Annotated in this window: 55 protein-coding genes, 2 tRNA genes, 1 rRNA gene and 1 pseudogene; 3 read left to right on the top strand and 56 right to left on the bottom strand. The window is 38.5% G+C overall.

All coding sequences use genetic code 11. The features are described 5' to 3' along the window. From E1I69_RS15035 to spoIIE, 18 genes and pseudogenes are all read right to left on the bottom strand, one after another. Positions 1–171, bottom strand: a 16S ribosomal RNA gene (locus tag E1I69_RS15035); the annotation flags it as partial. A 378-nt stretch (positions 172–549) separates the two neighbouring features. Continuing rightward, entirely contained in the window at positions 550–2,034 is a 1,485-nt protein-coding gene (lysS, locus tag E1I69_RS15030; RefSeq protein WP_431731887.1) for a lysine--tRNA ligase, read from the bottom strand. 233 nt (positions 2,035–2,267) lie between these two features. Next, positions 2,268–2,387, bottom strand: a pseudogene (locus E1I69_RS15025) (tRNA-dihydrouridine synthase); the annotation flags it as partial. Positions 2,388–2,445: 58 nt separating this feature from the next. Continuing rightward, positions 2,446–2,652 (bottom strand): helix-turn-helix domain-containing protein, encoded by a 207-nt coding sequence (locus E1I69_RS15020; protein ID WP_136380385.1) that lies wholly within the window; start codon positions 2,650–2,652, stop codon positions 2,446–2,448. Further along, a complete protein-coding gene (gene folK, locus E1I69_RS15015) occupies positions 2,604–3,128 on the bottom strand; it encodes a 2-amino-4-hydroxy-6-hydroxymethyldihydropteridine diphosphokinase (protein WP_136380384.1) in 525 nt (174 codons plus the stop codon). Before folK ends, E1I69_RS15020 begins: the two co-directional genes overlap by 49 nt. A gap of 1 nt (position 3,129) precedes the next feature. Then, on the bottom strand, positions 3,130–3,489 hold the full coding sequence (gene folB / locus E1I69_RS15010; protein WP_136380383.1) for a dihydroneopterin aldolase: 360 nt from the start codon (positions 3,487–3,489) through the stop codon (positions 3,130–3,132). A gap of 2 nt (positions 3,490–3,491) precedes the next feature. After that, positions 3,492–4,337: a dihydropteroate synthase gene (folP, locus tag E1I69_RS15005; protein WP_136380382.1), complete on the bottom strand. Its 846-nt coding sequence runs from the start codon at positions 4,335–4,337 to the stop codon at positions 3,492–3,494. Between the two features lie 45 nt (positions 4,338–4,382). Further along, on the bottom strand, positions 4,383–4,982 hold the full coding sequence (gene pabA / locus E1I69_RS15000; protein ID WP_136380381.1) for an aminodeoxychorismate/anthranilate synthase component II: 600 nt from the start codon (positions 4,980–4,982) through the stop codon (positions 4,383–4,385). A 186-nt stretch (positions 4,983–5,168) separates the two neighbouring features. Beyond that, positions 5,169–6,098 carry a cysteine synthase A gene (gene cysK, locus E1I69_RS14995; protein ID WP_136380380.1) on the bottom strand — a complete coding sequence of 310 codons (930 nt, stop codon included), beginning with the start codon at positions 6,096–6,098 and terminating at the stop codon, positions 5,169–5,171. A 112-nt stretch (positions 6,099–6,210) separates the two neighbouring features. Then, positions 6,211–7,134, bottom strand: coding sequence for a peptidyl-prolyl cis-trans isomerase (locus E1I69_RS14990; RefSeq protein ID WP_136380379.1), 924 nt, complete (start codon positions 7,132–7,134; stop codon positions 6,211–6,213). A gap of 20 nt (positions 7,135–7,154) precedes the next feature. Further along, a complete protein-coding gene (gene hslO / locus E1I69_RS14985; RefSeq protein ID WP_136380378.1) occupies positions 7,155–8,033 on the bottom strand; it encodes an Hsp33 family molecular chaperone HslO in 879 nt (292 codons plus the stop codon). Between the two features lie 40 nt (positions 8,034–8,073). Then, positions 8,074–8,847 (bottom strand): type III pantothenate kinase, encoded by a 774-nt coding sequence (locus E1I69_RS14980; protein ID WP_136380377.1) that lies wholly within the window; start codon positions 8,845–8,847, stop codon positions 8,074–8,076. A 155-nt stretch (positions 8,848–9,002) separates the two neighbouring features. Beyond that, positions 9,003–10,943 carry an ATP-dependent zinc metalloprotease FtsH gene (gene ftsH / locus E1I69_RS14975; protein WP_136380376.1) on the bottom strand — a complete coding sequence of 647 codons (1,941 nt, stop codon included), beginning with the start codon at positions 10,941–10,943 and terminating at the stop codon, positions 9,003–9,005. Positions 10,944–11,072: 129 nt separating this feature from the next. After that, on the bottom strand, positions 11,073–11,612 hold the full coding sequence (gene hpt / locus E1I69_RS14970; RefSeq protein WP_136380375.1) for a hypoxanthine phosphoribosyltransferase: 540 nt from the start codon (positions 11,610–11,612) through the stop codon (positions 11,073–11,075). Between the two features lie 14 nt (positions 11,613–11,626). After that, positions 11,627–13,018: a tRNA lysidine(34) synthetase TilS gene (gene tilS, locus E1I69_RS14965; RefSeq protein WP_136380374.1), complete on the bottom strand. Its 1,392-nt coding sequence runs from the start codon at positions 13,016–13,018 to the stop codon at positions 11,627–11,629. A 57-nt stretch (positions 13,019–13,075) separates the two neighbouring features. Then, positions 13,076–14,104, bottom strand: a complete 1,029-nt coding sequence (locus E1I69_RS14960) for a protein kinase domain-containing protein (RefSeq protein WP_136380373.1) — start codon at positions 14,102–14,104, stop codon at positions 13,076–13,078. Then, complete coding sequence (locus E1I69_RS14955; RefSeq protein WP_116354402.1) at positions 14,070–14,810, bottom strand: vWA domain-containing protein; 741 nt, start codon at positions 14,808–14,810, stop codon at positions 14,070–14,072. Before E1I69_RS14955 ends, E1I69_RS14960 begins: the two co-directional genes overlap by 35 nt. Before the next feature lie 75 nt (positions 14,811–14,885). Then, on the bottom strand, positions 14,886–17,372 hold the full coding sequence (spoIIE, locus tag E1I69_RS14950) for a stage II sporulation protein E (RefSeq protein ID WP_136380372.1): 2,487 nt from the start codon (positions 17,370–17,372) through the stop codon (positions 14,886–14,888). Between the two features lie 640 nt (positions 17,373–18,012). On the opposite strand from spoIIE, the gene E1I69_RS14945 reads away from it, so the two are divergent. Then, a tRNA-Met gene (locus E1I69_RS14945) sits at positions 18,013–18,089 on the top strand. A gap of 9 nt (positions 18,090–18,098) precedes the next feature. After that, positions 18,099–18,170 (top strand) — tRNA-Glu (locus E1I69_RS14940). 210 nt (positions 18,171–18,380) lie between these two features. Here the strand turns inward: E1I69_RS14940 and E1I69_RS14935 are convergent. The 26 genes from E1I69_RS14935 to metG form a co-directional block, all read right to left on the bottom strand. Beyond that, the gene (locus E1I69_RS14935; protein ID WP_136380371.1) at positions 18,381–18,803 is read right to left on the bottom strand and encodes a S1 domain-containing RNA-binding protein; all 423 of its coding nucleotides are present in this window, start codon (positions 18,801–18,803) and stop codon (positions 18,381–18,383) included. Between the two features lie 81 nt (positions 18,804–18,884). After that, a complete protein-coding gene (locus E1I69_RS14930) occupies positions 18,885–19,259 on the bottom strand; it encodes an FtsB family cell division protein (RefSeq protein ID WP_136380370.1) in 375 nt (124 codons plus the stop codon). A gap of 15 nt (positions 19,260–19,274) precedes the next feature. After that, positions 19,275–19,910 carry a spore cortex biosynthesis protein YabQ gene (gene yabQ / locus E1I69_RS14925; RefSeq protein ID WP_136380369.1) on the bottom strand — a complete coding sequence of 212 codons (636 nt, stop codon included), beginning with the start codon at positions 19,908–19,910 and terminating at the stop codon, positions 19,275–19,277. Beyond that, positions 19,907–20,212, bottom strand: coding sequence for a sporulation protein YabP (gene yabP / locus E1I69_RS14920; protein ID WP_116354407.1), 306 nt, complete (start codon positions 20,210–20,212; stop codon positions 19,907–19,909). Before yabP ends, yabQ begins: the two co-directional genes overlap by 4 nt. A 109-nt stretch (positions 20,213–20,321) precedes the next feature. After that, positions 20,322–20,582: an RNA-binding S4 domain-containing protein gene (locus E1I69_RS14915; RefSeq protein ID WP_136380368.1), complete on the bottom strand. Its 261-nt coding sequence runs from the start codon at positions 20,580–20,582 to the stop codon at positions 20,322–20,324. Positions 20,583–20,597: 15 nt separating this feature from the next. Beyond that, positions 20,598–22,046 carry a nucleoside triphosphate pyrophosphohydrolase gene (mazG, locus tag E1I69_RS14910; protein ID WP_136380367.1) on the bottom strand — a complete coding sequence of 483 codons (1,449 nt, stop codon included), beginning with the start codon at positions 22,044–22,046 and terminating at the stop codon, positions 20,598–20,600. Then, entirely contained in the window at positions 22,043–23,668 is a 1,626-nt protein-coding gene (locus E1I69_RS14905) for a putative polysaccharide biosynthesis protein (RefSeq protein ID WP_136380366.1), read from the bottom strand. Before E1I69_RS14905 ends, mazG begins: the two co-directional genes overlap by 4 nt. Positions 23,669–24,035: 367 nt before the next feature. After that, on the bottom strand, positions 24,036–24,572 hold the full coding sequence (gene spoVT, locus E1I69_RS14900; RefSeq protein WP_136380365.1) for a stage V sporulation protein T: 537 nt from the start codon (positions 24,570–24,572) through the stop codon (positions 24,036–24,038). A gap of 231 nt (positions 24,573–24,803) precedes the next feature. Beyond that, the gene (gene mfd, locus E1I69_RS14895) at positions 24,804–28,340 is read right to left on the bottom strand and encodes a transcription-repair coupling factor (RefSeq protein WP_136380364.1); all 3,537 of its coding nucleotides are present in this window, start codon (positions 28,338–28,340) and stop codon (positions 24,804–24,806) included. A gap of 127 nt (positions 28,341–28,467) precedes the next feature. Continuing rightward, positions 28,468–28,698, bottom strand: a complete 231-nt coding sequence (locus E1I69_RS14890; RefSeq protein ID WP_136380363.1) for an anti-sigma-F factor Fin family protein — start codon at positions 28,696–28,698, stop codon at positions 28,468–28,470. A 99-nt stretch (positions 28,699–28,797) separates the two neighbouring features. After that, positions 28,798–29,361 carry an aminoacyl-tRNA hydrolase gene (pth, locus tag E1I69_RS14885; protein WP_136380362.1) on the bottom strand — a complete coding sequence of 188 codons (564 nt, stop codon included), beginning with the start codon at positions 29,359–29,361 and terminating at the stop codon, positions 28,798–28,800. Between the two features lie 102 nt (positions 29,362–29,463). Beyond that, positions 29,464–30,093, bottom strand: a complete 630-nt coding sequence (locus E1I69_RS14880) for a 50S ribosomal protein L25/general stress protein Ctc (protein WP_136380361.1) — start codon at positions 30,091–30,093, stop codon at positions 29,464–29,466. Between the two features lie 112 nt (positions 30,094–30,205). After that, positions 30,206–31,159, bottom strand: coding sequence for a ribose-phosphate diphosphokinase (locus E1I69_RS14875; RefSeq protein WP_136380360.1), 954 nt, complete (start codon positions 31,157–31,159; stop codon positions 30,206–30,208). Between the two features lie 18 nt (positions 31,160–31,177). Next, complete coding sequence (glmU, locus tag E1I69_RS14870; RefSeq protein ID WP_136380359.1) at positions 31,178–32,557, bottom strand: bifunctional UDP-N-acetylglucosamine diphosphorylase/glucosamine-1-phosphate N-acetyltransferase GlmU; 1,380 nt, start codon at positions 32,555–32,557, stop codon at positions 31,178–31,180. Positions 32,558–32,937: 380 nt separating this feature from the next. Beyond that, entirely contained in the window at positions 32,938–33,228 is a 291-nt protein-coding gene (gene spoVG, locus E1I69_RS14865; RefSeq protein WP_010285377.1) for a septation regulator SpoVG, read from the bottom strand. 141 nt (positions 33,229–33,369) lie between these two features. Next, positions 33,370–33,744, bottom strand: a complete 375-nt coding sequence (locus tag E1I69_RS14860; protein ID WP_136380358.1) for a RidA family protein — start codon at positions 33,742–33,744, stop codon at positions 33,370–33,372. Then, positions 33,741–34,601 (bottom strand): pur operon repressor, encoded by an 861-nt coding sequence (gene purR / locus E1I69_RS14855; protein ID WP_136380357.1) that lies wholly within the window; start codon positions 34,599–34,601, stop codon positions 33,741–33,743. Before purR ends, E1I69_RS14860 begins: the two co-directional genes overlap by 4 nt. Positions 34,602–34,745: 144 nt before the next feature. Next, complete coding sequence (gene ispE, locus E1I69_RS14850) at positions 34,746–35,612, bottom strand: 4-(cytidine 5'-diphospho)-2-C-methyl-D-erythritol kinase (protein WP_136380356.1); 867 nt, start codon at positions 35,610–35,612, stop codon at positions 34,746–34,748. A 177-nt stretch (positions 35,613–35,789) separates the two neighbouring features. Continuing rightward, positions 35,790–35,978 (bottom strand): small, acid-soluble spore protein, alpha/beta type, encoded by a 189-nt coding sequence (locus E1I69_RS14845; RefSeq protein WP_136380355.1) that lies wholly within the window; start codon positions 35,976–35,978, stop codon positions 35,790–35,792. Between the two features lie 321 nt (positions 35,979–36,299). After that, entirely contained in the window at positions 36,300–36,569 is a 270-nt protein-coding gene (veg, locus tag E1I69_RS14840; RefSeq protein WP_116354422.1) for a biofilm formation stimulator Veg, read from the bottom strand. A gap of 247 nt (positions 36,570–36,816) precedes the next feature. Further along, positions 36,817–37,704, bottom strand: a complete 888-nt coding sequence (gene yabG, locus E1I69_RS14835; RefSeq protein ID WP_136380354.1) for a sporulation peptidase YabG — start codon at positions 37,702–37,704, stop codon at positions 36,817–36,819. Positions 37,705–37,813: 109 nt separating this feature from the next. Beyond that, a complete protein-coding gene (rsmA, locus tag E1I69_RS14830) occupies positions 37,814–38,707 on the bottom strand; it encodes a 16S rRNA (adenine(1518)-N(6)/adenine(1519)-N(6))-dimethyltransferase RsmA (protein WP_136380389.1) in 894 nt (297 codons plus the stop codon). Continuing rightward, positions 38,707–39,267, bottom strand: a complete 561-nt coding sequence (gene rnmV, locus E1I69_RS14825) for a ribonuclease M5 (protein ID WP_136380353.1) — start codon at positions 39,265–39,267, stop codon at positions 38,707–38,709. Before rnmV ends, rsmA begins: the two co-directional genes overlap by 1 nt. A 144-nt stretch (positions 39,268–39,411) precedes the next feature. Further along, complete coding sequence (locus E1I69_RS14820; protein WP_136380352.1) at positions 39,412–40,608, bottom strand: G5 and 3D domain-containing protein; 1,197 nt, start codon at positions 40,606–40,608, stop codon at positions 39,412–39,414. 225 nt (positions 40,609–40,833) lie between these two features. Next, on the bottom strand, positions 40,834–41,601 hold the full coding sequence (locus tag E1I69_RS14815; protein WP_136380351.1) for a TatD family hydrolase: 768 nt from the start codon (positions 41,599–41,601) through the stop codon (positions 40,834–40,836). Positions 41,602–41,662: 61 nt separating this feature from the next. Continuing rightward, positions 41,663–43,612 carry a methionine--tRNA ligase gene (gene metG, locus E1I69_RS14810; RefSeq protein ID WP_136380350.1) on the bottom strand — a complete coding sequence of 650 codons (1,950 nt, stop codon included), beginning with the start codon at positions 43,610–43,612 and terminating at the stop codon, positions 41,663–41,665. 472 nt (positions 43,613–44,084) lie between these two features. On the opposite strand from metG, the gene E1I69_RS14805 reads away from it, so the two are divergent. Then, positions 44,085–44,369 (top strand): AbrB/MazE/SpoVT family DNA-binding domain-containing protein, encoded by a 285-nt coding sequence (locus E1I69_RS14805; protein ID WP_116354429.1) that lies wholly within the window; start codon positions 44,085–44,087, stop codon positions 44,367–44,369. 47 nt (positions 44,370–44,416) lie between these two features. Here E1I69_RS14805 and rsmI read toward each other — a convergent pair whose 3' ends face one another. The 12 genes from rsmI to E1I69_RS14740 form a co-directional block, all read right to left on the bottom strand. Next, positions 44,417–45,292, bottom strand: a complete 876-nt coding sequence (rsmI, locus tag E1I69_RS14800; RefSeq protein WP_136380349.1) for a 16S rRNA (cytidine(1402)-2'-O)-methyltransferase — start codon at positions 45,290–45,292, stop codon at positions 44,417–44,419. Beyond that, positions 45,258–45,557, bottom strand: a complete 300-nt coding sequence (locus E1I69_RS14795) for a GIY-YIG nuclease family protein (protein WP_136380348.1) — start codon at positions 45,555–45,557, stop codon at positions 45,258–45,260. Before E1I69_RS14795 ends, rsmI begins: the two co-directional genes overlap by 35 nt. Beyond that, complete coding sequence (locus tag E1I69_RS14790; protein WP_136380347.1) at positions 45,544–46,287, bottom strand: tRNA1(Val) (adenine(37)-N6)-methyltransferase; 744 nt, start codon at positions 46,285–46,287, stop codon at positions 45,544–45,546. The genes E1I69_RS14795 and E1I69_RS14790 overlap by 14 nt, the downstream gene beginning before the upstream one ends. Positions 46,288–46,375: 88 nt before the next feature. Then, a complete protein-coding gene (gene yabA / locus E1I69_RS14785; RefSeq protein ID WP_136380346.1) occupies positions 46,376–46,729 on the bottom strand; it encodes a DNA replication initiation control protein YabA in 354 nt (117 codons plus the stop codon). Positions 46,730–46,742: 13 nt separating this feature from the next. Then, positions 46,743–47,570, bottom strand: a complete 828-nt coding sequence (locus E1I69_RS14780; RefSeq protein ID WP_136380345.1) for a PSP1 domain-containing protein — start codon at positions 47,568–47,570, stop codon at positions 46,743–46,745. Then, on the bottom strand, positions 47,563–48,567 hold the full coding sequence (gene holB, locus E1I69_RS14775) for a DNA polymerase III subunit delta' (protein ID WP_136380344.1): 1,005 nt from the start codon (positions 48,565–48,567) through the stop codon (positions 47,563–47,565). Before holB ends, E1I69_RS14780 begins: the two co-directional genes overlap by 8 nt. Positions 48,568–48,586: 19 nt before the next feature. Further along, entirely contained in the window at positions 48,587–49,027 is a 441-nt protein-coding gene (locus E1I69_RS14770; protein WP_136380343.1) for a YaaR family protein, read from the bottom strand. Positions 49,028–49,046: 19 nt separating this feature from the next. Beyond that, positions 49,047–49,376 carry a cyclic-di-AMP receptor gene (locus E1I69_RS14765; protein ID WP_136380342.1) on the bottom strand — a complete coding sequence of 110 codons (330 nt, stop codon included), beginning with the start codon at positions 49,374–49,376 and terminating at the stop codon, positions 49,047–49,049. A 165-nt stretch (positions 49,377–49,541) separates the two neighbouring features. Beyond that, a complete protein-coding gene (tmk, locus tag E1I69_RS14760) occupies positions 49,542–50,174 on the bottom strand; it encodes a dTMP kinase (protein ID WP_136380341.1) in 633 nt (210 codons plus the stop codon). A 16-nt stretch (positions 50,175–50,190) separates the two neighbouring features. Further along, positions 50,191–51,624 carry an aminotransferase class I/II-fold pyridoxal phosphate-dependent enzyme gene (locus tag E1I69_RS14755; protein WP_136380340.1) on the bottom strand — a complete coding sequence of 478 codons (1,434 nt, stop codon included), beginning with the start codon at positions 51,622–51,624 and terminating at the stop codon, positions 50,191–50,193. A 121-nt stretch (positions 51,625–51,745) separates the two neighbouring features. After that, on the bottom strand, positions 51,746–51,964 hold the full coding sequence (locus E1I69_RS14750) for a sigma factor G inhibitor Gin (RefSeq protein WP_136380388.1): 219 nt from the start codon (positions 51,962–51,964) through the stop codon (positions 51,746–51,748). A 965-nt stretch (positions 51,965–52,929) separates the two neighbouring features. Further along, positions 52,930–53,547 (bottom strand): transposase (locus tag E1I69_RS14740; RefSeq protein ID WP_207308556.1); only part of this gene is annotated, 618 nt, incomplete at its 5' end.

The following is a 53,547-nucleotide window of genomic DNA, read 5'->3' as shown; positions in this document are numbered from 1 at the left end:
TATTAGCTCCGGTTTCCCGAAGTTATCCCAGTCTTACAGGCAGGTTGCCCACGTGTTACTCACCCGTCCGCCGCTAACCTTTGGGAGCAAGCTCCCTCAGGTTCGCTCGACTTGCATGTATTAGGCACGCCGCCAGCGTTCATCCTGAGCCAGGATCAAACTCTCCAATAAGAGTATTGATTGCTTAAAATACCTTCGGCATTTTTCACAAAATCCGAAGAGGCATTTCAAGAAGCAAAGATCTTGCTCAATAAGTTTTGTTACTTAGAATTAACGTTGACGCTTGTATTGTGTTCAGTTTTCAAAGAACTTTTAAGTTATTATTACTGTTGCTCTCTTGAAGCAACTTTATAATAATATCACCTATCTTTTAGATAGTCAATAACTTTTTTTGTTTCTTTTTATTTCGCGCCACCTCTCAGCGGCAGGTAACTAATATACCACCTATTAAATTTTAAGGCAAGACTTTTTAAGAAAAAAATTATACTAAAAAAGTTTTTTAATAAAAGGGCATAAAAAAAGAGTGGATATCCACTCTTTTTCAAAACATTATTTATGACGCATTTGCGGGAAGAGTAATACGTCTCTAATTGATGGAGAATTCGTTAAGAGCATTACAAGTCTGTCTACTCCGATACCTAATCCGCCTGTTGGTGGTAAACCGTATTCTAACGATTCAACAAAGTCTTCGTCCATCATATGAGCTTCGTCATTTCCTTGCTCTCTTTCTTTAAGCTGAGCTTCAAATCTTTGACGTTGATCAATAGGGTCATTTAATTCTGTAAATGCATTGGCGTGTTCTCTACCCACGATGAATAGCTCAAAGCGGTCTGTAAATCTAGGATCTTCTGGATTTTTCTTCGCAAGTGGAGAAATTTCTACCGGATGTCCATAGATGAATGTTGGTTGAATAAGCTTGTCTTCAATTTTTTGCTCGAAGAACTCATTCACGATGTGACCATATTGCATATGATCATTAATTTCAACATGATTATCTTTCGCAAGTTGTCTAGCTTCTTCAAGGCTCATTTCCTTCCAGAAATCTACCCCTACATATTCTTTAATTGCATCTACCATGTGGAGTCTTTTCCACTCTGGCTTTAAATCAATTTGGTGTTCACCATAAGTGATTGTAGTAGTGCCTAGTACTTCTTGTGCAATATGGGCTACGAGATTTTCGGTAAGGCTCATGATATCTTTATAGTCAGCATAAGCTTCATATAACTCAATCATCGTGAATTCAGGGTTATGGCGTGTTGAGACACCTTCATTACGAAATACCCTTCCAATTTCATAGACCTTTTCTAGACCACCTACAATTAGGCGCTTAAGGTGTAGTTCAATCGCAATCCGCATATATAATGGGATATCCAAAGCATTATGATGAGTAATGAACGGGCGTGCAGATGCACCACCGGGAATAGAATGCATCATTGGTGTTTCCACCTCTAAATAGCCGTGATCATCTAGATAACGTCTCATCGCTCTGATGATTTTACTTCTTGTAATAAAGGTTTCTTTACTTTCCGGGCTCATTATTAAGTCAAGATAACGTTGGCGATAGCGTTGTTCAACGTCTTTTAACCCATGGAATTTGTCAGGTAATGGACGAAGTGCTTTTGATAAAAGTTCAAATGAACTTGCTTTAATAGAAAGCTCTCCTACTTTTGTTTTGAATACAGTACCTGATACACCGACAATATCGCCTAAGTCTGCAATATTGAATACCTCATACTGTTCTTCTCCAACTGAATCAAGACGTACATATAGTTGAATTTGACCAGTTAAGTCTTGAATATGAGCAAATCCTGCTTTACCTTTACCGCGCTTTGTCATAATACGTCCAGCAATCGTTACATTTACCTCTTTTTCGTCTAATTGTTCTTTTGTAAATGCATCATATAAGTCGATAAGCTCACGTGTACTATGTGTTCTTTCGAATCTTTTACCGAATGGGTCTACTCCCATTTCACGCAATGTATGTAACTTTTCTCTTCTGACAATCAATTGGTCATTTAATTCCTCATGATTCATTTTCATCAACTCCTATATCGTTACATGATCTATCATAAATACGAGTACCTATAACTTGTCCTATTCCAATATAAACGTAAAGCAGAAAAACTGCCAGCAAAAACTGGCAGTAGGCTACTTACGGGTATTATAGAGTAGGGAACTTTTGATGTCAAACAATCATCTCACTATTACGTCCTATTACGTTGCTTTTCTTCCACTTCGTCTACGAAGTTTCGTAATAGTGATACTTATTCATTTCGAGTGTTATATTTGTTGACCTCATTCCGAACTATTGCATTGCCACGGATTCCTTTTAAGTACCATGCTGCGTGCTTTCTAAATTCCCTTAGGGCTACCGCTTGATGTTTTGAATAGCCTAAATATGGTCGTCATCCCAGCCCATATATTTATAAAAATCCAAATACTAATCTACCCTTTTGGGGTTAAGTCTTCAAGTGGTACTTTCAGTAGTTCTGAAACCTCTTCTAAAAACGTTTTACTTGGCATTCGTGTTCCCCGCTCCACTTCACCAACCAAGGATACGGAAACCCCCAGGTCTTTTGCTAACCCTTCTTGTGTATACCCCTTTAACTTTCGAAAAGCACGAATACGTCTTCCCCACTTCTCCGCTTCCATATACGTACACCTTCTCTGTCTTGTAATTCATTTAGTAGTAAGGATATTGGCTTCGTTACTGCTGGAATTTGTAGATTTTGATCTATTTCAGCCAACGGCACTAGCACAAATGCTCTTTCTGTCATTCGGGGATGTGGAACGATAAGGTGCTCTGTTTCAATTTTTTCATGATTATAAAGCAAGATATCAAGGTCTAATGTTCTTGGACCCCATCTTATTTTCCTTTCTCTTCCTGACTCGAGCTCAATTTTTTGTAAAACCCACAGTAACTCAAATGGTGGTAAATCTGTTTTTACCTTAAGTACCATATTTAAAAATAAACCCTGATCCTCGTATCCAACAGGGTCTGTTTCATAAATGGACGAGTAATCGTTTATCATAATTCCTTGGTCTTGAATTGCTTTTAATGCAAAACGCAAATATTCTGTTCGTTCCCCTATATTCGTTCCAAGAGCGATATATGCCGTATTATTCATGTTATCGACTCCTTGAGATTTCCACAGCAACTGACTGGAGTTGCCCGGGTATAGGTGGGTCTGGTTTAATGACTTTAATGGTGCAACTTGAAACCAATGAAAAATGGTCTAAAATTTCCGCGGCAATTTTTTCAGCTACGGCTTCTAATAGTTTATATGGTTGTCCCTCAACAATTTCCTTACATAGATTGAAAAGCTCTCCGTAGTGAACGGAATAATCTAGATTATCAGTTTCCCCCGCTTGTTTAACATCCACTTCTACCATCAGGTCAACGAAAAAGCGTTGACCTAATTTGGTTTCTTCTGAAAACACTCCATGATATCCATAAAATTGCATTTGGTTCACATAGATTTTGTCCATTTTTACACTACACCTTTACCAACAAGGACATCCATCATTTTAGCAAGCCTTGCATTCATCTTTACATTATGGATCCGGACAATATCACAGCCTTTTTGAATTCCAAGACAGGTAGTTGCACCGGTTGCTTCATCACGGTCCTGTGGCGGCAAATCAAAAATGTGACCGATAAAGGATTTTCTTGAGGTTCCAAGCAATATAGGATAACCCAGTTCAGAAAAACGGTCTAGTTGACGGATTGTTTCAATATTGTCTTCAAAGGTTTTTGCAAATCCGACTCCGGGATCTAGAATAATGTTTTCATCCTTCACACCTGCTGCTTTTGCAATTTCAACGCTCTCTTTTAAGTCGACGATCATATCATCGATGAGATTCGTGTAGTTTTTATTATCTCTGTTATGCATTAGAATAATGGGGACATGGTAGGCTGCCGCAACTTCAGCCATTTTGGGATCTGCCTTGGCACCCCAGATATCATTAATAATATGTGCTCCTGCTTCGATTGCTTGCTTAGCTACTTCGGATTTATAGGTATCGATGGAAATAGGTACGTGAACTTCCTTAACTAACGCTTTAATGATAGGCACCACTCTAGCAATCTCTTCTTCGTCAGAGAGTCTTTCATATCCTGGTCTGGTTGATTCACCTCCAACATCAATTATATCTGAACCGTCGTTGACCATTTTCTTCGCATGAGCGATAGCCGCCTCTAAATCAAAATAAGAGCCGCCATCTGAAAAAGAATCAGGGGTGATATTTAGAATCCCCATAATCATTGTCTTTTTGGAAAAATCTAATTGATACGGACCACATGTTAGCGTGGGTCTTGTTATTCTATCTCGATCCATTTTCAATCTCCTTTTACTCAGTTTACCCGACAGAACAGTTCAACCTTATTTAGTTGGCACTGTTTCATTTTTACTTCTGATATATAACTCAATTACGTTATTAATTAATTGTTTACCCGCTGTCGTCATAATTGATTCAGGATGAAATTGAACACCCTCAATCGGATATTCCTTATGGCGAATTGCCATGATTTCTCCAGCATCTGTTTCAGCTGAAATCTCAAAGCACTCTGGAAGCGTTTCTTTTTTTACGATTAATGAATGGTACCGTGTCGCAATGAAAGGTTGTTCGACCCCTGAAAAGATGGTCTTACCATCATGCTGGATCTCAGATGTTTTTCCATGCATAAGTCTTTCCGCTTTAATCACATCTCCACCAAACGCTTGGGCAATCGACTGATGTCCTAGGCAAACACCAAAAATCGGGATACGCCCTGCAAAGTGAGAAATTGTGTCTAAGCTTATACCTGCTTCATTTGGTGTACAGGGTCCTGGTGAAATCATAATTAAATCGGGATTCAGTTCCTCAATTTCGTTAAGATTGATTTCATCATTTCTTTTGACGATGATCGTTTCTCCTAATTCTCCAACATATTGTACTAAATTGAATGTAAACGAGTCATAATTATCAATCATTACGATCATTCTAGCTCACCTCATACTCAAATTTTTCTACTCAACTTACTCTACTCTTCGTTTTCTACTCTGATCGACTGTTTTAGTATCCTTTGACTCTATTTCTATATTTTACATGATATACAAATTTCAGTACACCTTAGATAGAAAAAAGAGTCTATTCGTGGAGGAATAGACTCTTTGAGACAATCACCATTATTGCTCATCAAATTGATAAAGAACTGTACTTAAGTAACGCTCACCATTGTCTGGGACAATCGCAAGTACTTTTTTGCCTTTACCTAATTTTTTCGCAATTTGTAGTGCTGCAAAAATTGCGGCACCTGAGGAAATTCCTACAAGGAATCCTTCTTCTTGGCCTGTACGGCGTGCAGTTTCAATTGCTTCCTCATTTTTAACTGTAAACACTTCATCATAAAGTTCTGTGTTTAATACACTCGGTACAAAGTTTGCGCCGATACCTTGGATTTTATGTGGTCCTGGTTTTCCACCAGACAAAATAGCTGAATCAGCTGGTTCAACAGCTACAATTTGGATGTCCGAATACTTCTCTTTTAACACTTGGCCAGCTCCAGTGATTGTTCCACCTGTTCCAATTCCAGCAACAAATGCATCTAATTGATCACCCATTTGTTCAACTATTTCCTTACCAGTCGTTAAACGGTGAACTTCAGGGTTTGCTGGATTATCGAATTGTTGCGGCATGTAATAACCATGTTCTTTTACAAGCTCTTCTGCTTTGTTAACAGCACCTTTCATTCCTTCAGCACCTGGTGTTAAAACAAGCTCAGCACCGTATGCACGTAAAAGATTACGGCGTTCCATACTCATTGTATCTGGCATTACTAAGATTGCTCTATATCCTTTAGCAGCAGCAACCATCGCTAAACCAATACCAGTGTTTCCACTTGTCGGTTCAATGATCGTGTCACCAGGCTTTAAATCTCCATTTTTCTCAGCAGCCTCAATCATTGCTAACGAAATTCTGTCCTTCACACTGCTGCCTGGGTTAAAGAACTCAAGCTTTACATATACATCTGCACTATCTTCATCAACTAAGTGATTAAGTTTTACAACTGGTGTTTGACCGATTAATTCATAAATTGAATTCGCTACTCTTGTCATGATTCCACCCTCAATTCCTACTATTTTTATTGGTTTTATCTACAATTTAGCAATTCTCACTATAAAAGTCAACGAATTTACTACTCGCAAATTGTGAATTTTTTCTAAAATTTTATTGGTGATTTTCAAAGAACCATTTGACGCCAAGCTCTTTCCAGAATGGCTCTACTGATATAGCACCATTCATCTGGTCTATTGCAATTTGACGCTTAATTTGACCCTTAACATCATCATAGGAATATGTGACTGCATCAATTACCTCATGTAGGATAATAACCGCATAGCCACCTTCAACCTCGATAGGTTCACTCATTTCGTTTGGCTTTAATTTTTCAGCCATATCTAAATAGCTGTCGGGAGCATATCCGTTTTCCGCATTTACAAATCCGAGTTCGCCACCCCGATTTGCAGTAAACTCATCAGTTGATTTCTCCATAGCAAGTGCTGCGAAGCTTGAGCCATTTTCCAACTCTTGTTGTACTTGTTCAATTGCTTCTTTTGTTTTTACGACAATATGGGAAATGTGATACGACTTTGGAATTTCGTATAGATGCTTGTTTTCCTCGTAGAAATGTTTCATTTCTTCCTCAGAAATAATTGCGTCCTTCGTCAAGAGTTCTTCTAATAAAATGCTTAACTCAATTTGTTCTTGCCAGTGCTCATCATCGATATTCTCATTATCGATGGTATTATACATGGTCTTGATTAATGTCAATTCACGTTCTACAACATCCTCTGACAAAGTAATGTCATATTTTTTTGCCATTTGACGAACAACTTCTTCATCAATCATTCCCTCTAAAATTTGTTTCCCATATCTGTCTTCAAGTTCATTTAACCATTGTTGTCTTGTAATCGATGTTTCTCCAATTGTGGCCACTACTTCTTCTTCCCCACTTGCAACAACAGGTTTAGACGCTTCAACGGTCTTTTCCTTAGACTTTTCCCCTGATTCATCAGTCACAAAGTACACGACCGACAGACAGTTTGTGATAACGAGAGCAACTACAATTGACCATAATATCTTTTGATTCATTTTTCTCATCTCCCATTACCTTACTTTGCTTGGTCTTTTAATTCTATTAACTCTTCTTTTGAAAAATGATATTTCTCGTTACAAAAATGGCATTGTGCCTCTGCTTTTCCATCTTCCTCAATCATGGCTTCGATTTCTTCTGTACCTAGACTAATAATGGCACTTTCAATTCGTTCCCTTGAACATGGGCAAACAAATGATACTGGCATCTTTTCAAGAATTTTTAGGTTTTTTTCACCAACAATTTCTCCTAATATAGCTTCAGGTGTAAGGCCCCTTTCGATCATTTTGGAGATCGGCTCAATTTCTTGAAGTCTTTTTTCAATTTGCGAAATGGTTTCCTCGGTTGTTCCAGGCATCAGCTGAATCAAAAATCCACCAGCAGCTAAAATGGAGTTGTCGGGATTCACTAAAACTCCTACACCCACAGATGAAGGAGTTTGTTCAGAAGAAACAAGATAATACGTAAAATCCTCTCCAAGTTCCCCTGACACAATCGGCACTTGTCCGGAAAATTGCTCCCTCATTCCAATATCCTTTACAATTGTTAAGGTTCCGTCTGTTCCGACTGCCCTTCTCACATCGAGTTTCCCATGCTCATTTAAATCAAAATGAGTTTGGGGATTCGTCACGTACCCTCTTACTTCCCCTTTTGCGTTTGTATCAACCAGAATAATACCGATTGGTCCGCCACCTTCAACTTTTATGGTAAGCTTAACATCGCCTTTAAGAGTTGCTCCTAGCATCACTCCTGCTGTCATCGTTCGACCAAGTGCTGCCGACGCAGTCGGCCATGTATAATGGCGTCTTTGGGCCTCAGCAACTGTTTCTGTTGAATTAATGGCATATGCTCGAACTTGTCCATCAAAAGCTAACGCCTTAATTAAATAATCACTCATTTTTTTACTCCTTTTCGTGTCATCACATATGATGTTATTTTCATTTTGTTTCTTTATTACGTTGGTAAATAAGCTGTAGCCCTTTTAACGTTAAAAACGGGTCCACAATATCAATCGCGGTTGATTCTCCCGAAATCAGTGAAGCAAGTCCTCCTGTTGCAATGACCTTCGGCTTTTCCACAGCTTGGGATTTTATGCGGCCGACAATACCCTCAACTTGACCAACATACCCATATAATATACCTGCCTGCATTGCACTAACCGTGTTTCGCCCGATCACACCTTCTGGACGAGCAATTTCGATTCTTGGCAACTTTGCAGCCCTTGAATATAAAGCCTCCGTTGAGATGGCAATTCCAGGTGCTATTGCCCCACCCATGTATTGCTTTTTCTCGTTTATGTAGCAGTATGTTGTGGCAGTACCAAAATCAACAATGATAAGTGGACTTCCATACAGATGGATTCCAGCGACCGCGTTGACGATTCGATCCGCACCCACTTCTTTTGGATTATCATATTTTATGTTTAATCCCGTTTTTATGCCTGGTCCAACTACTAACGGCTTAATTCCAAAATACTTTAAACACATTCGTTCAAGCGCAAACATAATCGGTGGAACGACAGAAGACATAATAATGCCATTAATATCCTTAAAGGTTAATCCCTCATGGGCTAATAATGATTTTATCACGAGTCCATACTCATCTTCTGTTTTATTTCGGCTGGTTTCAATCCTCCAATGATGTTTTAACTCATCATTTTCATATACCCCTAAAACCATGTTTGTATTCCCTACATCAAAAACAAAAATCATGTGGTACCCCCTACCCCCAAATGCAAAAAGCACAGTTACGAAATTTGCAACTTAATGCAAACATCATACCATACCTCGTTTTTATTATTCCACAATTTAAGAGCTTAAAACGACACAAAAAAGGTGCCTACTTAGACTGTAGACACCTTTTGCTATTACTCTTCTTTATCTTTGTTTTCGCCTTCTGTTACTTCCTCTTCTTTTTTAGAGTTAATCGTAACTTTTACATCGTCTTTAGGCTTAACTGCATCCTCAGATACCTCTGGTCGATCAGGTAATTTTCCCTCTTCGAACAAGCTCTTAATTTGAGCAGCATCTAACGTTTCAACCTCAAGTAATGTTTCAGCGATCAGTTTAAGTTTATCTTGATGTTCTGTAAGAATTTGTCTTGCTTTTTCGTAACTTTCTTTAATAAAGCGTTGAATCTCAAGATCAATTTCATGCGCAATTGCATCACTGTAGTTTTGCTCGTTGTGAATGTCGCGTCCTAAGAACACTTGACCACCCTGTGCTTGACCGAACTGAAGCGGGCCTAATTTTTCACTCATTCCATATTCGGTAACCATTTTACGAGCAATACCTGTAGCACGTTGGAAGTCATTGTGAGCACCAGTACTTACTTCTCCAAACGTGATTTCCTCTGCTACACGACCTCCTAGGAGACCTGTAATTTTATCCAATAATTCAGGTTTTGTCATGAAGTAACGATCTTCCTTAGGAAGCATTACTGCATAACCACCAGCTTGACCTCGTGGGACAATAGTAACCTTATGAACCATATCTGCTTCATCAAGTACCATTCCAATAACGGTATGCCCCGCTTCGTGGAACGCCACGATATTGCGTTCTTTTTTCGAAATGACACGATTCTTTTTCGCTGGACCGGCAATCACGCGGTCTGATGCTTCATCGAGGTCGTTCATATCAATTTTCTTCTTGTTTTGTCGAGCTGCAACGAGCGCTGCTTCATTCAATAGGTTTTCGAGGTCAGCACCAGAAAACCCTGGTGTTCTTGCAGCGATTGCTTTTAAATCAACCGTTTCATCAAAAGGCTTATTACGAGCATGAACTCGTAAAACTGCTTCTCTACCTTTCACATCTGGACGGTCAACTGTAATTTGACGGTCAAAACGTCCTGGACGTAGAAGGGCTGGGTCTAGAATGTCTGGGCGGTTTGTTGCAGCAACGATGATGATTCCTTCGTTTGCACCGAATCCGTCCATCTCAACTAGCAATTGGTTTAAGGTTTGTTCACGCTCATCATGACCGCCACCAAGACCTGCACCACGCTGGCGTCCAACTGCATCAATTTCATCTATAAAAATGATACACGGCGCATTTTTCTTTGCATTTTCAAATAGGTCACGTACACGTGAAGCACCGACCCCAACAAACATTTCAACGAAATCCGAACCACTGATGGAGAAGAATGGAACTCCCGCTTCACCGGCAGCCGCACGGGCAAGCAATGTTTTACCTGTACCAGGAGGTCCAACAAGGAGGATCCCTTTTGGAATTCGTGCACCTAGTTCAGCAAACTTGCGAGGATCCTTTAAGAACTCAACTACTTCAATAAGCTCTTGCTTCTCTTCATCCGCACCTGCAACATCTTTAAATCGAACCTTTTTCTTTTCTTCGCTATATAATTTGGCTTTACTCTTACCAAAATTCATAACCCTACTACCGCCGCCTTGGGCTTGGTTAAGTAGGAAGAAGAATAAAATAAAGATAATAACAAATGGGATAATCGACGTAAAGAAGGTTACCCAACCACTTGTTTCCTTTGCTTTAAGTACATCGACGTCTGCGTTTACCGCAGCCTCCGTAATTCGATCAACCTCATTTTGGCTACCGATGATGTTAGTGACAAAAAACTGATCCTTATCATAGTTGTTTAACTGACCCCTAACCTCATAGACGCCTCTTTCAGGTTGTATCGTAATATTTTTTACATCCCCAGCTTCGAGATGTTGAACAAACTTGCCATATTTCATCACTTCAGGCTGGCCACCTGCTCCTTGGAAGAAGCTAACCACACCGATAATGACTAAAAATATGAGTAAATAGAATATGACGTTTCTAAAAATTCGATTCATCCCTTACCTCCTCCCGCGGTGAACAAACTATAGTAAATAGTATCATAGATAATTATGGCTATTCAAATGATATACGTGTTTTCAACAAAAAGGTTTCAAAAATATCTGCGTTTTTCTGTTAGAAAGTAACTATTCTGAGTAGACCTCGGGTTTTAATACACCAATATACGGTAAATTGCGGTATTTTTCAGCATAGTCTAGACCGTAACCGACAACAAACTCATCAGGAACAATAAACCCAACATAGTCTGCCTGAATATCAGCTTTTCTTCCTGTTGGTTTATCCAAAAGTGTAACAATTTTAATGGACTTTGCTTTACGGTAACGGAATAACTCAACGAGGTAGCTTAGGGTTAGACCACTGTCGATAATATCCTCAATGACAAGAATATCTCTTCCTTCTACAGATGTATCTAAATCCTTGATGATTTTTACTTCACCAGAGGAAACAGTTGAGTTTCCATAGCTTGACACATCCATAAAGTCCATTTCTAAGTATGTATCTACTCTTTTTAACAGATCGCCCATGAAAGGCATAGCTCCTTTTAAAATTCCGATAGCTAAAGGAAATTTGTCTTTATAGTCCTCTGTTAAAGTATTACCTAATTCCTTAATTTTTTGCTGAAGTTCTTCCTCACTAAATAAAACCTTCTCGATATCCTGCTTCATTCGTTTAAAGCCCCCTAAACATTCTGCGTGTATTGTAGTACGATATAGTGCGATTTTGTTTTACATGATGCTTCGTATGGTGATTTTTTCAATCCTGGAAGCCACAAAATCTTTCCTTGTTTATCCTCAACTATCGGCCAATGGTCACGTCTGTAAAGTGGTATTTTTTCATCAATGAAAATATCCTTCACTTTTTTTGAACCATTCATTCCTTTTAGTCTCATTTTATCTCCAATTTTTCTTGTTCGGACATAAATGGGCAATTGGATGATCTCTGGGTCGATGACGAAACAATCATTTCCAACCAAGTCATTAGGATAGTTCTTCCACACTTGACTCTTTATTTCACTACCATCTTCAAGTTTATAAAGCCCAGGTGTATCAATGTGAAATCGATAGGGGCTTACGCTTTCTTTACAATCCGTATAAGTATATGTACAACTCTCATAAGACTTTACAATTCGTAAACCAGCAGGGAAATGTAATTCTCCAGATGGATGATTATTCGCCAAGAAGGTTAACAAATTGTTAATATGTACGGCAGAAAGAGAAGGAGGAAGTTCCTTGTAGAGATAGTTTAATATTAGTTGAATCCCTCTTCTTTGTAAAGATTTTGGCATTGCTAAAAAGGGTGGAATTTCAATCTCTATTTCATTGTCTCCATTCCTTTTCATTACTTTATTCATTTTTTCGATTGTTAATTCATCTAAAACTTCATTATCCTCTGTCATGTACTGGCTAAATTGCAGAAAATGTTCGTGCACTGCCGAATTTTCCTGTTTTAAAAAAGGGAGAACATGATGCCTAAACCGATTCCTTGTATAGTCGTCTTTTTCATTTGACGGGTCACGTCTTGGCAACAACTTCCATTGTTTGCAGTATTCTTCAATCTCTGCTTTTGTCACAACTAAAAACGGGCGAATAATGAACCCACATGAAAAGGGGCGTTTTACCTGCATACCCGCATAGCCTACTCCCTTACTACCTCGGACTAAACGCATTAAAATCGTTTCTATTTGATCATCCCCATGATGCCCAAGCGCTAAGTAATCCGCCTTATATTTTCGCATGACTTCATCAAAAAAATCATACCTCACTTCCCTCGCGGCTACTTGGGAACTTAAGCCATGTTCCTTTTTATAGGATGTCACATCGATTTGAATTGATTCAAAAGGAATCTGAAACGATTCGCAACATTCTTTTACATATAATAAATCCTCTTCAGACTCTTTCCCACGAAACATATGGTCTACATGAGCAGCAATTAGAGTTACTTCTTTATACTGGTTAAATAAATAATGAAGTAACGCGAGGGAATCCGGACCACCGGACACCCCTACTATTACTGTTGAGCCGTTTTTAATTAGATCATGTTTTTTTATAAACCGGTTTACGTTTTCCATCATTGTCGGACCAATCCTTTGTATAAATCTAACTATATCGTAGCACTTTCCTATTTATTTTTACAGAATTTGTCCATATAGATAGAGCAAATACCCAAGTGAAACAAACAGCAGTAATAATACTGTTTCGAGCACCCCGCCTTTTTGTTTTTTTGGTTTTAGCCGTCTATTCGCCCGTGATACATTAGATCGAGCTTGGGATTGACTAGTTATCTTTGTCCGAGCTTGTGACTTTCTTGTTGTACGTGATTTTTGTAAAGGAGTGTGATTCTTATTTGCTTGGCTTAACTTCGCAACTAAATCTTTACGCATTTCAGCTGCACGCTGATATTTTCCATCAATCGCATCATATAGGACCGTATCAAACTTTCTTAGGGAATCCGTATTTGAAATAATAGATTTTAATTGTTTCAACGGTTGATCCGTTTTTGTAAATCGATTTGGATAGGCAGCATTGATAATAATCATCGCAACTGCAAATAGGTCATAGGAGGCTTCGGCTTTTCTTGAGCCCGCTCCCCAATAGCCACGATCAAAGAACTCAGTAAACTCTTTTATCGCCCTTCCTTGTGCAGTTGTTCCTCCGACATCAATACAACGGATTTTTGGCGGATTCCCTGCAACAAGTAGATTATCAGGTTTTAAGTCACCGAAAACCCATCCTTCCTGATGGAGCCTGTCCAAGTCGGAAAGCAATTGTAAGCATAAGATGCCTGTCCATTCTTTACCCCTTTTTTCAATAAAAGATAAAAAGCTTTCACCACGAATATATTCCATGACGTAAAAGGAAATAGGACTTGAAAATCCAGGTCTAATCCAATCATCGACATCTATAAAAGAAGGCCCAAGGGCAGAGCCTTGGACCATAGAGAAGTGTTTTAGCACATTTACTTCCGACGTAATTGTCACACCATTTTCACTAATTTTTAAAGCTACAGGACCATCAATACTCTCAGCCAAGTAGACAATTCCATTAGCGCCTTGTCCTAAAGGTCTCACAACGCGATATGATTTTTTATGCCACTTTCCAGTAATAACTGTACCGGGGGAAACCTTACATACCTGACTCTTCATAGTATTGTTCATCATCACGAGACAACAAACTCCTTAATGATCTTTTTTTCTTGAAGTAGGTAAGTGCCTCACGGATTGCCGGACCTGTTGGTGTAATTCCACCCGTTGTAAGCTTCGGAAAAATACTAGATAAGGATTCTAGTCTCGGCGTCCAATCTAATACCCTTTCTACCTCTACTCTTTTCCCCGGAAATACAAAAACAGAAAATTGATTATCTCCCATTCTCGCATTCAAACTTATTGATAGGTCTAGCAAGGCTTCTTTTACAGTTGGTAATTTATGTTTCATACTCGCGCTTGTATCCACTAGAACGAGGACTTCTAAATCGACAGTTTCTCCAAGTTCATCCACAACCTCCATTACTTCCCCGCGTTTTTCCGGAGGAAGATCTTCCATCGATGTCTTGGCTCCCAAAATTTGCTGGAGTTCCTTGTTGACAACCCCTTGTAAAGTTTGAGTCATTGCTTGTCTTGTTACCATTTGAACTGTTTGAGACAATTGAGTGGAATAGACAATTTGACTGACTCCACCACCAGCCGTAGCGATTCCTTCTATTTCCTGCATACCTTGTTCATCAATCGTATCCTGCTCCACTACACCAATGACATTGATCGTTACACCTTGCTCTCTAGCAAGTGCAGCCATTGCTATTGGATCTTCCCCTTGATTTGAGCAACCGTCTGTAATTAATAGAATTTGCTTCAATGTGCCTTTTTGCACGTTTCATCCCCTCCAACTAGGTAAAATTAGTATAAGGATGGACGAAATTATTACTTTTTAAACCTCCTAATAGAGTCAGATAGCTTTACTTTTCGTTTTATGATAACCATAGGCAGGGATGGCTGCCCATTTTGGTGTATTATGTTTAATCTTTGTCACAACTACTGTCATATCATCCTCGATTTGACCAGATCTCGTGCGAATGACCTCTTCCATAATGAGATCCGCAACTTCTTGAGGCTCTTTTGTTTGAATTTCCTTAATCTTACGTTTCATCCACATATCATAGTTTTCAACGTGTTTTGGCCCTTCAAAAATCCCATCACTCATCATGATTAATAGGTCTCCTGCCTTCAATTGTTCATCTACTACCTCGACTTCAAAGTCCTCAATAATGCCCATTGGCAGATTACTTGCCTGTATTTTACTAATCGTATCCCCTCTCTTAATATAACTTGGCGTAGATCCTATTTTTAAGAACTTCGCACTTGCATCTTGTAAGTCAATCACTGCTAAATCAAGCGTCGAGAATATCTCATCTGTTGTACGTAAGGAGAGAATCGAGTTAACGGATTTAATCGCCACCTTCTCTTCAATGCCTGATTGAAGAATCTTCTTTAACAACTCCAAGGTTTCATTGCTCTCATAATGGGCTCGTTCGCCATTTCCCATCCCATCACTAATGGCAACCGCATGTTTTCCAACACCTAACTCAATTGTCGAATAGCTGTCCCCTGATACTAATCCGCCGCCCTTAGCAGCGTGAGCAACACCAGTCTCAAGAACATATGCCTTTGCCGAACCAAGTGTCACATGGCAAAACCCATTTGGATAAGCTGAGCATTCTTCGCTTTTTACGAGGATCGTTTCCTCCAAAATATCCGATAACATCGGTGCAATTAACTTTTCACACTCCCCACTTCCATTGCAATATGGAATACTCAATTCAATATCTACATTTCCTTGTTCCACACTGTAAATTTCTACATGCCCAATTTGAATACCAAACGCCTGCAACGCATCAAGGATTTGCTCTTCCAATACATGATGATTTTCACCTTCACGTTGAATTTCCTTCGCAAAATCACTCATGACCTGGGAAACTCCTAATAATTGTTCTGCTACTAGTTTTCGACTCTCCTTTACTTGTTTTTTTAGTTTTTGGTTTGCCTGATAATAGGTCAGCTCCTGTTCAATGGCATCGATTACTTTTTTCGAGCGTACACAATGCTTGTCCCAGTCTCTTGTAAGCTTGTGGTTGTACTGAAGCGAATTTGTATCACATCCATGCATAATATCTTTCATATAATCATATGTTTTATTAAAGTTCTTGGACCAGCACGCCTCCTTTTTAAAACATGATTGGCAGGTCTTTTCCGTTACATTACTTAAAAACAAATCGACTTCACGGTCTTTGTCCTCTTCATCAATGGGATATCCATATTCCGAAAAACTATTGGACAAAGCCTCAAATACTGTTGAAAACTGTGACACGCGACTTGCCGTTACATCACGAACTTTACGTAAATATTGCTGTTGCTCTGCATGGTGCTCAGGTGTTCCTGGTATATTTTTAGCCACCTTGCTTATTAAGCTCCTAGGCGTTAGTAAAAATAAAAGAATAGCAACTACGGATTCATATAATGTAGGAATGATTTGACTTGCTCCTTCACCGTATAGACCAATTAAAAGCGTCCCTACTATGAGACCCAGAGCAACTCCGCCCTTTTTGCCTTCTTTTAAAAGACCACCCAATAATCCAGAAAAAGCAAGAAGGCTCATTTGGTACAAGCTTGTAACATTCGCTAAACTTAAAATAAGTCCAGTGACAACTCCTACCGTTGATCCGATTGTTGCCCCTGCCACAAATGCAAACAAGAGGACAACATATCTTGAGAGAACATTGGAAACAGACATCTCATAAACAAGCCAACCCATTGTTCCTGTTAACACAGAGGCAATTAAGATAATCAAACAAATAACTTCTTCCGTTTTAAAGGATTGTCTCCTTCGTCTCTCTGTTAACAATGGTACGCTTTGTAGGAAAATCAAGGTTAAAATAAAAGCGAGCCCAGATCCGACGCCAATCATTACTCCGTCATGGATAGTGATTGTTCCTTGAGTAACGTATAGCACTCCAACCTTCGCAATGGCAGATGCAATTAACACCAGAGTTGGTAATGCTTTGATCAAATCTACTTTAAACCTTTTAAGAACCTTATAAATTACTAGAAAAAAGACGATTGATAGAAATGTGAAAACAGTGACATCTGCTGAAAGGGTAAACGATCCCGCAATAACAGCAGCCATCGCAAGTCCTGCTTTACCTTTTTTCATCATAAATACACTTGCAAAAAATGGTAACGCAAAGGGGGTTAATTCATTCAGGATGAGGGCCCGCCCTAATAAAAACCCAACGACTACTAGTAAAAGCCCTTTTAGTAGAAATAGATTTACAATCTTAGCTTGAATGCGATGAAACCATTTGGTTACAGTGTCCTGTGTTTTTCCAATGTCTACCTCTGCGATTGGACCGCTCAGATTTCTCTCTATTCTTTCCATTTATAAACACTCCCCGTAATTAATAGTTGTCTGTTATTATACAGTTGCAGGAATTCGTATTTTGTCAAAACAACAGGAGCGAAAAGGAAAATCATTCGACTGCTTGTCTAGTTTTCCAACAAAATAAATGTGATATGACGAAATTTAGGATTGTAATTTGATAGGTTTGTAGTAAATTTCATAAATTTATTGTGTCTATAGTGTGAATTTTTGTATTATTTCACTTCAATACAAAATATATTGACGAACGAATAGACAGAAGGTATTATATTACTTGTGCTTACTTACTAGAGTTTGGGACAGAGATTGTCGAACACTTTTTATAAAAAATGGCGGTGTAGCTCAGCTGGCTAGAGCGACGAGCAAAACTTCCATGAATCATCTGCGAGTTGTTCCGACGCATCAATCATCCTCGAATTAGCTAGTAGAGGAAGGAACATACTTACTAGTTTCAAAAATATACTGTTTCAGTACTCATTTATCCATGGCGGTGTAGCTCAGCTGGCTAGAGCGACGAGCAAAACTTCCATGAATCATCTGCGAGTTGTTCCGACGCATCAATCATCCTCGAATAGCTAGTAGAGGAAGGAACATACTTACTAGTTTCAAAGATATACTGTTTCAGTACTCATGTATCCATGGCGGTGTAGCTCAGCTGGCTAGAGCGTACGGTTCATACCCGTGAGGTCGGGGGTTCGATCCCCTCCGCCGCTACCATAATTTAACGGCCCGTTGGTCAAGCGGTTAAGACACCGCCCTTTCACGGCGGTAACACGGGTTCGAATCCCGTACGGGTCATACGAACGAACAGTGCAAGTAAAACAATTGTTTTACTTGCACTTTTTTATAGTTATTTTGTTATAGAGATAACTTCCTTTTTTTCAATATGTACCTTCAACCAAAACGATAGTGGTCAAAATCTAGTTTTCAACCACATAAAAAACAGCACACAAAAAAGCACCCCAATTAGGGTGCTTTATCTATATATATTTAAGTTACAGCAGCAGGTTATCCTCTTCTCGCTCCACGCCCACCACGTTTTGACTCCGTGTTACGCTTTAAGGAAGATAGACGATCTTCACTGTCCTTCAGAAAGCGATTCATTTTTTGTTCAAAGCTTTCAGTTTTGTTTTGATTACGTTGGTCGTTTCTGTTATTGCGTGGACCATTGTGTCGTGGACGTTGTGGTTGTTGTGTTTCTTTTGCTTTTTTAATGGATAAACCAATTTTTCCATCTTTCTCAACATTGATAACCTTGACCTCTACTTGATCGCCGACCTTTAAATGCTCATTAATATCTTTAACATAGTTGTCAGCAACCTCACTAATATGGACAAGACCAGTTGAGCCCTCTGGCAGCTCCACAAACGCTCCAAAATTCGTAATTCCTGTTACCTTCCCTTGAACCTTGCTGCCTACTTCGATTGACATAAAAAAAATGCTCCTCCTTAAATTTGAAAAAAAATCAATTTACTATATTATACATAATTTAAAAATCAAGTGTCAATAAGACTAAGACCCATCCCCAACTTTAAAAATGATTTCTCCTTCCTTAGATAGAAAATAATCCCTGCGAATGATCTTTTCAATATACTCATCACTGTTCAGTTTTACGACTTCCTCTTCAAGAAGAACCTGCTCATCTTTTAGTGTGGTGAGCTGCTCTTGTAATTGTTCCTTTTTAGCAGCCTTTTCATTCATTGTCTTATGTTGGGATACAACCATTGAAATGAGCCCATAGGAAATAATGACAACCAAAACAAAAAAGACCGCTAATCTTCTCATTAAGCCTTTTCGTTTTATTTGAAGGGCTTCTTCTTGTTGTTTATATTTTTCCATATAGGTTGATTGTAATTGCGCTACATTTTTCTTTCGTACTGCACTCATTGTAGAGAATGCCTCCTATTGTTTCCTTATCTTCTTCCACCATTTTATCAATATAGGTTTGATATTCTCTACTTTTTTCAAAAATCCTGCACACTTTTGAAAAATCTTTTCTACATTATTTGTAAAGGTGGAGGGCAACAGCCTCCAGATCATGATTCCAATCCACTTTACTGGGGCAAAACAAATTTTAATAATCATCCAACAGATCTTCAGGAGGAGTCTCCCAAAGACCAAGAGGACATTGAAAATTCCCAAAAGAATCACAATAATAAGCTGATAGAGCATTTTAATAGGCCGAATGATGAGAAACTCACCGGTTTTTAGTAAAAATTCATATAAACGTATGATGGCTTGAATAATATGTTCTAATATCCTCATATACATGGCTTTTAAGAGGCTTTGGTAAGCGGCAAATCCACATAGTATCGCGATAAATACGTAAAATCGAAGTTCACCCTCATTTACCACTAAAAGCGTATAAAAGAACAACAGGCCTTGTACAACCCAAAAAAGAATGTCATTGATAAAAACGAAGAAATACTTTCGTCTTGAACGCTTTAAAAACCGCTGATACGTGTCTAGAGAGGCTCCTAGCCACCCCCCCATGCAAATCATTGCGAGTAATGTATAAAATTGGGTTGTTAAGGTCATCTAAATAACTTGCTAAAGAACCCTTTAGCCTTCTCCGTGGAGTGTTCGTCCAAATAGCTAATATCATAGACTCTTCCTTTGATTGATACAATGCCTTTTTCCACATCAAGGTTTTTCATTTGCAGGTTTTGGCCACGAATGGCTAGGAAGCCCATAACAGTTTCAAGTAAAAACTCCTCATTATCAAAGCTTTCTACCTGTTTTACACCTGTTATGTCAAGAAGTTTGCGACTTCTCATGATCACATCATGCTCTTGTACGGTTCCTCTATTAGATGGAGTTCCATCATGATATTGGTTCATCGTTTATCCCCCACATTCATACTTTGGTCAAAAATAACCAATGGTTTAATAGTAAAATGTATGAGTTTATGGTGGGATTTAGAACAAGCCTTACTGAGATTATCGAATATTATGCTTCTGCTTTTTCTTCTTTCACTATGGAGTAAAGCTTATCGGCATATTCTTTTTTTGTTGTTTCTTGAAGATCCTCAATTTTCACAGTTACAATTTTCTGACCAAAACGGATGGTTAACTCATCCCCAATTTTCACATTGCTGCTTGCTTTTGCAGCTAGTCCATTAATCAAGATCCTCCCCTGGTCTGCGACCTCTTTTGCAAGAGTACGTCTCTTAATTAACCGGGAAACCTTCAAAAATTTATCCAATCTCATAGCTTTCACCTCTTTCTACAATCCTTTTTGTTTCGCTTTCTCCCAGATAGCGTCAAGTTGCTCAAGGGTTTGCTCTTCAAACTTTAGCCCTTGTGTTTTGAGTTCCTCTTCTATAAATCGAAAACGTCTTGCAAACTTTTGATTGGTTATCGCAAGTGCTTCTTCTGGGTCAAATTTATAAAATCTCGCTATATTGGCTAAAGCAAATAGGATATCGCCGAATTCTTGAACAGCCTCTCCTTTTTGTTTTTCGGTTACCGCTTCCTTGTATTCTTGTATTTCTTCAAAAACCTTGTCCCACATAGGTTCGACATCATCCCAATCAAATCCTACCTTGGCGGCCTTTTTTTGATACTGAACAGCCTTCATTAAACCTGGCAAGCCTTTTGTAACTTCATCTAAAATTGACTTTTCTTCAAGATCATTGCCTTTTTCCATTCGTTTAATTTGCTCCCAATTGGTCACGACTTCCTCTGCTGTATCAGCTGATACTTCTCCAAATACATGTGGATGTCTTCGAATCATTTTTTCAGAAATTCCACGAATGACATCATCAATGGTAAACATTCCTTCATCTTCACCAATTTGGGCGTGAAGGAGAACTTGAAGAAGCACATCCCCTAGCTCTTCTGCTAAATGGGCATCATCTTCACTGTCGATTGCGTCAAGAACCTCGTAGGCTTCCTCTAGCAAGTATTTTTTCAACGATTCGTGGGTTTGTTTTTGATCCCACGGGCATCCACCAGGACCCCTTAATGCTGCAATAATTCTTCTAAAGGAACGAAAATCATGGTAAAGCATCTCATCTTCTTTCACAGGCGGAACATAGACGCTTGTCAGATTGTTGACGCGTGCTTCTCGATCCAGCTCATAAAGAGGAACTTTCGTTATTTTTTCTTCCTTACTACCTGCTGCAGTTACAATATACACTTCATATTCATCAGGTAATTGCTCCATTAATGTTAATTTCACATTGGAAGCAATGTACTGGTCATACACCTGGCAGATGATAATATGCTGTGATAGCTGAAGTTCATCTTTTTCAAAAGATAAGGCATCAAGGAATTGAAACCCTTCAATCGGATCAATCTTTAATGATGCGAATAACGGGTCAATGAAGCTTTGACCGCCCTCAATTTGAACCTGAAGATCTTTGTCCTCTAGTAAAAGCTGAGTTGTCTTTTCTGCTACCATTGGGTGCCCCGGTACAGCATAGATAATATCCTTTGTTTTTGCTTCATCTTTTAAAATAGCAACAATTTCACCATAAACGGCCTCGAATTGGTCATGCTTTTCATAAATCTCATCGAAGGATTGGTAGGAAAGTCCTTCTGCTTCTAATTCCTTAATAACAGGATGCTCCTTCGTCCGAAGAAATAAATGTTCAGCTGCTAAAAGCCTACGATAGATGCCGAGTGGAAGCTGTGATAAATCTCCCGCTCCTAATCCTAAAACTGTTATCATCCGTTTTTCCCCCTTTTAAGTAACCTAATCAGAAAGGTTCCTTTTGATCCAATTGGGATTTCTGAGAGCTCCTCTTCCGTAAACACGCTCCCTCTCACAATGAAATATAGATAAACCACCCCTCCAATAAATACAGAGGTCAATGCTTCAATGCTTGCAAATGTTCGACTTTCTCCAAGTATCGGAAAAAGGTGATGCAAGACCCAAGAATAGCAAAAAATGACGAACGCCATAGCACCTGTTGCTAATAGGACGTGATTAAAAAATGTCCAATTGCCCAGCACCCCAGGTAACTTTCTTTTTACAATTATCATTTGTATAACCGCTATTACCCCAAAAGCAAACAATGTTGCAACAGCTGCCCCACTTGTTTCATAAGTAGGAACAAGTAACAGATTAAAAAGCCATTTAAAAAACATTCCACCCATAACGACAATAGCAGGGATAAACGAATGACCCAACCCTTGTAAAATTGCCGTAATGGATTGTGATAATGTCGTAAATAAAATTGAAAAACCGAAGACCATTAAGACATTTGTTCCATGGTCATTTCGAAACAGCATAATATTGGTTGGCTCTAGGACACAAGCAAGTCCAAATGCCGCCCCAAATCCTACAACAACACTTAAACGGAATGTTAAATCAACCTTTTTTCGAATAAAGGCCATATCGTTTCTTGCCTTTGCGCTTGCGATTAGTGGGACAAGCGATAACGCTAAGGATGTAGCAACGATTGTGCCAAGCTGAAGCAAAGGCTGGCCTCTATCATAAACGCCTTTTACCTGTTTCGCTACCTCTTCTTCCATTCCACCGGAAACTAACAGGGAATACACAGTGAAGGAATCGACCAACTGAAATAGAATTAACAATAAAGCACTGATGCAAATCGTCATCCCTTGAGTGAAAAGGATTTTAACAATTTCCATCGTATGAATTGAAGCTTTTTTATAGAGTCTATTTTGACCGACCTTTTTCCTATTCAGTAAATAAAACAACAGAACGGATATTGATGCAATCCCACCTGTAACTGAACCAAATATCGCCCCTGCTCCTGCCTCATAAACTCCATAGCCATAATCCAAGAGAATAAATGACATGAGTAGGATAGTGACAACGCGAACTAATTGTTCTGTTACTTGTGAAACGGCAGTTGGAATCATATTTTTATGACCCTGAAAATACCCGCGAAAGACAGAAATAAACGGCAAGAGTAAAAAGGAAAAGGAAATCACCCTTACTAGGGATGAGAGCTCTTTGTCACCCATCCAGCCGGCAACGACTTCTGCCCCCCAGTATAAAAAACTAAATAGGACAATCCCCATTCCGAGTAATGTTAGTAACGTGATATAGAGTATTTTCACAACAGAAGCTTCATCCTGTTGTTCCAATTTCTCGGCAAGAAGCTTTGAAATAATCACTGGAAATCCATATGTCGAAAACACGAGGACTATTCCGTATATCGGATATGCCTGTTGATATATGTAAAAACCGACATCTCCCGCAATATTTTGATAGGGGATCCGGTAGCCTGCACTTAGTATCTTTGTGATCAAACCGGCAAGGGTAAGGATAAATGCCCCTTCCCAAATTCGTTTTGACCGCTCTGCGGATTGGACGTCCATCGCCCATCTCCTTCCCTCAAATCATATACGCCTTGGCGTATTTGCGCCCAGATTTTTAGGCCCACAGGAAGTGGGTCATAAAGACGTTGCCACAGGATGTGGCGTTTTTAGTCTTTAATCTTATTGCGCGAAAAGCTACCTTTGAAAATCTGTGGCATCCGCCGGAGGCTTTTAACTTTATTCAGCTTGGTTTAACTCGTTACACATGTTTTATTCACTTCTTAAAAATAAGCGACTATTACTGAATAAAGTTAAATAATTTCCAGTGTATTATAACATACTTACTGTTCTACGTAGGACAATTCCTCCCTAACGGAAGAAAAGGCAGCTAAAATAGCTACCTTTTCCATCTATTCTTGCTTTTATATTACTGTTCCATCTGACGCGCTAAGAAACCAGCTGCAGTTTCGACTGCCTTTTGTTCCACTTCTCCAAGTGCTTTTTCTTTTGATAAAATCACTACTGCACCTATTGGATCTCCGTTTGCAATGATTGGACCGATTGTATATGATGAGATTGTTTCATCGGTACCCTCCACGATGGATACTTGGCGTTCCTCTGTTTCCAAAATTGAGGATCTATCCTCCATCGATTTTTCGACTAGCTCACTAATATTTTTATTTAAGTATTCTTTTTTGGAGCCTCCTGCAACCGCAATAAATGCATCACGGTCACAAATAAGTACTTGATGCCCAAGGCTATCAAAAAGAGCCTCTGCATATTCCTTTGCAAAATCGCTTAATTCACTAATCGGAGAATATTTCTTTAAAATAACCTCACCATCTCGATCAACAAAAATCTCTAATGGATCTCCTTCTCTAATACGTAACGTTCTGCGGATTTCTTTTGGGATAACTACTCGACCTAAATCATCAATTCGACGAACAATACCAGTTGCCTTCATTCTTATGATGCCTCACTTTCATCTGATGATTAAAGAATAGTGGTGATTCATGTACAATTTGACTGGATTTGAATAAATCACCATTTGTTGTTGAGTTTAGTATCTTACACCATCAAAGTTCTATTCACGATGATCGTGATTTTTCATCAGAGGGAAAATTAACCATACATCAGAACTATAGGGCAATCAGACTTTGGTTCTATTCATCAATTGTTTAACTAGGCCCAAGAGTTAAACTGCATTTACGTTTTCTTTTTTTACATCTTGTAACCCTTTAACCATATCAAAAATGATGCCTAACCATTGGTTTACATCTAGCCCTTTTGTTTGGATGACAATTTTTAGCTTACTGCCTTCCATACCAAGACCAACCATTCGGCCAAATGTATTTCCTAATTTAAAGATCTTCCCACCGTCAATGCGGCTGCTTGCTTCTTCAGATAAAAGAATGGTAATTTCCTGTTTAACCTGTTTAATGGAGATGACTTGCTCCGCTAATGCATAAACCTTTATTTTGGCAATCTTAAATAGATAGTCCACCTCTACTGGGTATTCACCAAAACGATCAACCATCTCTTCACGAAGTTCTTCCACATCCTCCATTGAAGAGATACCCCTAAATCGCTTATACATATCAATTTTTTGGCGACCATCTGAAATGTATGCATCTGGAATATACGCATCCACTTCAACATCAATTTCCACACTCGTTTGTTTTACTGTTGTCGTATCTCCCTTACGTTCCTCAATTGCCTCTTTCAGCATTTGTGAGTATAGGTCAAATCCAACAGAATCAATAAATCCGTGCTGTTGGGCGCCTAAAATATTTCCTGCTCCACGAATAGAAAGGTCACGCATCGCGATTTTAAACCCTGAGCCTAGTTCTGTAAATTCCTTGATTGCTTGTAGTCGTTTTTCAGCGACTTCATTCAATACCTTATCCTTCCGGTACGTAAAATAGGCATATGCTACACGATTTGAGCGTCCTACACGACCTCTAAGTTGATAAAGCTGTGAAAGACCCATTCGGTCTGCATCTTCTACAATCAAAGTATTCACATTTGGAATATCGACACCTGTTTCAATAATAGTTGTCGTCACAAGGACATCATATTGACCATCTAGGAAATTTAAAATCACTGATTCAAGTTCATTTTCAGTCATTCTTCCGTGAGCATACGCAATTCTCGCATCAGGAACCAGCATGGAGATTTCTTCCGCCTTACGCTCAATATCCTCTACACGATTATATAAAAAGTATACTTGGCCATCCCTTGCCATTTCCCGTTCAATCGCTTCTCTTATCAGTTCACCATTGTATTCAACGACATAGGTCTGCACCGGGAATCGATTTTCAGGTGGCGTTTCGATGACAGACAGGTCACGAACACCTAGCATTGACATATGAAGGGTCCGTGGGATTGGTGTAGCCGTCAAAGTGAGCACATCTATATTCGCTTTTAATTGTTTAATTTTTTCCTTATGGGTAACACCAAAACGTTGTTCCTCATCAATAATTAAAAGACCTAAATCTTTATACGTAATATCCTTAGACAAGAGGCGATGTGTTCCGACGACAATATCAACTGTTCCTGCCTTTAGCCCTTTGATAACCTCTGTTTGCTGTTTCTTGGAACGGAAACGACTTAGTTGCCCAATTGAAATTGGGAAGTCCTGAAACCGTTCACGGATGGTTTCATAATGCTGTTGCGCCAAAATGGTAGTTGGCACTAGGAAGGCAACCTGCTTCCCATCCATGATCGCCTTGAATGCTGCACGAATTGCAACCTCTGTCTTTCCATAACCTACATCTCCACAAAGGAGGCGATCCATTGGACGCTCGCGTTCCATATCCTTTTTAATTTCATGGATTGACCTTAGCTGGTCCTCTGTTTCTTGATATTGGAAAGATGCCTCGAATTCTCTTTGCATTTCTCCATCTGGAGAAAAGGCAAATCCTTTACTTGCTTCACGCTCGGCATATAGCTTAATTAAATCATCCGCAATATCCTGTACCGATGATTCAACTTTCTTCTTAACACGCTTCCAGTCAGTTCCACCTAGTTTGTAAATCTTCGGTTCCTTGCCTTCAGAGCCAACATACTTTTGGACCTGCTCAATTTGATCCACAGGCACGTATAGTTTGTCATTGCCTTGATAGCGAATATGCAAATAATCTTTGTGAATTCCATTAATTTCTAATGTTTCAATTCCTAAATACTTACCAATCCCGTGGTTAATGTGAACAACATGGTCTCCGACATGCAACTCAGAATAGCTTTTAATCCGCTCCGCATTGGAAAGCTTTTGCTTTCTCTTAGACTTTTGCATTTTTTTCTTAAAGAGCTCTTCTTCAGTGATGACTGCGACTCGTTGCAATGGCAATTCAAAACCATCTTGCAAATCTCCAAGCATGATTTGTGCTTTTCCTAGCAAAATATCTCCATCCGTTTTACTAGGAATGGCTTCAATCTCATAGTCGGACAGGACTTGCTCCAATTTTTTCACCCGCTCCTCATTTGAACCGATGAAAATAACAGAGTAATTCCCTTTTTGCCAGCGCTCAAGCTCTGTTTTTAGAACATGCATTTGACCGTGGAAATTTTGCATCTGTTTACAGGACATATTTAAAATGTTCTGTGGACTCGTATGCGGAACATGCCTTAAAAATAGAGATAAATACACATAAGGATTAGTTGATTGTTGAAGAAGCTTTGTAAACGAATGCGACAAAGTCAAATTATGAATGATCTCCCCTTGTGATAAAAGACTAATCACCCATTCAGCTTCTTCTTTATCCAGACTTTCTGCCATCTCCTGGATTCTACTAATTTCATCTAACAACACAATCCCATTATTAGGTAAATAGTCTAGCAAACTAGCAGGCTGGTCGTAGATGAGAGATAGATATTTGAACATTTGCTGCAAAGTTTGCCCATTTCTTAATTGTTCAAGCTCGTAAGAAATATTCTCTACGAATAGTTCCTTTACTTTTTCATCTTTAATCTTCTTTAGGCTTTTCGCTAATCCTTCCTCTAATGCATTTGCACCTTTTTCCAAATGTGTTGGCGTTAAAAGAATTTCCGTTGCAGGCCCGAGCACAACCTTGTTGATTTTTCCTTGTGATCGCTGATCCTCAAGTGAGAATGTGCGGATTGAATCTACTTCTGTATCAAATAACTCAATCCGGACTGGATTTTCCTCGGTTAACGGGTAGATATCTAGAATTCCACCTCTTACACTATATTCACCAGGCGCTGATACCATTGACACCCGTTCATACCCCATAGAAACGAGTTTTTCCAATGTACCTTGCACTTCAATATCATCACCAACCGCAAATGTTAATTGGCTTTCATTCCATAATTTTTTAGGTGGAAGTAACCTTTTTAATCCCGCTATCGGAGCAACAATAACCCCTTTGGATTGGTGGCTCCAATAGTTCAACGCTTCGATTCGTTGCCCTTTTAGTTCAGGGCTTGCGATTCCAATTTCTGATGCAATTAATTCATTCACCGGATAAAGGAAAACCTCGTCCTCATCTAAAAGCGCATTTAAATCTTCATAAATTTTTTGAGCCTGGAACAAATTATGCGTCACAACTAAGATAGGTCGTTTTGTCTGCCTATATAAAGCTGCCGTAAACACGGTGCGAGCAGATCCCGATAAACCAGCAATTAACTGTTCTCGTAACCCCTCATCTATTCCATCTATAACGGATTTTAACTCATCATTATTTCCAACATATTGCTGTAGTCCCTTAAGCAACTCGGTTACCCCCTCTCTAAGTTCGTAATGTTTCCTTTGGTTTAACCGAACTTAGGAATCTCAAGTCTCTATCTTAAAATAAATAGAAAAACGCTTTGGTGTGTGGGCCAAAGCTTTTTCTATTATTTTATTGAATAAATGATTCATATTGATGAAAATCAGGATTGCGCTGTAGTGCTTCCTGACAATCCTCACATATTGTCTTCACATGAATGTCCCCATTTGATTGGTATGATATCATTTCTTGTCGCTCCTGGTCTGTTAATTGGTGGAACCCGAGACTTTCACTATGTAGGGACAAGTTATCAATGCTACCAACCTTCACACCACAATGTCGACAATGGTAATGTAGTGCCATTAGAATCCTCCTCGTGAGATTACGACTCAAAGTTTACATTTTCTAGTATAAACCGAGAAGTGATTCTTTATTCATCACGCCTTACCTTATCATACTATATTACCTTGCATTAAATTCGTTCATTACCTGTAAAAATGGTGTGGATACCCACTTTTCTGCTGCTTCCGCTGACTTTTGGATGGCATCCTTTATATTTTGTGACTCTTCTGGTTGAAAACGTCCAAGGACATAATCCGCTATCTTCATGCCATTTGTTGGACGGTTGATCCCAATTCGAATACGTTTAAATTCTTGAGTGCCTAAATGGTTAATAATGGACTTCATCCCATTATGACCACCTGCGCTTCCTTTTTCACGAAGCCTAATTTTTCCTACAGGAAGGTCTAACTCATCATAGACAACTAGTATATCATCTACTAGAATATCATAATAATCCATAAGTGGCCTGAGACTTTCTCCCGATAAATTCATATATGTAAGAGGCTTTAAAAGTAGAACCTTCTCTCCGTTTACTAAGCCTTGACCAAACACCCCGTTGAATTTGGCTTTATCTAACGAGATATGTAATTTGTCAGATAGCTCGTCAATAACTTTAAAGCCGACATTATGTCGTGTTTCCTCATACTGCCTTCCTGGATTTCCCAATCCAACAATTAGCTTCATGTTATTTCCCCCATTTTCTTGAATAAAAAAGCCAGTGTACCTGTTGCAAAAGGACGTAACCGTTTTGGTTACGTCCAACCTTTTAGTCCTTTATTTATTGCTTTACTCAGACTCGTTTGTTTCTCTGCCTTCTAGATTTTCTGGTTCACCAGGCTCTTGTTCTTCACCTGTACTAATCTCTTCTTCCTGTCTTGGAGCTAGAACTGATGCCACAACCTGGGAAAGGTCCTGATTAATGGTATACTTACCATTTGAATCTATATCCTCTAGTTTAATAACATCCCCAACTCCCAAATGTGTCACATCCACATCAATGGTTTGTGGAATGTCTGTTGGTAGGGCAGAGATCGAAATCTGATGAATAGACTGCTGAAGGACTCCACCATCCTTCACACCCACTGCTTCCCCAACTAAATTAAGATTTACGTCAACTGTTACCTCTGTGGACATATTCACAATTTGAAAATCTGCATGTAGGACTTCACTTTTAATTGGGTCTGTTTGAATATCATGAAGCATGACTGAATGCTGGTTATTATTAATTGAAAGCTTAATAATCCCATTTCGCCCTGTTTCCCGAATCGTTTTTAAAAAATCTATACTACTTACGAAAATTGGCTGACTTTTATTTGGACCATTTAAAATAGCTGGGATGTTCCCCGCTTGTCTGATTTTCGTAAGTGTTGAATGTTTATCTTTTACTCGTTCTGTCGCTTCTAAAACTGCAGACATGTTATACACCATCCTTGGAAGATTTAGTCATATTACTAAATTTCCCCTAAAGATGATGAAGTAAACCTTCTTTTTTAAAAGAATCCGCCTCTTTTGCTATTGCGCACTTGTATTAATCAAATAGGGTGCTGACAGATTGTTGCTCATGAACACGGATGATCGCTTCGCCAATTAATGGAGCCACAGAAAGTTCTTTGATTTTATTAATTTTTTTCTCTTCTGGTAAACGAATCGTATTGGTGACAACTAATTCTTTGATTTTTGAATTTTGAATGCGTTCAATTGCTGGTCCTGAAAGAACCGGATGTGTACAGCAAGCATACACTTCTGAAGCACCATTTTCGACTAATGCATTTGCAGCTAATGTAATTGTTCCTGCTGTATCAATAATATCATCAATTAGAATTGCCGTTTTCCCTTCGATATTACCTACAATATTCATAACTTCCGCCACATTTGGTCTTGGTCGACGCTTATCAATAATCGCTATTGGAGCCTTAAGACGATCCGCCATTTTACGAGCACGTGTAACCCCACCATGGTCAGGAGAAACAACGACAATGTCTTCGAGGTTTTTGCTCTTAAAATAATCTGACAGGATAGGAACTCCCATTAGATGGTCAATTAAGATATCAAAAAAGCCTTGGATTTGTGGAGCATGAAGGTCTAATGTAATCACGCGGTCTGCCCCTGCTGTTTCTAATAGATTGGCGATAAGCTTAGCTGTAATTGGCTCACGTGCACGTGCTTTACGGTCCTGTCTTGCATATCCATAATACGGCATGACAATATTAATCGTTTTTGCAGATGCACGTCTAAGTGCATCAATCATAATCAATACTTCCATGATATGCTCATTTACAGGTGCACTCGTTGATTGGATGACGAAAACATCACATCCACGAATACTTTCTTCAATGTTAATTTGAACTTCTCCATCGCTAAAACGTGTTACAGAGCATTTTCCAAGCTCGACACCAATCGACTTAGCAATTTCCTCAGCCAAAGGTGCATTCGAATTTAAGGAAAACACCTTTAAACTTGAGTCTCGGTATTCTTTAGACATGATCTTACCCGACCTCCATTAGGAATTTTTCTTTTGATTTAGACGTTCTACATAATTCTCTTTATTAACCTGACGTGCTCTTGCAATGGCGAGTGCGTCGTTTGGCACTTCATTTGTAATGGTTGAGCCTGCTGCAACATATGCTCCCTTACCGACCGTTACTGGAGCCACAAGATTTGAATTACAGCCAATAAAGGCATTATCTTCAATTTTCGTTAAGAATTTATTTTTTCCGTCATAGTTTACAGTGATAGAGCCACATCCGATATTCACGTTTGTGCCGACTTCCGCATCCCCAATATAGCTTAAATGTGATGCTTTACTTCCTTCACCGAAAACAGCCTTTTTCAATTCAACAAAGTTTCCTACCTTTACTTTATCACTGATTTGTGATGCAGGACGGATATGTGCAAACGGTCCAATTGCTACATCATTTCCAATACTACTATCATGTGCAACTGAATGGCGGATTACTGTTCTATCGCCAATTTTACAATTTTGAATTTCTGAATTTGGACCAATCTCACAATCAGATCCAATTGCTACATCTCCAATAATCACCGTTCCTGGGTGTATCACCGTGTCAGAACCAATTATTGAATCTGTTGAAATGTACGTATTGTCAGGATCAATGATTGTCACACCATTTATCATATGTTTTTTATTAATTCTTTGTTTCATTAGCTTTTCCGCTTGTGATAATGCATAACGATCATTTACTCCAAGCGTTTCTTCGAAAGAGTCTGTTTGAAAGGCAGTTACAATTTCACCTTTATTTTTCAGAATTTCAATCACATCTGGAAGGTAATACTCGCCTTGTACATTATCGTTCGATACATTTGAAAGTGCCTCAAACAGAGCTTCGTTATCGAAACAATATGTACCTGTGTTAATTTCGGTAATTGTACGTTCTTCTTCTGTTGCATCTTTATGTTCAACAATTCGCTCAACATGTCCTTCTGCATTACGGACAATTCTCCCATATCCAGTCGGATCCGCTGCTACAGCTGTTAAAATAGATGCTTTTGCTCCTACACGCTCATGCTGTGCAAGTAAGGCTTCCATTGTTTCTGCTGTAATCAGTGGAGTATCACCACAAACAACCAAGGTGATTCCCTTTTCGTTTGCCAAGTGATTTGCTGCTTGCATAACCGCATGTGCAGTACCTAATTGCTCTTCTTGAAGGGCATATTCACTTTTATCTCCGATTTGTGCTTTTACTTTTTCCGCTCCATGTCCAACGATGGTCACAAGCTTTTGAAGGGATAAAGTTGAAAGTTGATCCACTACATGCTGTACCATTGGTTTTCCACATACAGGGTGCAGAACCTTATAAAGCTTTGATTTCATGCGTGTTCCTTGCCCTGCGGCCAAAATTACGCCATATCGATTTGTCATGTTTAGGCCTCCATATCAAATTCGCCTCGGCGATTTTCCATCCAGGTTATTTTCTAGCAAACTGAAAATACTTCCTTAAAAAATCGCATCTATCCATCGGCGGCTTCCTTTATATCCAGTCGGGGTTCAACCACGATTAAATAAAATTAACCTTAATATCCATTTCGAATATATCTTAAAAACAGACTATTTTCAAGAAAACTAACGAAAGTACATGATTTTTTTGATTGGAAATTTTTATTTTGGGTTATGTTTTTGCGAAGGTAAGTACACTAAGTTTGTTGGTAGGGGATTGAACATTTGGAAAAATTGTCGTTCTTTTTTATCATAAAAAAAGAGCCTATCGTGTAAGTAGGCTCTTCGATGCTATATAGTTTATTTTAAGATGCTCCTGCTTCCTCAAACTCAACCTCAACCTCACCTAAACGATGATACTCAGCTAGTACTGCATCTTGAATCTTTCCACGCGTACTTGAGTTAATTGGATGAGCGATATCCCGAAACTCTCCATCAGGAGTCCGTTTGCTCGGCATAGCAACAAATAAACCATTGTTGCCATCAATTACACGGATGTCATGAACAACAAATTCATGGTCTAACGTAATTGATGCAATCGCTCTCATTCTACCTTCCGTATTAACGCGGCGTAATCTAACGTCTGTCACTTCCATTCTGTTCACCACCTTTTAACTATATAAAAACTTAGTTATTCATATTCAACGGAAAATCGGAATCTCCTGCTAAATATTAAATATTTTTTTAAAAAGATTCATACTTTTTTGTGAATGAACAGAATATTAGTGAAAAAAGTCTTATTTTACAAGTGCAATAACTTCAATTTCAACCAAAACATCCTTAGGAAGTCTTGCTACTTCTACAGTTGAACGAGCTGGTTTATGCCCTGCAAAGAAATCACCGTAAATTTCGTTGAGTTCTGCGAAGTCATCCATATTTTTGATGAATACAGTTGCTTTAACTACTGTATCTAATGATGCGCCAGCTTCAGCTAAGACCGCTTGAAGGTTTTTAAACACCTGAGTTGTCTGTTCTTTAATCCCACCGCTCACTAATTCACCAGCCGGTGTTAACGGAATTTGGCCTGAACTGAAAAACATGTTGTTTACAACGATTCCTTGTGAATATGGTCCTATTGCTGCCGGAGCCTGATTTGTTTGTACTTGTCTCATTCCTCTTCCCCCATCTCATCTTCAATTTCTACTTGCTTTAGGTATGATTCATAATTACCTACTGTTACTTTTATTTGTTTTTCCTTTACATCAACATCTGTTAGCTTTACTAAAGATATGTATTCATCTACAAGTCTCTCTTCGACTCCCTCGGACTCAACGAGAACACCAATCCCTTTTAGGTTTGCATTGAATTCTTCAAGAATACTAACCATACCATTCACAGTACCGCCAGCTTTCATAAAGTCATCAATGATTAAAACATTAGAACCTTCCTTCAAGCTTCGTTTGGCTAATACCATCGTCTGAATTCTCTTTGTTGATCCAGAAACATAATTAATACTTACAGTTGAGCCTTCCGTCACTCGATTTCCGTGCCTTACTATGACTACAGGTACATCTAGGTAAGATGCGACTGCGTACGCAAGAGGGATTCCCTTTGTTGCAACAGTCATGACAACGTCAACCTCATGATTAGAATAGATAGAGGCAAAGACTTTCCCGATTTTATTCACAATTCTCGGATCTCCAAGTATATCTGTTAAATATAAATAACCGCCTGGAAGAAGCCGATCAGGGTTGGCTATAACCTCACAAAGCTCTTTAACAACCTCACTTGCTTCTTCTTCCCCAACCATTGGAATAAATTTTACTCCACCAGCTGCTCCCGCTACCGTGATTAATGTACCAATTCCTTGCTGTTCAAAGGTCTGTTTGATAATCGCTAAATCTTCACTAATTGAGGACTTTGCAGAATCATACTTTTCAGCAAAATATGAAAGAGATACAAGGTGCTGTGGGTGTAAAAGCAAGTGATTTGTCATATCAACAAGTCTACTACTCCGTCTAAATTTCATGGCTTGCCTCCAAAAACCGAATGTTTTATTGATAATATATCATTAATGTACGTTGTAAATCAAATGTGCCTTGGCGTAGCGCTCGACTTTTTAGCTCATTAGTTTAACTTTCATACCCCATAGCAGTGTACGCTTTCTAAAAAGTTAAACTTTATTTCGTTCACCTAGCAGTCGAACTGCATAAACCTGGTCACAAAAACCACGTAATCCATTATATATTCGATGCATTCTCGATTCCCTTTGAACAAGCCCAAAAACAGTTGGGCCGCTACCACTCATTAAAACGGCATCTGCGCCAAATCGTTTCATTTGATCTTTAATATGAGCTACTTCTGGATGAAGCCTTAAGGTTACATCTTCTAAAACATTTCCGACTCGATTGCAAATTCCAGCAAAGTCCTTCGTTTCGATTGCACGAATCATCCCATCTACATCCGGATGGTTGATTTGTTCAACCGACAGATTCCGATACACTTCTGCTGTTGAAACACCAATTGTTGGCTTGGCTAAAATGACCCAACAATGTGGAGGTGCGGGTAATTCTGTTATAACCTCTCCTCGACCAGTAGCTAGGGCTGTCCCGCCATATACACAAAAGGATACATCTGAGCCAATTTCTGCACCAATTGATGCTAGTTCGTCCAAACTAAGTCCTAGGCCCCAAAATTCGTTCAATCCTCTTAAGGTCGCTGCTGCATCACTACTACCTCCGGCAAGCCCTGCGGCTACAGGGATTGACTTTGTAATCGAAATGACTACGCCTCTTTTTACACCGTATCGTTTTTTAAGTAAATTAGCTGCTTGGTATGCCAAGTTCCGGCTGTCATCAGGTACAAAGCGATTATGAGAGATGACCTTAATCTCATCTCCTTCATAATCGGATAATTCAAGCCTGTCCGATAAATCAATGGTTGTCATAATCATCCGTACCTCATGATAACCATCCTGGCGTTTATGTAAAACATCTAGTGCCAAATTGATCTTCGCTGGGGCCTTAACTAATAATTTCATGTAAACACCTGCTTTAAACGTAAATTCAATATTGCCATTGTACCATAAAGTAAACCTCGTAAAACAGTGATACAAAAGTGTCTGCACTGTTTTTTTATAAATTGTTCGATATGACCTTTTTCCTAGAGAATTTTGGATAAAAAGAAAGCCGAAGCAACTCTGCTCCGGCGTCGTAGTTCACAATTGGTTTCGTTCTTTATTGGCAAGCTGTTGTTGTCCAATTTCAATTGCACGTTTTACCATATTTCCAGCATCACGTGATCGAATTGCACCCCAACCTTCATTTTTAACGGTATCGTAAAAACCAAGTTCTTTTGCTAATTCTTCTTTAAAAGCTTCTGTCATGATACCACGACGTCTTCCCAATAACTACAACCCCTTTCTACATCTACGACATCCATAGTATTTGATTATGAAGGGGTAGTTATATTAACAATTTTTAGGCCCAAGGATGCGACATAAAGACGTAGCCAAAGGACGGTGTTCTTAGTCATTGAATTTATGCTCAAAATTCCCTTTACAAAATGGCATGTATTCACCGAAGGCTTAATTTTATTCATTATTTACATATGATATAAGGAATATACCTTCATTGTCGAAAATAGGGGACTACAAAACGAAAAGGTGGTGCTTTATGAAAAAACACCACCTTTTTTAGACAAAATAAAAAGCAGCAAACATTGAAGTTTACTGCCCACTTATAGCTACGTTCCCGGATGTCTCATCAAAGAAGGTTAATTGAACGGTTTCTGTAAGGATATCAGCATAGCTGTATGAAACTCGCTCAAAGGAATTCTCATCCTGGTCCAGTTCAATTACAAATACAGAGGGGTACGTTTCAGCGAGCACTCCTGAGCGCTCAATTGTCTTTCTACGACCACCATTAGCCTTTAACGTAAGTCGCTTACCTAAATTCGTATCTAGAGACCTTTTAATATCAAGCAAAGTTTTTGCCATTTCACTCCACCTCACTATGTATTAGTATACCAAAAAAATCACCGAACGTCAAACAAAACTAAAATTATAACAATGATACAAAATACTTGTCAATAAATTTTTTCTTACAAATTTCTCAGCACCCAAGCGATAGTATGCTCAAAAACCGAGCCAATATGTATATAGATCAAGATTTCTTTAAATCGACATTTTTTTCACTTTACCTTACATGTAATAAAATACCAAAAGGACCTCTAGCGACATGCCGTTAGAGATCCCCTTTTTCCTCTTCAATAACCAATCTTTGATAAGGCATGCCTGTTCTTAATACACCTTTTGTTTCAATCCCACCAAGACCTTTTTCTCCTGTTAATGTATTGCGAAGAACATCCCACACATTGATTCGTTCATCAAATGGAGTAAAACTAATTTTTGCTACGATATATACAGGATCTAATGCGTGTATATTGACTCTAGACGGGGAACTTGCATAATTCGCCCCAGCCCGTATCAAAGACTCAAAATGAGACTGACAGGCACCAGCAAAGATGACAAGTTGATCTAAGTGCGGAAATTTTTTTCGGGCTTGTCGAACCGTTTGAGCAAAATGGCGGGAATGTCGGTATGCTTTTAACTCCGTAATCTTTCCCTTAGATTTTGAATATGCATCATGACCTGTTATAACAAGAATATCCGGTCTGTATTTTTCAAGTAATCCATCAATCTTTTCTGGCATTTCTTTTTCATGACAATACACCCCATATACAGGAATACCAATTTTCTCATATAGCATCAAACATTTTTTTAAATAGTTTGGGTCACCATCAATGTGCAGAACTCTTCCCGGGATCTGAAAAAACTCTGCATTATTTGTATATCCTCCTGTAGCATGGTATTCATTTTTTTGTCTAATTAACTGATAATCCTGCCGAAAAAGTCGGTATGAATGATCGACCTTTTCCCGATCAGTTCGTTGTCTTTTTTGTCTTTCATTCTCATCCACTAAAACTAAGTCATCATACGGAGCATCTGCAATCAACCTTACATCCTCACCATATAAATAAACAATTTGGTTATGTGTAATTTCAGTTACTTTGAACAATAAGTCAAACTGATGTGATTTACGTGCAACAATATCGCCAACCTTTATTTCCATCCTCACCCACTCCAACTTTCGAGGTTATTTCGCTATTGAGATGCCTACTTGTTAGCCTATGCAGTATCACCCTAAGTGGTGAGGGGGTAAGAAAGACGCAAAAAAAGACCTACTTTTCAGCAGGCCCTTCGTTAAAAGTTCGATATAATTCATCACTTAAACGCCCAAATTCCTCAATTGATAATGTTTCACCACGGCGTCTTGGATCAATATCTGAAGCGGCTAAACATCTTTCAATCGCCTCCTTAAATGCCTTCCCATTTGGCAAATTAGAGGTCAAGTTATTTAAAATGGTCTTTCTCCTTTGCCCAAAAGAAGCACGAACAACTTCAAAAAAGAAAGTCTCATTTTCTACTTTAACAGCAGGTTTCTTTCTTTTTAATAAACGAATCACTGCTGAATCTACATTAGGCTGTGGAACAAATACAGTTTTAGGTACTGTCATAACGGTTTCTGCTGTAGTGTAGTACTGGATAGCAATCGACAACGAGCCATAATCCTTTGTACCAGGTGCAGCTGAAATACGGTCTGCCACTTCCTTCTGAAGCATAACCACGATCCCCCTAAGTGGGAGGTTTTCCGTTAGCAACTTCATGATAATCGGCGTTGTTACATAATAAGGGAGATTCGCAACCACCATAATATCATCGATTCCCTGCATTTTTTCATGAATGACAGACTCGACATCTGCCTTTAAAACATCCTCATGGACAATTTCAACATTTGGATATGGAGAGAGGGTGTCTGCTAAAATCGGCAAAAGTCGCCCATCAATTTCAAATGCAACCACCTTTTTCGCACGCTTAGCAAGCTGCTCAGTTAACGCACCGATTCCTGGCCCAATTTCAATCGCAGCCGTTTCTTCTGTAACTTCCGCATGATCGACTATCCGATGCAAAATATTCGTATCAATTAAAAAGTTTTGGCCTAAGCTTTTCTTAAAAGAAAAACCGTGCTTTTCTAAAATGGCTCTCGTTCTTATAGGTGTGGCTATATCTTTCATCACTTTGCCTTTTCCCCCTGTAACACTTTTTCAACTGCCTGGTCAAATGCCTCTTTTGTAATTTGGAACATCTGCAGACGCTTATAAAGCTGTTTTCCGTTAGTATAACCAATTTTCAAAAGAACGCCTAGCTTTTCCCTACGTTCCTTTGCCTTAGTCCCTCCAATTAATCCTGCGTTCACTAGAGCGTCGAAATCAATTTCTGAGTGAAAGTCCCCTTGTTCTTCTTTAACGTCCGCTAAGGCCTTTCGAATCGCCTCTGGAGTGGCATGCTCAACGCCCACCTTTTTACCGGACTTCGCTAATGCTTCATTTTTAGGTAAAAACGCATGCTTACATCCTGGAACAGCTTTTGCGACAATCTTACGGATACGTTCTCCAGGATAGTCAGGATCAGTAAAGACAATTACTCCTCTCACTTCATGAGCATGTTTGATTCGTTCTATTACTTCTTTATTAACAGCCGAACCGTTTGTTTCAATGGTATCGGCATCTACCGCTCGTTTGATGGCGACTGTATCATCTTTTCCTTCAACAACAATTATTTCTTTTATTTTCATTTTTTATGAAACCTTTCTGGATTTAATTCGTCTAACAATATAGATACAAATATTACATAAGTATAACAAAAAAGACAAAAGCATAAAAAGACAGACATAAAAAAACAGAGGAAATCTCCTCTGTTATGTGCTAGTTAATGCAAGTTAATTTAGAATTTGAATCTTGACCTTTCGTTGCCCCCAGCGAAAGGCTTGAGACTTTTCTGAGAAAAAGACATCGATCTTATAACCCTTAATATCAGTACCCTTGTCGGCAGCTATGGCATAGCCATACCCTTCAACATACACTTTCGTACCTAAAGGAATGATACTTGGGTCTACCGCAATAATCTTAACGTTAGGATTCGCACGAAGGTTTATTCCTGTAGCAGTTGTTCCTGAACACCCACTACAATACGCTGTATAAGCTGTAGATGATACATAAAATTCCTTCGATGCATTAGCTGTACCACGGGAAACCTGTTGCACAATTTCACGTGTACCAACTGCAACAACCTTATCCTTACTATCCGCGAGGGTTTCGGTTTTAATCAGATCTCTTGAAACTTCTTTTCCATTCTCAAGAACAACTTCATAGTGCTTTGCAACTTTACCCTCTTGACCAGGAGTTACAACTTTTTCCTTGCCTTTATCAATGTTGTTGTCCTTTTTACGTACAACCCCAAAGGCAACTGATTCTTCCACTACATCGGTGACTTTTTCTACTCGTACAACATTTACGACACTATTTGCTGTAATCTGTTCTTCCATTCCTGGCTCTACTCGATCCAATTCATTTAGTGCAACATTTTGACCTTTTAAAAAGTCAGCGACAGTAGTCGAAGTGGACCAAACTTGCGTTTCAGTACCGCCGTCATTAAGCGTCAGTTGAAAGGCTTTTTCAACTTCCACTTTCATATTTTGTGTTAACTTTGTATCTAAACTTGGATTGACTTTATCGTGCTCTGTAATTTCAATCTTCGCATCTTTGAAAAGATCTTCCACAGTTTTGACTGTTGTCCAGACTTTTTGCGGTTGGTTATCAACAACAATTTCAACCGGAATGGCTTCTTGCCATGTTACTTTCAAATTGTCCTTGATTGCTGTATCCATAGATGGTGAAAGCTCGTCATGTTTTGAGACATCAATCTCTAAATCTTGTAGAACTTCAGCAACCGTGTTTGCGTGCGTCCTTATAACTTGCTCTTTTCCATTTAATGATAGTGTAACTGTATCCTTAGTGGTTTCATATGCAGCATAACCTGAACCGGCACCTATTAAGACTATAAAACTACTTATCGAGACTATTAATCTCTTTTTGTGCTTCGACTCGGAAAACAGTTTTTTCATGTTTGTAAGCAAACGAAAAACGCCTCCTTCTCTCAGTGGATTATATAAAGGATATATTAATCTGTCAACCCCACCCCTTCTTCACGTCACCGTTGTAAAATATTATGCAAGAAGAGTTTTTAAAAAGAAAGAATTAGTTGTCGACAAAGATATATATGAGACGAAGGAGACATGTAGAACTTTTTCTAATCAACTTAACATTGGACAAGCTACCCTACTATTTGACAAAAATTGCTATCATTTTATGCCGAAAAATCGCATCGCATTGTCGGATGTTTTTTGTGCAATTTCCTCAAATGAGACCCCTTTTAGCTCAGCAATTTGCTCTGCTACATATTTCACATAGCTTGGTTCATTTCGTTTTCCTCGAAAAGGATGTGGTGTTAAATAAGGACAATCCGTTTCAATTAAGAGGCGATCAAGTGGAATCTCTGCTGCCACTTCTTTTGGTTTTTTCGCGTTTTTGAAGGTGACGGGTCCACCAAATGAAATGTAAAAATTCATATCGATACATTGTTTAGCAACTTCGACACTACCTGTAAAGCAGTGCATGATTCCACCCACTTCACTTGCATTCTCTTCTTGTAGAATTTCAATAATATCGGACGTAGCTTCTCGATTATGAATAATAATAGGTAGTTTTACTTTCTTTGCTAATGCAATTTGCTTCCTGAAGACTTCCTTTTGAATATCCTTTGGGGACTTGTCCCAATGATAATCAAGTCCCATTTCACCTAACGCCACAACCTTTGGATGGGCGCAAAGCTCTTCAATCCACTTGAGATCTTCGTCCTTCATATCAATCGCATCAACTGGATGCCATCCGACTGTTGCATAGATAAACTCGTATTGTTCCGCTAGTTGAATCGCTCTTGTAATTGTCTCTCGGTCAAAACCAACGACAACGATTCTTTCGATCCCTTCACTCAGTGCCCTTTCAATTACTTCTTCTAAATCTTCTTGATACTGTATCGCATTTAAATGGGCATGTGTATCAATTAACATTGCAAAGACTCCTTTATTGATTTCTTGTATGTAAAAAGGACAGATGACTCTGTCCTTTTCATTATTTCACTTTAGCTCCATTTGGTAAGCTTTGATCAATCGTTGCGACTGATAGTTTTCCATCCACAGATCCTGCCAAAATCATTCCTTGTGAAAGCTCACCACGAAGTTTTACAGGTTTAAGGTTTGTTACACAAATTACCTTTTTACCCACTAGTTCATCTGGAGTGTAATACTGAGCAATCCCCGAAACAACCTGACGTTTTTCAAAGCCTAAATCTAATTGAAGCTTTAGAAGCTTATCGGCCTTTTTCACCGGCTCGACCTGAAGCACCTCAGCAACGCGAAGTTCAACCTTCATGAAATCATCAATTGTGATTTCATTTGCTTGTTCTACTTCCTTTACAGGCTCTTCTTTTTTCGTTCCGCCCTGCATTTTCTCCTTAATATACTCAACTTCCTCAGCAATTTCTAAACGAGGGAATATTGGCTCACCCTTAGAAACCTGAATTCCCTCTTGCTTGATTCCAAATTCAGCTAAACTTTCCCAGGTTTTCAATGCATCATCTTTCATTCCAAGTTGGGCAAAAATTTCTCCTGGTGTTTTAATTAAAAATGGTTCAAGCATAATCGCCGCAAAACGTAAGGATTCCGCTAAGTGACTCATGATAGAGCCAAGTTCATCCTTTTTCGCCTCATCTTTTGCAATAACCCATGGTTGGGTTTCATCAATGTATTTATTTGTACGACTAATAAACTGCCATAGGGCCGTTAGTGCAACAGAAAACTCCATCTTTTCCATTGCTTCTTCATATTTCGCCACAGTTTCTACGGCAAAACTCGCTAGTTGTGTATCATATTCTGATTGATTTCCTTGATACATTGGAATGGTACCATCAAAATATCGCCCAATCATCGCAACCGTACGATTTAATAAATTTCCTAGGTCGTTTGCTAAGTCAAAATTAATTCTTTCAACAAATCCTTCTGGAGTAAACACACCATCAGCACCAAATGGAACCTCACGTAATAAGTAATAACGTAGAGAATCGAGTCCGTAACGGTCAATTAATGTAACCGGGTCGACGACATTTCCCTTTGATTTTGACATTTTGCCATCTTTCATTAGCAACCAGCCATGAGCAAATACCTTTTTCGGTAGTGGTAGGTCTAATGCCATCAGCATAATTGGCCAATAAATCGTATGGAAACGAACAATTTCCTTTCCGACTAAATGAACATCAGCTGGCCAATATTTTTGATATTTAGTGTCATCTTCTGTACCGTAACCTAAAGCTGTAATATAGTTTGATAACGCATCAATCCATACGTATATAACGTGCTTTGGATCGCCAGGTACTTTTATTCCCCAATCAAAGGTTGTTCTTGATACAGCCAAATCCTCAAGTCCTGGTTTAATGAAGTTATTAATCATTTCATTTTTGCGAGACTCAGGTTGGATGAATTCTGGATTTTCTTCATAGTACTTTAGTAGACGGTCGACATATCTACTCATTTTGAAGAAATAAGATTCTTCTTTCACTTTTTCAACTGGACGTCCACAATCTGGGCAATTACCATTAACTAATTGTCTTTCGGTAAAGAAGGACTCACAAGGTGTGCAGTACCAGCCCTCATACTGATCAAGATAGATATCTCCTTGTTTGACAAGTTGATCAAAAATCTTTTCAACAACTTTCTTATGACGATCTTCTGTTGTACGGATAAAATCATCATAGGATATCTCAAGCTTCTTCCATAGATCCTGAATCCCTGACACGATCTCATCAACATATTCTTGTGGTGTAACGCCTTTTTCCGCTGCAGAGCGTTGAATTTTTTGACCATGTTCATCAGTTCCTGTCAAAAACATGACATCGTATCCACGTAGTCTTTTATATCGAGCCATAGCATCTGCTGCTACAGTTGTATAAGCGTGACCTATATGTAGTTTCCCACTTGGATAATAAATGGGAGTGGTTAAATAAAATGTTTTATTCTCTTGAGCCATCTCCGTAAACCTCCTCATAAAAGTAACTCGAATAAACAAGACTTTCCTATTCATCTATTCCTATTATATCTTCAAAATATACCTAAAGCACAAGAGGAATGTCAATTTATACAGATTAATATCTATATGAAAATGAAAATAAAGAGTTACAATTCGACAAAAATGGTGAGACTCTATTTTTTCGACAAAAATCTAGTTGTTTTTTGTCGAATTTTGTCTAATTGATTTTACAATTTTTCCTCTAATATGGTACAGATTTTTTGAAGAAAGAGTAGATTGATAATGTTCAAAATCTCATAAAACCCCTCTGTTATAAGACACAGCGTACCAATTTTATACAAATTTTAAAAGAATTGTAGTTAAAAATGATTGACGTTAAATGGAAATCTTGATATTATTATCTAGAAATCAATTTGTCGAAAATTGACGATAGAGAGATAAATAAATACAAGTATTGAGAGGAGAAAAACAATTGAAATCTACAGGTATTGTTCGTAAAGTTGATGAATTAGGTCGTGTTGTTATTCCTATCGAGCTTCGTCGTACATTAGACATCGCTGAAAAAGATGCTCTTGAAATTTATGTTGACGATGACAAAATTATTTTAAAGAAATACAAGCCAAACATGACTTGCCAAATTACTGGTGAAATTTCTGATGATAATTTCACTCTTGCTAATGGTAAGATCGTTCTTAGCCGTGAAGGTGCTGAACAAATCTTAAAAGAACTTCAAGAAAATCTTACAGCTGTAAAATAATAGATGTTATTAAAAAAGCTTCTCTACCCGAGAAGCTTTTTGTATTATTACAAGCCATGATATTCTTGGTAAATTTCTCTCTTTTGCTGATTCCGATCTTTTGCCACTTGTTTAATGGCTTCTTTCGTTGTCATTGATCCCGTCTCAACATAGTGGTTTACATGTTGTTCGATCGATAGGTGCTCCCACCAAACCTCGGAAGTCACCAACTCGCTTTGCTGGGATCCTTCCACAACAAGACAAAATTCACCTCGAACTGTATCCTCCTCCGTCCATGTAAGGATTTCATCCAAGTCTCCACGAATAAACTCTTCAAACTTCTTCGTTAGTTCTCTAGAAACGGTGATTTGGCGATTTCCTAATACCTCTTTTATCAATTTCAACGTTTCTTTTAAACGATGTGGTGCCTCATAAAAAAGCATCGTTGCTTGAATATGTGCTAATTCTTCCAACTGTTTTCGCTTCTCTTTCTTATTTCGATCTAGGAAACCGTAAAAATAAAAGGGTTGGGTAGATAGACCAGACGCAATGAGAGATGTTAATGCAGCATTCGCACCCGGTAGTGGAACGACATACATTTTTTCTTGAACCGCTTCGACAACTAATTCATAGCCCGGGTCAGAAATTGTCGGCATGCCTGCATCACTTACAAGCGCTACATCTTTTCCTTCGCGTAGTAATGACAGAATTTTATCCCCGCTTACCTTTTTATTATGTTCATGATAACTAATCACAGGTGTTTCAATTTCAAAATAATGACAAAGCTTTTTTGTTTGCCTTGTATCCTCTGCCGCAATATAAGCAGATTCCTTCATAATCTTAATTGCACGGAAAGTCATATCCTCCAAATTCCCAATTGGAGTTGGAACAAGATATAATGTTCCATATTCATAATTTGGTTGAAAGCTTTTTTGCTGCCACATAGCGCTCCTCACTTTCCATTGCCAGCAACCGTTCCTTCTCAGGTCGCTTTAATCGTTTAAATCGATATTCTGCGCGCATCGCTTCTTCTTTCGTTTCAAATTCCTGCGCAAATACTAACGTAATCGGACCTCTGCCTCTTGTATATTTGGCGCCTTTTCCCTCATTGTGTTTTTTCATCCTTTGATCAATATCTGTTGTATAACCTGCATAATAGGTTCCATCCTTGCACTCCACGACATAAAAATAATGCTTATTCATTTCCATAGAGAATCGTCCTTATCTCTTTTGTGTACTCATTGTGTTCATCATATACATAGAGTGGAGGCAAAATTTTCAGATCAGCACTACCTTGTTTGATTCCTTCAACTAAGATGGTATTGGCCTCTTTACCCAACCTTGGATGTACAAATTGCAATCGTTTTGGCTCAACCCGGTATTGTCTCATCAAGGTAAGTATGTCCATTAACCGCCCAGGGCGATGAACAAAAGCAACCTTGCCCCCTTGCTTGACCAATTGACTACTGACACGAACAACATCCTCTAATGTACAATATATTTCATGTCGAGCAATCGCAAGATGTTCATTTTTATTGATTTCATCTGCCTTCGGTGTTGGAAAATACGGTGGATTACACGTCACCACATCAAATTTCCCACGACCTAATTTTTCTGGCATGTCTTTAATATCCCCGTGAATAATTGAAAGTTGTTTTGATAAATCATTATACTCAATGCTGCGTTTTGCCATATCATAAATACGCTCTTGTATCTCAACGCCAGTAATCTCTGCCTTTGATCTACCACTTAACAATAGTGGGATTACCCCATTACCTGTACATAAATCAATGATTTTTCCTTTTTGAATAGGCACATAAACAAATCTAGCTAAAAGCACTGTATCCAATGAAAAGGCAAAGACAGAAGGACTTTGGATAATTCTTAAATTCTCTGCTAATAAATGATCTAATCGCTCACCATCATGTAATTGAACCATTGCATTCTGTTCCTTCCCTACAGTTATCTATGTATCATTATAAGGCTTTTCCTAGAAATTGAAAAAGTCCTTCCCAGTTGGAAAGGACCTATTTCTTATTTAAAAAGGAAAGACAAAATAAGCAGTCACCATCAGTACGGACACTTCCATAATGAACATTACAAATATGAAAGCCCTCTTGATAAAGTCTAGCTAAATTATCATATCCCTCTCCGATATCAACTAGTCTAGCTTCTGGTAAAACCTTATCACTTTTTTCCTCTTTTTTCTTTGAAATGGATTGATCAAGTCGGCGCCGTAAAAGGTCGTTCTCCATTTTCAGATTGTGATTCTCTTCAAGTAATTGCCCAAGATGTTCTTTCAATTCTCCTAGCTGTTTGTACAGATTTCCAATTTGAGTCTCCATACTACTAACAGATTCAAAAATATCTTTTTTGTCCACGCATTCCACCTCGTCATTCTGTGGCTTGAATCGAAATCGCTCCTTCTTTCAGTAGTTCCTCCCACGTATATTCGACAACTCGTTCACGGCCAATTAATTCTAACTGAAGCACTCGTTCTAAAATATTGAGTCCAACGACCTTCCCAGCACCACTTGTCGTTTCGATCACATCGCCAAGGTCTGGAAGCTGTTCTTTTGCACTTTCATACTCATCATTCTCATATTTTAGACAGCACATTAATCGACCACATAAACCTGATATTTTAGTAGGGTTTAATGAAAGGTTTTGATCTTTTGCCATTTTAATGGAAACCGGCTCAAAATCACCTAAGAAGGTTGAGCAACAAAGCATTCTTCCGCATGGACCAATTCCACCAAGCATTTTGGCTTCATCACGTACCCCAATTTGTCTTAACTCAATTCTCGTACGGAAAATTGCCGCTAAATCCTTTACTAATTCGCGGAAATCAACGCGTCCATCTGCTGTAAAATAGAAGATTACTTTATTTCTATCAAACGTATATTCTACATCAACAAGCTTCATATCAAGGCTATGTTCTGCTACTTTTTCCTGGCATACGTCATACGCCTCTTTAGCCGCTGCTTTATTTTCTTCTACAATTAATTTATCTTTTGAATCAGCAATGCGGATGACCTTTTTCAATGGAAGTACGATGTCATGTTCATCGACTTGCTTTTTATTTATAACAACCTTGCCAAATTCAATTCCTCTAACCGTTTCGACAATGACAAATTCACCATCAGGAATTGTAAAACCATTTGGGTCAAAGTAATAAATTTTTCCCGCTTTTTTAAAGCGTACACCAACTACATCATACAAGCTTATATCCCTCCTGTAACTTTATTACCAATTGCTCCATTAATAAATGTGGGTTCATGTTGGTGTATAGACGACGTTTTGCCTCTAATACCGCTGCTATTTGATCACTCACACGTCGTGTTGACGTCGTAAGTGCATGTTGTTTAAAACTCGTAATCTGGTCATGAAAAATTAGCTTTTCTTCATCACCAAGCTGTATATATAATAAATCCTTAAAAATAAGCAATAATATATCTAAACCAAAGCTAAGCTGCTCTTTCTCTTTAAAATGAGGTAACCATTGGTCCTGCAGAAAAAAGAAAGCATGAGTTGGCCTTGTATGGATTACTTCATATAATTGTAACACTATTGAACGGGACTGTCCAAACCATGTGTCTTCACTTAATTCGCGTGCTTCTTCTAAATTATTGGTGATATGAGCAACAAGCGAAGCCATAGTAGAAGATATTCCTTCATCGATCAACCGCTCAGAAATAACTTTTGGAGCGAGTGGCTGAAACGATAAAACCTGACATCGGGATAAAATCGTATTTAAAATCCGATGAATTTGTTCCGTTAACAAAATCGCTACTGTTTGACTTGTCGGCTCCTCTAGGAATTTCAATAGACTATTTGCGGCATTTGTCGTCATTTTATCAGCATGATTAATCAAATACACCTTACGATTGGACTCCACACCGGTCTTTGAGAACTCTTCCTGCAATGCTTGAATCTGCCACTTTTTAATCGACTGACCATCCGGCTCGATATAATGAACATCGGGATGGTTCCCCGATGAAATCCTGCGGCAATTCGTGCAGTCATTACACGGTCTATACCCCTTTGGTTGCTGACAGAAAAGACTTTTTGCTAAAAGATAACCGACTTCCTTTTTGCCTGTCCCTCGACTTCCTTCAAACAAGTAAGCATGGGCCACTCTGTTCTTCCTGAGACTATTTTCAACCATTTTTAGTACAAGTGGTTGATATTCCTGCAGTTGTTCCCATGTTTTTTCCACTATATATCACTCTTTCAAATCACGTATATAAGTTGATTAATAGCCCTTTTATTAATCCAACTTTTCCGAGAATATCAATTGACCCTTTTTCTTGGTTAACCATTTGCTCGGTTAAGTCCAATAGTTCTTTGTCAATTGTCTCAACAAGCTTATGTGTTCTCCCTTGTCCATTAAAATTCCAACTATGGGTATCTTTAATATCCATCCCATACTCTACCGCCTCATGGATAAAGCGTTTTACAAGGGATTTATAAGAAGCCAAATCCTGAAAAGTTTGAGAGCGAGAGAGTCGTTCTCCCGCCATGTCAATTTGAGTAAGCAACTTCGTCAATTGTTCCATTTGAAGCTTATTTCCTTCTTGATGAACAATTTTGCTAAAAGGAAGACTTCCTGACACTTTATTGGAAGTATTTGGCTGATTTTTATCTATATTCACACGAAAATCCTGGTTTATCTTCATAAGACGTTAAAACACCTACTTAAAATTGGTGGAACTCATCAATTGGCAATACAAACACAGTGGCTCCACCCACTTCAACCTTTACTGGAAATGGGACAAAAGAATCTGCATTTCCACCCATTGGTGAAACAGGGGCAATCATTTGCTCCCGATGTTTGCAATTTTCCTTGATAATATCTAATAATTTATTTATGCGGATGTCCTCTGTTCCTACAAGGAATGTAGTATTACCTGATTTTAGAAAACCACCTGTAGTAGCAAGCTTTGTTGCTCTAAAATTATGTTCAACTAATGCCTGTGACAAACGGTTGCTATCCTTATCCTGCACAACTGCAACAACTAGCTTCATCGTTTTGCCTCCCTTTATTTTACCACTTTTACGTGTTCCTTCATATTACGAAATTTGGTAACAAAATGTGCGAATGTCCATGTTTGTCTTTATTCTATAACAAGTATAGCCAGAACGAAAAGAAAAACCTCAAAAATCATCTGACTTTTGAGGTAATTTACACAATTAGCCTTTATTTACATGCTTTTCTATCAATTCAAGTGCTTCCTTTGCCACTACATCAAGTGTGTTTTCCGCATTAATGGTGTAAAATCGGTCCTTAAATCGATTTGCAACCTTTACATATCCTTCATACACCTTTTGATGAAATGAAAGCTTCTCAAGATCAAGGCGGTTTACTTCTCGTTCATCATTCTTCTTAATTCTTGTTAGACCTTTTTCAGGTTGAATATCAAAGAAAAGCGTTAATGAAGGCATTAGTCCATTAATCGCAAATTCATTAATCGATAAAACCTCATCAATTCCTAGTTCACGCGCATAACCCTGATAGGCTAGTGAACTATCAACAAATCGGTCACACAGGACCATTTTTCCTTCTTCTAACGCTGGAATAACTTTCTCGACTAAATGCTGCCGACGGGAAGCCGCATATAAAAGCGCCTCAGTACGTGCGTCCATTTTTGTATTGTTCTTATCTAAAATAACAGAACGTATTTGTTCAGCAATATCGATTCCACCAGGTTCTCTTGTGCAAACAACATCATATCCTTTTTTTGAAAGCTCTTCCTGAAGGATTCCTAAAACGGTTGTTTTTCCCGCACCCTCAGGACCTTCGAATGTTATAAAATAACCTGTCACTTTTCGTTCAAGCCCCTTACTTATCTAATATCTTAATGTATGTTCCCTTCATATCTCCGCCTTGGAAATGTGCACCCGTCTCCATATAAGTAGTAAGGATTTCAATGTGCCGTTCAGTTACACATTCTCCTTCCATTAGGACAGGAATTCCAGGGGGATAAGGTATAATCATTTCTCCGGAAATGTTTCCGATTGCCTCTTTAAAGGAAACAGCCTTTTTATTGTACCCTTTTATTTCATTATAACAAAGAGCAAGTGTGGAAACTGACTTTCCTCCATGATGTAAATCAATAAATCTACGTTTCACCGGTGTATATTCTTTAACGGCCTTCTTTATTTTTATAAAGAGTTCATCAACATCAAAGCCTTGTGATAATGGTAACACAAAAAGAACATTATTTGGGTCTGCCATTTCAGTAAAAAGACCTTCTTTTTCAAAGCAACTTTGCAGCTCGTATCCATTCAACTCACACTGCGATTGGACTGTAAGTTTTAATAAATCTGTTTGTATGTCTTGATTTTTTGAACTTACCACTTTTATTTGTGGTATTGCTTCAAGCCTTTGAGTCAAACCAGCAATCCTCTTAATAATTTGGTTTGTCCCCTTTTCCTTCACTTCAGCCAGGTAATGCCTAGCAAGATCAAGCGAAGCCATAATTGGATAGGATGGACTACTCGATTGCAACATTTGAAGATAATACTCAACCTCTTCATATGTAACGAGCTGGCTATTTATATGTAAAAAGGAACCCATGGTCATTGCCGGAAGAGTTTTATGAGCAGAATGCACCACTATATCTGCACCTAAAGAAATTGCCGACGAAGGAAAACCTTCAAGCAAAAAATGGGCTCCATGGGCTTCATCAATTAAAACTACAGCGCCTTTCTTATGTGCATACATAATAATTTGGGCTAATTCCTTCTGATTCGCCATTCCATAATAGTTGGGATTTGTTAAAATAACCGCCTTAATATGTGGGTATGTATCAAATGCCTCCTTTATAGTTTTAAAAGAAACATAAGAAGCAACCTGGACTTCATCATCATACGTTGGATGAAGAAAAACAGGTCGTACTCCGGCCATTTTTAATCCATTTATAATTGATTTGTGGGAATTTCGTTGCACAAGGACCGTATCATTATTCGAACATGTTGCCAGAATCATTGCTAAATTACCCACGGTCGAGCCATTCACTAAAAAGTAGCTTTTTTCAACTCCATATAAGTCTGCCACTAATCTTTCTGCTTCTAAAATAGAGCCCTGCGGATGATGCAAATCATCGAGCCCGTCCAATTCAGTCGCATCAATTTCTAATATTTTATGAAAATAGGCATATCCCTTACTGGAAAATACTTGTCCATATTTATGCCCTGGTACATGCATTGATTGAGGCCTCGACTTTGAATGGTAATCGAGTGCATCAAACAATGGGGTTTGTTGTTGATCCATAGCTATATACCTTTCTAATGTGTTTTACCTTATTATAAAGCAAAAAAAGGGACCTATTCCACTAGGTCCAACTTTAACTTGGGATTGCACCTAACGCAAAGCAATACCAAGTAGTTTAAAACTATGAATATATCTCTGGGGTTGATACTTTTTTAAGCCGCTCTAAATAAAATTGATACTTAGGATCATTTGTTTCGGTACGGATAATATCTTGCTCACAATCCAAACAAATAAATCTTGTATAAAGGTGTATGCCTCTGTCTTTCTCTTGCTCACATATAATACACGTTTCCCCATAATGATTTCTATTTGCGAGTGAACTCACTGCCTCCACCTCCATACTCATATTTTGCCCGGATTTTCAAAATGTATACACAATTATAAAAATAGTGAACAGTTTTAATTTAATTTATTTATCATTCTATGAAACTCCAGGGCTAGTTTGTGTATGTCTTAGATTAAAAAGTAGTAACTGACGCTGTTTGCAGTATACCAATTATCGGTTTACGATTGAGCAATATACTGCTAATGAGGTTTGCGGTATATCATTTATTGTTCTGCGGGTGAGTGATATACAGGTGATGGTGTTTGCAGGTTTGGATTCCCCTAATTTTTTACAAACACGAACCTCTTTAGCACGTTTGCTAGATCGGCGTTTCCTAATCTTTTACAATTATGAGTCTCTTAAAGAAGTTCGCTTTGTCGTCATTACCTAAATCTTTTGCCGTTATTAAAAATGACAATCTAAAAAAGCTTGTGTATTGGCATGCGTTACCTATTGCTTCATCTATCCCACGAAACAGGAACGAATCGGCCCTTTTCGTTACCATTTTTTAATATACACCCTAACAACGTGAACGATTCCACGCTTTTCGTTACCCTTTCCTTCAATACAATCACAAAAGTGGAACGTTTAAGCCTTTTTCGTTACCACTTCGTTCTTCACAATCCCACAAGTGGCACGATTACGCCCTTTTCGTTACCATTTACTTAAATTCAATCTCAAAACGGGAACAATTCTTTAGCTAACTTTACTCTATCTCGCTCAACATCTGTCAAACAGGCACTACGTTCTTCACCCCTAATATCCAAACAAAAACAAATAAGAAAAACCGGGCATAGCCCGGTCCTTTTCATGGTTAGAGAATATCCGATAATTTGTACTCTATGCCATGTATCCCTTTATAATACTCTGGATACATTTTACCCCCACATTTTTCACATGCAAACATAGGAGGAATTGTCGGATCTCCATCATCCATTAAATCGAAATCCCTTACCACGTTAATAGGAATCTCTTCTTTCTCATGACACGTCAAACAAACATAGCTGACGCTCTGTTGCTTGGACTGGTTTAGGCTTATATTTTTCTTCTTTTTCTTTCCCTTTTTGCGGGTTTTTGATACCGGTGAGATCGTTAATCACCCTTTCTAAATAAGCTCTTGTATTTTTGCATAAGGCTACCTTTATTTCTAATTTACCATTTTCAAGGCAGACTTCTCCCTTGTATTCATAGTAACATTCACACCTCTGACAAACGAGAGGGTCTTTCTTGCCACTGGCTACAATTCTTTCACGCCACGTCTGGCGACGTAAGGTTTTCTTAACTTTTACAACCCAACGTCTTGCTTTTTGTTGCCAAGTACTCAACACTTTTTTACATAAGTTTTTTGATCTTCTTGAATACATACCGTAATGCCGAATAGTTTTAAATTGCTCGTCTGGGATATGGCGAATTAAACGTGAAATAAATTCTTCGACACTTACGGTTTCGGATTTGTCTTTTCCGTCAGTTTTATCCTTATATTTGAACGTAACGAATTGCCCATCATATGCCTCAATCCGATTGATTCCAATCGCTGGTCGACGAATATAACGGCCAATATAACGAAGTTGTTCTTTTATTTTTCCCCTCTGTTTAGG

The sequence above is a fragment of the Bacillus timonensis genome (assembly GCF_004799755.1).
GTDB classification, from domain to species: domain Bacteria; phylum Bacillota; class Bacilli; order Bacillales; family Bacillaceae_L; genus Ferdinandcohnia; species Ferdinandcohnia timonensis_A.
This window is presented reverse-complemented; position numbering and strand designations above follow the sequence as displayed.

Bases quoted from the DNA above. Each gene is read 5' to 3' on its own strand.
- hslO (WP_136380378.1), bottom strand. From the start codon at position 8,033: ATGAGTGATTATTTAATTAAGGCGTTAGCTTTTGATGGACAAGTTCGA.
- pabA (WP_136380381.1), bottom strand. From the start codon at position 4,982: ATGATCGTAATGATTGATAATTATGACTCGTTTACATTCAATTTAGTA.
- veg (WP_116354422.1), bottom strand. From the start codon at position 36,569: ATGGCAAAAACTTTGCTTGATATTAAAAGGTCTCTAGATACGAATTTA.
- spoVT (WP_136380365.1), bottom strand. From the start codon at position 24,572: ATGAAGGCAACTGGTATTGTTCGTCGAATTGATGATTTAGGTCGAGTA.
- E1I69_RS14890 (WP_136380363.1), bottom strand. From the start codon at position 28,698: ATGGCACTACATTACCATTGTCGACATTGTGGTGTGAAGGTTGGTAGC.
- yabQ (WP_136380369.1), bottom strand. From the start codon at position 19,910: ATGACCTTAACAACCCAATTTTATACATTACTCGCAATGATTTGCATG.
- mazG (WP_136380367.1), bottom strand. From the start codon at position 22,046: ATGATAACAGTTTTAGGATTAGGAGCGGGAGATTTATCACAGCTTCCA.
- purR (WP_136380357.1), bottom strand. From the start codon at position 34,601: ATGAAATTTAGACGGAGTAGTAGACTTGTTGATATGACAAATCACTTG.
- spoVG (WP_010285377.1), bottom strand. From the start codon at position 33,228: ATGGAAGTGACAGACGTTAGATTACGCCGCGTTAATACGGAAGGTAGA.
- glmU (WP_136380359.1), bottom strand. From the start codon at position 32,557: ATGACAAATCGATATGGCGTAATTTTGGCCGCAGGGCAAGGAACACGC.
- E1I69_RS15020 (WP_136380385.1), bottom strand. From the start codon at position 2,652: ATGGAAGCGGAGAAGTGGGGAAGACGTATTCGTGCTTTTCGAAAGTTA.
- ftsH (WP_136380376.1), bottom strand. From the start codon at position 10,943: ATGAATCGAATTTTTAGAAACGTCATATTCTATTTACTCATATTTTTA.
- E1I69_RS14770 (WP_136380343.1), bottom strand. From the start codon at position 49,027: ATGAAGATAAACCAGGATTTTCGTGTGAATATAGATAAAAATCAGCCA.
- folP (WP_136380382.1), bottom strand. From the start codon at position 4,337: ATGGATCGAGATAGAATAACAAGACCCACGCTAACATGTGGTCCGTAT.
- yabG (WP_136380354.1), bottom strand. From the start codon at position 37,704: ATGGAAATAAAGGTTGGCGATATTGTTGCACGTAAATCACATCAGTTT.
- E1I69_RS14795 (WP_136380348.1), bottom strand. From the start codon at position 45,557: ATGGAAATGAATAAGCATTATTTTTATGTCGTGGAGTGCAAGGATGGA.
- E1I69_RS14790 (WP_136380347.1), bottom strand. From the start codon at position 46,287: ATGGTTCAATTACATGATGGTGAGCGATTAGATCATTTATTAGCAGAG.
- rnmV (WP_136380353.1), bottom strand. From the start codon at position 39,267: ATGAAAATAAAAGAAATAATTGTTGTTGAAGGAAAAGATGATACAGTC.
- cysK (WP_136380380.1), bottom strand. From the start codon at position 6,098: ATGACAAGAGTAGCGAATTCAATTTATGAATTAATCGGTCAAACACCA.
- hpt (WP_136380375.1), bottom strand. From the start codon at position 11,612: ATGAAGCAGGATATCGAGAAGGTTTTATTTAGTGAGGAAGAACTTCAG.
- E1I69_RS14765 (WP_136380342.1), bottom strand. From the start codon at position 49,376: ATGAAGCTAGTTGTTGCAGTTGTGCAGGATAAGGATAGCAACCGTTTG.
- pth (WP_136380362.1), bottom strand. From the start codon at position 29,361: ATGAAGCTAATTGTTGGATTGGGAAATCCAGGAAGGCAGTATGAGGAA.
- E1I69_RS14960 (WP_136380373.1), bottom strand. From the start codon at position 14,104: ATGATGAACAATACTATGAAGAGTCAGGTATGTAAGGTTTCCCCCGGT.
- folB (WP_136380383.1), bottom strand. From the start codon at position 3,489: ATGGACAAAATCTATGTGAACCAAATGCAATTTTATGGATATCATGGA.
- rsmI (WP_136380349.1), bottom strand. From the start codon at position 45,292: ATGTGGCAGCAAAAAAGCTTTCAACCAAATTATGAATATGGAACATTA.
- E1I69_RS14755 (WP_136380340.1), bottom strand. From the start codon at position 51,624: ATGGATCAACAACAAACCCCATTGTTTGATGCACTCGATTACCATTCA.
- E1I69_RS14750 (WP_136380388.1), bottom strand. From the start codon at position 51,964: ATGGAGGTGGAGGCAGTGAGTTCACTCGCAAATAGAAATCATTATGGG.
- E1I69_RS14875 (WP_136380360.1), bottom strand. From the start codon at position 31,159: ATGTCTAAAGAATACCGAGACTCAAGTTTAAAGGTGTTTTCCTTAAAT.
- E1I69_RS14915 (WP_136380368.1), bottom strand. From the start codon at position 20,582: ATGAGATTGGATAAATTTTTGAAGGTTTCCCGGTTAATTAAGAGACGT.
- spoIIE (WP_136380372.1), bottom strand. From the start codon at position 17,372: ATGGAAAGAATAGAGAGAAATCTGAGCGGTCCAATCGCAGAGGTAGAC.
- folK (WP_136380384.1), bottom strand. From the start codon at position 3,128: ATGAATAATACGGCATATATCGCTCTTGGAACGAATATAGGGGAACGA.
- ispE (WP_136380356.1), bottom strand. From the start codon at position 35,612: ATGAAATTATTAGTTAAGGCCCCAGCGAAGATCAATTTGGCACTAGAT.
- rsmA (WP_136380389.1), bottom strand. From the start codon at position 38,707: ATGAAAGATATAGCCACACCTATAAGAACGAGAGCCATTTTAGAAAAG.
- E1I69_RS14990 (WP_136380379.1), bottom strand. From the start codon at position 7,134: ATGAATCAAAAGATATTATGGTCAATTGTAGTTGCTCTCGTTATCACA.
- lysS (WP_431731887.1), bottom strand. From the start codon at position 2,034: ATGAATCATGAGGAATTAAATGACCAATTGATTGTCAGAAGAGAAAAG.
- E1I69_RS14860 (WP_136380358.1), bottom strand. From the start codon at position 33,744: ATGAGACAAGTACAAACAAATCAGGCTCCGGCAGCAATAGGACCATAT.
- E1I69_RS14980 (WP_136380377.1), bottom strand. From the start codon at position 8,847: ATGATTTTTGTTTTTGATGTAGGGAATACAAACATGGTTTTAGGGGTA.
- E1I69_RS14815 (WP_136380351.1), bottom strand. From the start codon at position 41,601: ATGTTAATTGATACACATGCCCATTTAAATGCGATACAGTATCAAGAA.
- E1I69_RS14880 (WP_136380361.1), bottom strand. From the start codon at position 30,093: ATGTCTGCAGTTTTAGAAGCGACAGAACGAGTAAAAGATAAACATTCA.
- E1I69_RS14905 (WP_136380366.1), bottom strand. From the start codon at position 23,668: ATGGACGTCCAATCCGCAGAGCGGTCAAAACGAATTTGGGAAGGGGCA.
- metG (WP_136380350.1), bottom strand. From the start codon at position 43,612: ATGGCTCAAGAGAATAAAACATTTTATTTAACCACTCCCATTTATTAT.
- E1I69_RS14930 (WP_136380370.1), bottom strand. From the start codon at position 19,259: ATGAGTGCAGTACGAAAGAAAAATGTAGCGCAATTACAATCAACCTAT.
- E1I69_RS14935 (WP_136380371.1), bottom strand. From the start codon at position 18,803: ATGTCAATCGAAGTAGGCAGCAAGGTTCAAGGGAAGGTAACAGGAATT.
- yabP (WP_116354407.1), bottom strand. From the start codon at position 20,212: ATGAACCAATATCATGATGGAACTCCATCTAATAGAGGAACCGTACAA.
- tilS (WP_136380374.1), bottom strand. From the start codon at position 13,018: ATGATGGAAAACGTAAACCGGTTTATAAAAAAACATGATCTAATTAAA.